Annotated in this window: 40 protein-coding genes and 10 pseudogenes (1 of these 50 cut by a window edge); 18 read left to right on the forward strand and 32 right to left on the reverse strand. The window is 60.6% G+C overall.

Translation table 11 applies throughout. The annotated features are described in order from the left end of the window. On the forward strand, positions 1 to 332 hold the 3' portion of the coding sequence (locus tag L0Z65_RS18330; RefSeq protein ID WP_014881656.1) for a Dps family protein. The gene continues 142 nt to the left of window position 1, outside the view; 332 of the gene's 474 nt are visible here — the last part of the coding sequence; its start codon lies off the left edge, out of view; it ends in the stop codon at positions 330 to 332. A gap of 41 nt (positions 333 to 373) precedes the next feature. On the opposite strand, the gene L0Z65_RS18335 is transcribed toward L0Z65_RS18330, so the two are convergent. The 4 genes and pseudogenes from L0Z65_RS18335 to L0Z65_RS18350 all read right to left on the reverse strand — a co-directional run bounded on the left by L0Z65_RS18335 (position 374) and on the right by L0Z65_RS18350 (position 5,028). After that, positions 374 to 619, reverse strand: a complete 246-nt coding sequence (locus L0Z65_RS18335; RefSeq protein ID WP_040169740.1) for a DUF1289 domain-containing protein — start codon at positions 617 to 619, stop codon at positions 374 to 376. A 126-nt stretch (positions 620 to 745) separates the two neighbouring features. Then, positions 746 to 2,231, reverse strand: a pseudogene (locus L0Z65_RS18340) (aldehyde dehydrogenase family protein). Continuing rightward, positions 2,228 to 3,403 (reverse strand): mandelate racemase/muconate lactonizing enzyme family protein, encoded by a 1,176-nt coding sequence (locus L0Z65_RS18345; RefSeq protein WP_392342187.1) that lies wholly within the window; start codon positions 3,401 to 3,403, stop codon positions 2,228 to 2,230. The pseudogene L0Z65_RS18340 and the gene L0Z65_RS18345 overlap by 4 nt, the downstream one beginning before the upstream one ends. Then, positions 3,400 to 5,028: pseudogene (locus tag L0Z65_RS18350) on the reverse strand (GMC family oxidoreductase). The gene L0Z65_RS18345 and the pseudogene L0Z65_RS18350 overlap by 4 nt, the downstream one beginning before the upstream one ends. Before the next feature lie 123 nt (positions 5,029 to 5,151). On the opposite strand from L0Z65_RS18350, the gene L0Z65_RS18355 reads away from it, so the two are divergent. Next, positions 5,152 to 6,057, forward strand: coding sequence for a LysR substrate-binding domain-containing protein (locus tag L0Z65_RS18355; protein WP_405112709.1), 906 nt, complete (start codon positions 5,152 to 5,154; stop codon positions 6,055 to 6,057). Positions 6,058 to 6,125: 68 nt separating this feature from the next. After that, entirely contained in the window at positions 6,126 to 7,442 is a 1,317-nt protein-coding gene (locus L0Z65_RS18360) for an MFS transporter (RefSeq protein ID WP_392342190.1), read from the forward strand. Positions 7,443 to 7,461: 19 nt separating this feature from the next. Here the strand turns inward: L0Z65_RS18360 and L0Z65_RS18365 are convergent, their stop codons facing one another. Further along, positions 7,462 to 7,938 carry an Lrp/AsnC family transcriptional regulator gene (locus L0Z65_RS18365; RefSeq protein ID WP_392342192.1) on the reverse strand — a complete coding sequence of 159 codons (477 nt, stop codon included), beginning with the start codon at positions 7,936 to 7,938 and terminating at the stop codon, positions 7,462 to 7,464. Between the two features lie 85 nt (positions 7,939 to 8,023). On the opposite strand from L0Z65_RS18365, the gene L0Z65_RS18370 reads away from it, so the two are divergent. Both L0Z65_RS18370 and L0Z65_RS18375 read left to right on the forward strand, forming a co-directional pair. Beyond that, a complete protein-coding gene (locus L0Z65_RS18370; RefSeq protein WP_392342193.1) occupies positions 8,024 to 8,740 on the forward strand; it encodes an AzlC family ABC transporter permease in 717 nt (238 codons plus the stop codon). Beyond that, a complete protein-coding gene (locus tag L0Z65_RS18375) occupies positions 8,737 to 9,036 on the forward strand; it encodes an AzlD domain-containing protein (RefSeq protein ID WP_102898324.1) in 300 nt (99 codons plus the stop codon). The genes L0Z65_RS18370 and L0Z65_RS18375 overlap by 4 nt, the downstream gene beginning before the upstream one ends. Positions 9,037 to 9,126: 90 nt before the next feature. Here L0Z65_RS18375 and L0Z65_RS18380 read toward each other — a convergent pair. Together L0Z65_RS18380 and L0Z65_RS18385 are read right to left on the reverse strand one after the other, a co-directional pair. Then, positions 9,127 to 11,794, reverse strand: a pseudogene (locus L0Z65_RS18380) (methyl-accepting chemotaxis protein). A 100-nt stretch (positions 11,795 to 11,894) separates the two neighbouring features. After that, positions 11,895 to 13,055 carry an ABC transporter substrate-binding protein gene (locus tag L0Z65_RS18385; protein ID WP_392342194.1) on the reverse strand — a complete coding sequence of 387 codons (1,161 nt, stop codon included), beginning with the start codon at positions 13,053 to 13,055 and terminating at the stop codon, positions 11,895 to 11,897. Between the two features lie 218 nt (positions 13,056 to 13,273). On the opposite strand from L0Z65_RS18385, the gene L0Z65_RS18390 reads away from it, so the two are divergent. Then, complete coding sequence (locus L0Z65_RS18390) at positions 13,274 to 14,338, forward strand: glycosyltransferase (protein WP_392342195.1); 1,065 nt, start codon at positions 13,274 to 13,276, stop codon at positions 14,336 to 14,338. On the opposite strand, the gene L0Z65_RS18395 is transcribed toward L0Z65_RS18390, so the two are convergent. From L0Z65_RS18395 to L0Z65_RS18410, 4 genes are read right to left on the reverse strand one after another with little or no spacing between them, the layout of a single operon-like run. Further along, positions 14,242 to 15,423, reverse strand: coding sequence for a glycosyltransferase family 1 protein (locus L0Z65_RS18395; protein ID WP_392342197.1), 1,182 nt, complete (start codon positions 15,421 to 15,423; stop codon positions 14,242 to 14,244). The two genes, L0Z65_RS18390 and L0Z65_RS18395, sit on opposite strands and share 97 nt — an antisense overlap. A 3-nt stretch (positions 15,424 to 15,426) precedes the next feature. Continuing rightward, positions 15,427 to 16,380: a glycosyltransferase family 2 protein gene (locus L0Z65_RS18400; RefSeq protein ID WP_392342199.1), complete on the reverse strand. Its 954-nt coding sequence runs from the start codon at positions 16,378 to 16,380 to the stop codon at positions 15,427 to 15,429. 4 nt (positions 16,381 to 16,384) lie between these two features. Further along, positions 16,385 to 16,681, reverse strand: coding sequence for a hypothetical protein (locus L0Z65_RS18405; RefSeq protein WP_405112717.1), 297 nt, complete (start codon positions 16,679 to 16,681; stop codon positions 16,385 to 16,387). Positions 16,682 to 16,692: 11 nt separating this feature from the next. After that, positions 16,693 to 17,439 carry a glycosyltransferase family 2 protein gene (locus L0Z65_RS18410; protein ID WP_405112720.1) on the reverse strand — a complete coding sequence of 249 codons (747 nt, stop codon included), beginning with the start codon at positions 17,437 to 17,439 and terminating at the stop codon, positions 16,693 to 16,695. A gap of 211 nt (positions 17,440 to 17,650) precedes the next feature. Here L0Z65_RS18410 and L0Z65_RS18415 point away from each other — a divergent pair, with 211 nt between their 5' ends. Beyond that, positions 17,651 to 19,729 carry a GumC family protein gene (locus L0Z65_RS18415; RefSeq protein WP_405112723.1) on the forward strand — a complete coding sequence of 693 codons (2,079 nt, stop codon included), beginning with the start codon at positions 17,651 to 17,653 and terminating at the stop codon, positions 19,727 to 19,729. Between the two features lie 7 nt (positions 19,730 to 19,736). Continuing rightward, positions 19,737 to 20,531 carry a hypothetical protein gene (locus L0Z65_RS18420; RefSeq protein ID WP_392342203.1) on the forward strand — a complete coding sequence of 265 codons (795 nt, stop codon included), beginning with the start codon at positions 19,737 to 19,739 and terminating at the stop codon, positions 20,529 to 20,531. Here L0Z65_RS18420 and L0Z65_RS18425 read toward each other — a convergent pair whose 3' ends face one another. From L0Z65_RS18425 to L0Z65_RS18435, 3 genes are read right to left on the reverse strand one after another with little or no spacing between them, the layout of a single operon-like run. Then, positions 20,532 to 21,824 (reverse strand): O-antigen ligase family protein, encoded by a 1,293-nt coding sequence (locus L0Z65_RS18425; RefSeq protein WP_392342205.1) that lies wholly within the window; start codon positions 21,822 to 21,824, stop codon positions 20,532 to 20,534. It abuts the gene before it with no gap. After that, the gene (locus L0Z65_RS18430; RefSeq protein WP_392342207.1) at positions 21,808 to 23,124 is read right to left on the reverse strand and encodes a glycosyltransferase family 2 protein; all 1,317 of its coding nucleotides are present in this window, start codon (positions 23,122 to 23,124) and stop codon (positions 21,808 to 21,810) included. The genes L0Z65_RS18425 and L0Z65_RS18430 overlap by 17 nt, the downstream gene beginning before the upstream one ends. Then, entirely contained in the window at positions 23,117 to 24,382 is a 1,266-nt protein-coding gene (locus tag L0Z65_RS18435) for a glycosyltransferase family 2 protein (protein WP_392342209.1), read from the reverse strand. Before L0Z65_RS18435 ends, L0Z65_RS18430 begins: the two co-directional genes overlap by 8 nt. A 184-nt stretch (positions 24,383 to 24,566) precedes the next feature. On the opposite strand from L0Z65_RS18435, the gene L0Z65_RS18440 reads away from it, so the two are divergent. Next, the gene (locus L0Z65_RS18440) at positions 24,567 to 25,481 is read left to right on the forward strand and encodes a sulfotransferase domain-containing protein (protein ID WP_392342211.1); all 915 of its coding nucleotides are present in this window, start codon (positions 24,567 to 24,569) and stop codon (positions 25,479 to 25,481) included. Between the two features lie 34 nt (positions 25,482 to 25,515). Here the strand turns inward: L0Z65_RS18440 and L0Z65_RS18445 are convergent, their stop codons facing one another. The 3 genes and pseudogenes from L0Z65_RS18445 to L0Z65_RS18455 all read right to left on the reverse strand — a co-directional run bounded on the left by L0Z65_RS18445 (position 25,516) and on the right by L0Z65_RS18455 (position 29,698). Further along, the gene (locus L0Z65_RS18445; protein WP_392342212.1) at positions 25,516 to 26,814 is read right to left on the reverse strand and encodes a family 16 glycosylhydrolase; all 1,299 of its coding nucleotides are present in this window, start codon (positions 26,812 to 26,814) and stop codon (positions 25,516 to 25,518) included. Between the two features lie 439 nt (positions 26,815 to 27,253). Beyond that, positions 27,254 to 28,397 (reverse strand): annotated as a pseudogene (locus L0Z65_RS18450) (ParB/RepB/Spo0J family partition protein). Further along, a complete protein-coding gene (locus tag L0Z65_RS18455) occupies positions 28,394 to 29,698 on the reverse strand; it encodes an AAA family ATPase (protein WP_392342213.1) in 1,305 nt (434 codons plus the stop codon). Before L0Z65_RS18455 ends, L0Z65_RS18450 begins: the two are co-directional and overlap by 4 nt. Before the next feature lie 570 nt (positions 29,699 to 30,268). Here L0Z65_RS18455 and L0Z65_RS18460 point away from each other — a divergent pair. Further along, entirely contained in the window at positions 30,269 to 30,952 is a 684-nt protein-coding gene (locus tag L0Z65_RS18460; protein WP_392342374.1) for a DnaA N-terminal domain-containing protein, read from the forward strand. Positions 30,953 to 31,031: 79 nt separating this feature from the next. Here the strand turns inward: L0Z65_RS18460 and L0Z65_RS18465 are convergent, their stop codons facing one another. The 4 genes and pseudogenes from L0Z65_RS18465 to L0Z65_RS18480 form a co-directional block, all read right to left on the reverse strand. Continuing rightward, entirely contained in the window at positions 31,032 to 31,808 is a 777-nt protein-coding gene (locus L0Z65_RS18465) for an ABC transporter permease (RefSeq protein WP_392342215.1), read from the reverse strand. Beyond that, a pseudogene (locus tag L0Z65_RS18470) lies at positions 31,805 to 32,558 on the reverse strand (ABC transporter permease). Before L0Z65_RS18470 ends, L0Z65_RS18465 begins: the two are co-directional and overlap by 4 nt. Before the next feature lie 9 nt (positions 32,559 to 32,567). Further along, positions 32,568 to 33,348, reverse strand: a pseudogene (locus L0Z65_RS18475) (transporter substrate-binding domain-containing protein). 41 nt (positions 33,349 to 33,389) lie between these two features. Continuing rightward, positions 33,390 to 34,235: an ABC transporter ATP-binding protein gene (locus tag L0Z65_RS18480; RefSeq protein WP_241770507.1), complete on the reverse strand. Its 846-nt coding sequence runs from the start codon at positions 34,233 to 34,235 to the stop codon at positions 33,390 to 33,392. Between the two features lie 104 nt (positions 34,236 to 34,339). On the opposite strand from L0Z65_RS18480, the gene L0Z65_RS18485 reads away from it, so the two are divergent. From L0Z65_RS18485 to tviB, 5 genes are all read left to right on the forward strand, one after another. Further along, a complete protein-coding gene (locus L0Z65_RS18485) occupies positions 34,340 to 34,987 on the forward strand; it encodes a TetR/AcrR family transcriptional regulator (protein WP_392342216.1) in 648 nt (215 codons plus the stop codon). After that, complete coding sequence (locus L0Z65_RS18490) at positions 34,984 to 36,171, forward strand: pyridoxal phosphate-dependent aminotransferase (RefSeq protein ID WP_392342217.1); 1,188 nt, start codon at positions 34,984 to 34,986, stop codon at positions 36,169 to 36,171. The genes L0Z65_RS18485 and L0Z65_RS18490 overlap by 4 nt, the downstream gene beginning before the upstream one ends. Positions 36,172 to 36,173: 2 nt before the next feature. Then, positions 36,174 to 37,832 carry a 5-guanidino-2-oxopentanoate decarboxylase gene (locus L0Z65_RS18495; RefSeq protein WP_392342375.1) on the forward strand — a complete coding sequence of 553 codons (1,659 nt, stop codon included), beginning with the start codon at positions 36,174 to 36,176 and terminating at the stop codon, positions 37,830 to 37,832. Positions 37,833 to 37,835: 3 nt separating this feature from the next. Next, a complete protein-coding gene (locus tag L0Z65_RS18500) occupies positions 37,836 to 38,618 on the forward strand; it encodes a dimethylarginine dimethylaminohydrolase family protein (protein WP_040182325.1) in 783 nt (260 codons plus the stop codon). Between the two features lie 121 nt (positions 38,619 to 38,739). Next, positions 38,740 to 40,011 carry a Vi polysaccharide biosynthesis UDP-N-acetylglucosamine C-6 dehydrogenase TviB gene (gene tviB / locus L0Z65_RS18505; RefSeq protein ID WP_392342220.1) on the forward strand — a complete coding sequence of 424 codons (1,272 nt, stop codon included), beginning with the start codon at positions 38,740 to 38,742 and terminating at the stop codon, positions 40,009 to 40,011. Between the two features lie 25 nt (positions 40,012 to 40,036). Here the strand turns inward: tviB and L0Z65_RS18510 are convergent, their stop codons facing one another. Together L0Z65_RS18510 and L0Z65_RS18515 are read right to left on the reverse strand one after the other, a co-directional pair. Then, positions 40,037 to 40,945, reverse strand: a complete 909-nt coding sequence (locus L0Z65_RS18510) for a MurR/RpiR family transcriptional regulator (protein WP_392342222.1) — start codon at positions 40,943 to 40,945, stop codon at positions 40,037 to 40,039. A 106-nt stretch (positions 40,946 to 41,051) separates the two neighbouring features. Further along, positions 41,052 to 45,079: pseudogene (locus tag L0Z65_RS18515) on the reverse strand (PEP/pyruvate-binding domain-containing protein). A 283-nt stretch (positions 45,080 to 45,362) separates the two neighbouring features. Between L0Z65_RS18515 and L0Z65_RS18520 the strand changes: the two are divergent. Together L0Z65_RS18520 and L0Z65_RS18525 are read left to right on the forward strand one after the other, a co-directional pair. After that, positions 45,363 to 46,187 (forward strand): PhnD/SsuA/transferrin family substrate-binding protein, encoded by an 825-nt coding sequence (locus L0Z65_RS18520; RefSeq protein WP_392342377.1) that lies wholly within the window; start codon positions 45,363 to 45,365, stop codon positions 46,185 to 46,187. A 20-nt stretch (positions 46,188 to 46,207) separates the two neighbouring features. Further along, positions 46,208 to 48,488: pseudogene (locus L0Z65_RS18525) on the forward strand (response regulator). Positions 48,489 to 48,621: 133 nt separating this feature from the next. On the opposite strand, the gene L0Z65_RS18530 reads toward L0Z65_RS18525, so the two are convergent. From L0Z65_RS18530 to L0Z65_RS18540, 3 genes are read right to left on the reverse strand one after another with little or no spacing between them, the layout of a single operon-like run. Beyond that, the gene (locus L0Z65_RS18530; protein WP_392342224.1) at positions 48,622 to 49,419 is read right to left on the reverse strand and encodes an iron chelate uptake ABC transporter family permease subunit; all 798 of its coding nucleotides are present in this window, start codon (positions 49,417 to 49,419) and stop codon (positions 48,622 to 48,624) included. Further along, entirely contained in the window at positions 49,419 to 50,195 is a 777-nt protein-coding gene (locus L0Z65_RS18535; RefSeq protein ID WP_040169679.1) for a metal ABC transporter ATP-binding protein, read from the reverse strand. Before L0Z65_RS18535 ends, L0Z65_RS18530 begins: the two co-directional genes overlap by 1 nt. Continuing rightward, a complete protein-coding gene (locus L0Z65_RS18540; RefSeq protein WP_040169677.1) occupies positions 50,192 to 50,674 on the reverse strand; it encodes a Fur family transcriptional regulator in 483 nt (160 codons plus the stop codon). The genes L0Z65_RS18535 and L0Z65_RS18540 overlap by 4 nt, the downstream gene beginning before the upstream one ends. 94 nt (positions 50,675 to 50,768) lie before the next feature. Between L0Z65_RS18540 and L0Z65_RS18545 the strand changes: the two genes are divergently transcribed. Beyond that, the gene (locus tag L0Z65_RS18545) at positions 50,769 to 51,851 is read left to right on the forward strand and encodes a zinc ABC transporter substrate-binding protein (RefSeq protein ID WP_392342378.1); all 1,083 of its coding nucleotides are present in this window, start codon (positions 50,769 to 50,771) and stop codon (positions 51,849 to 51,851) included. Here the strand turns inward: L0Z65_RS18545 and L0Z65_RS18550 are convergent. The 6 genes and pseudogenes from L0Z65_RS18550 to L0Z65_RS18575 form a co-directional block, all read right to left on the reverse strand. Continuing rightward, entirely contained in the window at positions 51,845 to 53,146 is a 1,302-nt protein-coding gene (locus L0Z65_RS18550) for an NAD(P)/FAD-dependent oxidoreductase (protein WP_392342226.1), read from the reverse strand. The two genes, L0Z65_RS18545 and L0Z65_RS18550, sit on opposite strands and share 7 nt — an antisense overlap. A 206-nt stretch (positions 53,147 to 53,352) precedes the next feature. Continuing rightward, positions 53,353 to 54,445: pseudogene (gene modC / locus L0Z65_RS18555) on the reverse strand (molybdenum ABC transporter ATP-binding protein). Next, positions 54,439 to 55,137, reverse strand: coding sequence for a molybdate ABC transporter permease subunit (modB, locus tag L0Z65_RS18560; protein ID WP_096873375.1), 699 nt, complete (start codon positions 55,135 to 55,137; stop codon positions 54,439 to 54,441). The pseudogene modC and the gene modB overlap by 7 nt, the downstream one beginning before the upstream one ends. A gap of 9 nt (positions 55,138 to 55,146) precedes the next feature. Next, positions 55,147 to 55,881 carry a molybdate ABC transporter substrate-binding protein gene (gene modA, locus L0Z65_RS18565; RefSeq protein ID WP_392342229.1) on the reverse strand — a complete coding sequence of 245 codons (735 nt, stop codon included), beginning with the start codon at positions 55,879 to 55,881 and terminating at the stop codon, positions 55,147 to 55,149. A gap of 265 nt (positions 55,882 to 56,146) precedes the next feature. After that, the gene (locus L0Z65_RS18570) at positions 56,147 to 56,701 is read right to left on the reverse strand and encodes a chemotaxis protein CheD (RefSeq protein ID WP_102898420.1); all 555 of its coding nucleotides are present in this window, start codon (positions 56,699 to 56,701) and stop codon (positions 56,147 to 56,149) included. A gap of 24 nt (positions 56,702 to 56,725) precedes the next feature. Then, positions 56,726 to 57,668: pseudogene (locus L0Z65_RS18575) on the reverse strand (CheB methylesterase domain-containing protein). Between the last annotated feature and the right edge of the window lie 3 nt (positions 57,669 to 57,671).

A 57,671-nucleotide genomic window follows, 5' to 3' on the forward strand; every position in this document is an offset into this window, starting at 1 on the left:
CTCTGCATGATCTGTTCCAAAAGATCTACGAAGATCACTTCCTCGGACAAGATGATCTGGCGGAGCGTGTGCGCGCGCTGGACGTCCACGCCGAAGGGACCTTGGCCGGGATGCTGAAACGCTCCAAAGTGGCCGAGCATGACGGCCATGCCACAGATCAGGAAATGATCCGCATCATGATGGAAGCACAAGAGACGTTGGCCTCAACTCTCGCGGGCTGCGGTGCATTGGCCGCCGATCATGGAGACACACTGACCGAGGATCTGTGCATCGCGCGCGGTCAGACACATGAGAAATTCGCCTGGTTCCTGCGCTCACATCTTGCAGGCTAAGCCTCAGCAAATCAGGTTTGGCAACACTAGATTGATCGCGGTCAGAGTATTTCCTCGGCCGCGATTTTTCGTTTCTCCAGCTTTTTGCGGTAGGCGATATCCCAATGGGTGTATTTGCCCAACTGCCCCTGCTGCGAGGTCAGCATGGTGACAAAGGCCCGCCGATGGCTGTCCTTCTTCAACCCCTTGAAGAGTGATTTTTGCGCTTTGGTCATCGAACAGCCGATGCAGTGACCCTCACGTTTGAATTTACAGACATCAATACAGGGGCTGGGCGTCTTGGGCATATCTGACCTTATGCGTTACCGGGCAATTCGGCACACACATGGGATGACTCCGACGCCACTGCAACCATAAAGACGAGTGTTTTTGTCGATTTTAAACAATTCTGCGCCCAACCGCAGCGCAATTGGTCAAACGGCCAACGTAATTGCCTTGCTTCTGGTATAGGCATCCAGACCTTCCAGCCCCTTCTCTCGCCCGAACCCCGATTTACGATTGCCACCAAACGGCAGCTCAATCCCGCCCGCCCAATAGTCATTGACGGTCACCTGCCCGGCATCAACCCGCCGCGCCATTCGCAGCGCAGTTGCGATATCCTTGGTATAGATACCCGCCGCCAGCGCAAATTCGGTGCCATTGGCCAATGCCAGCGCCTCTGCCTCGTCGTCAAAAACCTGAATTGCCAACACAGGGCCAAAAATCTCCTGCAGGACGGCATCATCAGTGGCCGCAAGGTTATCCAGGATGGTCGGCGCATAGAACCAGCCCGCGCCACTCTCAACATCGGTCAGAACCTCACCACCGGTGACAATCTCGACGCCGCGAGTCCGGGCGCGGCTGACATGATCAGCTATCTGCGCCAAATGCCGGGCGGAATTTACCGCACCGATATCCGGCCCGCGCAACCCATGGCCCACCCGCAACATCTGCGCCCGCGCCACCAGTTTGTCACGCACCTCGGCATGAAGACTGCGGTGGATCACCAACCGCGACCCAGCCGAACAGATCTGCCCCGCGTTTGAGAAAATTGCCCAGAGCGCGCCCTCAACCACGGCATCCACATCCGCGTCACCAAAGGCAACAAGAGGGGACTTACCTCCCAGCTCCAATGTCAGCCCGGTCACATTGGGGGCGACACTCTGCATCACACCAACGCCGGTGGCCACCGATCCGGTGAAGGTGACATGCCGCACACGCGGATCCCGAACCAGCGGCGCGCCTGCAGCAAGTCCGGTGCCCGTCACCACATTGACCACGCCCGCAGGCAGCCCCGCGCGGATCAGCAGATCGGCGATCATCAGGGCCGTGAACGGCGTTGTCTCCGCCGGTTTAACAACCGCAGAACACCCCGCCGCCAGCGGCAAGCGCGATACCGCGAACCAGGGTTGACGTCGGATAGTTCCACGGCACGATATGCGCGGTCACGCCCACCGGTTCGCGCAGGGTGAATGCAGCATTGTCATTGCCGAGGTTCACGCTGCGCCCATCCAATTTGTCCGCAGCGCCGGCGTAATATTCCAGCAGTCGGGCAGACCCCGCGATATCACCACGCGCCTCTGCCAGGGTCTTGCCGCTATCGACGCATTCAACAACGGCGAAACGCTCCGCCTCCTGCCGCATCAGCCGGGCGGCTTCGTTCAGGATGGCGCAGCGCCGCGCAGGCGGTGTCGCACTCCAGACCTCAAACCCGGCTACGGCGCTGGTGACCGCGTGATCAACATCCGCCGCATCGCCCGCAGCAAAGTCAGCAAAGGCCATGCCTCGTCCGGGGTCAAAACTCTCCATCCGCCCCCCAGCCTCAGATGCAACAGCCCGCCCATCAATGAAATGATCACGCGGCAGATCGGGCAGCGTCCCGGTCTCGAAATAGGCCGCACTCAACTGATCAGCGCTCATCGGGTATCCTCACTACAGGTGTATTTCGACGTGGCCAGCCACTCAGGATTGATCTCGACACCCCATCCCGGCACATCGCGGACCACGGCCTGCCCATCACTGATCACAAACGGGTCGGTGACAAAAAGATCGCGCTGCCAGGGGTAATAATCCGCGCCCTCAATTGAAAACTCCAGATAACGCCCGGGCAGATCAACGGCGCGCAGCATATGCATCGTGAACAGCGTCACCATCGACAGGTTTGCGCAATGAGGCGTGCAGGGAAGCCCGGCGGCAGCGCCAAGCCGGGCCACCTCCATGCTCCGCGTCATCCCGCCAAGATAGAGAATATCAGGCTGTATGATATCGACCGCGCGCATCTCGATCATGCGGTGCCAGGTCTGCAAATCCCAATCCTGCTCACCGCCTGCCACGTCCAAATCCAGCGCACGGGTCACCTCTGCGGTCTGCTCTAGCATCCAATAGGGGCAGGGTTCCTCAAAATGCTCATAGCCATACTCCTGCAGCAGCTGCCCCACCTCGATCGCGCGTTTGGGCGAGAACCCGGAGTTGCCATCAACCAAGAGCGCCACACCGTCCCCCAGTGCGGCGCGGATCTGGGGAATAATAGCCTCTGTCCGCCCCGGCCATTCGTCGCGGTCTTCGCCGCATTCGGCGCCAACCCGCACCTTGAAGGCATCAAACCCGAGATCATCGCGCAGTGCTTTCAGCCGCTCCGCCTCATCTTCAGGCGTGATGTCGCGACGCATCGACGACGCATAGGCACGGATCGGACCGGCTGATCCACCCAGCAATTCCGCAACAGGCTTCTGCGCCACCCGGCCCCGCCAATCCCAAACCGCGGTATCAAGCCCCGCCATTGCGCGCCGCAAATAGGTGCCGGGATATTTGTGCTCTCGCAGCGGGATCTCCGCGATCACCGCTTCTATCGCATCCATGCCCCGGCCCAAAGCCCAGGGCGCCACTTGCCGATGGAGAATCTCACAGGTCAGATCGCTGTTGTAGGTCGAAACCTGCCCCCAGCCCTGCTGCCCGTCCTCAGATGTCATTCGGACAAAGCCGACAAGCGGGCTGCAGAAGGTTTCAATACGACGTATCCGGGGGCCGCTGTCGTCTTTACCACGACCGGCCCCAACCGGGACAGCGCCAGATGCTGAATAGGGCGTGCTCATGCGGCCTCCAGAATAAGATCAGCGGCCCGATGGGCCAGCATCATGGTTGGGGCATTGGTATTGCCCGACGTGATATTGGGAAAGACCGAGGCATCCACCACCCGAACACCATCAAACCCATGTAGTTTCAGCTTCGGACAGACAACGCTTGTGCCGGTATCTGTGCCAATGCGGCAGGTTCCGATGGGATGAAACACCGTGCCACAGCGTTCGCGGAAATCAGCCAGGATATCCGCATCCGTCATCTGTCGCAGATCCGCCCCCATCGCCGCCTCGATCAGCCCGTCTAGCGCCGCGGTCGTGGCCAGCCGTTGACAGAGCCGCCCACCGGCAATGACCTGCGCGCGATCTTCCTCGGTTGCGAGCGAATTGGGCCGGATCAGCGGTGCTGTGGAAATATCAGCGCTACAAATATCGATCCGCCCCCGGCTTGTGGGACGGCTTGGCTGGAAGCCGAGAATAAACCCGGCAAAGGGATCGGGACGGATCACCTCGCGCTTGCCCTCCGGTGTCGTCGTATAGGTCACCGGGTTGAAGTAGAGTTGCTGATCAGGCCGCGTCAGCGATTGCCCACTGCGGAAATAGCCGCCACATTGGTTCACCGACAGCGCCAGCGGCCCCCGCCGCCGAAGGGCATAGTGCAGCGCCGCGCGGATCTTGCCCGTCAGCGGTGACAGGACATTGTTCAATGTTGGCTCAGTGGCGCGGAAATAGTAGTTGATCCCGAGATGATCCTGCAGATTGCCGCCGACCTGCGGCTGATCATCAGCGATCTCAATTCCATGCCGACGCAACAACTCCGCAGGGCCAATGCCGGATCTCTGCAACAGCCCGGGCGAGGCAACCGCCCCGGCAGAGAGAATAATCTCCCGTCCCGCTGCTATCGACATGGACCTCCCCCGCTAGCGCACTTGAACCGAAACAGCGCGGCGCCCGTCAAAGGTGATCCGTTCTACCAGAGCGTCAGTCATCAAGGTGACGTTTTTGCGCTTCAACGCGGGGGCCAGAAACGCCCGCGCGGAATGCATGCGCCGCCCGCCACTGGTATTGATCCGATAGGTCGTCGCGCCTTCACCGCTTGCATCATTGATATTATCGGTGCTGGGCAGGCCCAGTTCAGCCGCCGCCGCAAAGAAATGCCGGTTCGCCGGGTGGACCTGATCCGACACATCCTGCACATGCAGCGGGCCAGTTCCGTGACGTTGCCCATCCGGCCCCACTTGGGTTTCCATCGCCTCGTAGCACTGCCGAACAACTTTCCAGCCCCAGCCTGTGGCGCCAGCGGCCTCCCAATCGTCAAAATCCTGCGGCACTCCCCGCGCATAGACCAGCGCATTGATCGCGCCGGAGCCGCCAACACCCTTGCCACGCGGCCAATACCCTGCGCGCCCGGCCAACGCCTCCTCGCGCTCGCTCTCAAATTTCCAGTTCACCGCTGGATCAAAGAACGTCTTGCCATACCCCAGCGGCAGGGCAATCCAGGGCGAGCGCCCCCGCCCGCCTGCCTCCAGGATCAGCACCTTATGCCGCCCGGATCGGCTCAGCCGATCCGCAAGCACACATCCCGCAGATCCCGCACCAACAATGATGTAATCAAATCCCGTCACTTGCCTGATCGCCCGCATATCACCTGTCGTCAGATCGTTACAAAGCACGTGACAAATCCAGAAACGAAAAATAATTCGTCAACACCTTAAAAAAATTCGCAGCAAAGGTATTCTGGCCGAATGTATCGCGATCTTCCCCCGATGACCTGGCTTCGCGCCTTTGATGCCAGCGCCCGCCACGGCAGTTTCACACAGGCTGCGGAGGAGCTGGGCCTCACCCCCTCCGCGGTCAGCTATCAGGTGCGCGGGCTGGAGGCGCAGTTGGGACACAAGCTGTTTCACCGCGACCATAAACTGCTCAACCTGACCCGTCTGGGACATGCCTATCTGCCAATCGTGGCCAAAGCATTTGCGGATATCGACGCCACCACCTGGAATCTCTTTGGCAACGGGATCCAGCAGGAGGTGACGCTCCGCTGTCTAACCTCGCTGAACCTTCTGTGGCTGATGCCGCTGCTTGAGGAGTACAAAACACGTTATCCCGATAGTCGGCTGCGGGTGCTGTCCTCCTCGTGGAGCGAATTGTCCCAAGGGGAAGCCATCGATATCGACATTCGTTATGGTGATGGCAGCTGGCGCGATGGAGCCGTCCTACCCTTGATGCAGAACAAGGTGATCGCGGTTGCCGCGCCCAGCCTGCTTGGCAGCGCACCTTATCCCGATTTGCACAAGCTGCCGCTGATCGAAATGACCGGTGTCGTCGATACCTGGCGCCATTTCTTTGCGCGCCACACCCCGGAGGCCGCAATTCCCGAACCCGCCTACAAGGTCGATCAGTCGCTGATCGCCCTTGAACTTGCCGATCGGGGTCTGGGGGTTGCGCTGGTCGCTGATGTGTTTGCCCGCCCTTATCTGGACCGTGGCACGCTGGTGCGCGCCAGCCTCACGGAACTTTCGACCCAACATGGTCACCATCTGGTCCTGCCATCTGATCGCAACAGCCACCGCCCGGAGGTCCGAACACTTGTTGGCTGGCTGCAATCTCAGGCCCGCATCAGTGCCGAGCTGGCCCGTGCCGCGATTGCCTCTGCCCCGGCGGGCAGCTAGGGTCAGCGACGAGCGGGCCAGATTGGCGAACCGACTCATATCCTGACAATAACGCACCTTGGGTCGGCATGCTCTCTGTTCTCGCAAATCGAACCTATCGCCATCTTCTCGCGGCCCAGATCATCGCGCTGCTGGGAACCGGGCTGGCAACAGTCGCGCTTGGCCTGCTGGCCTGGCAGATTGCGGGGGAGCAGGCAGGCGTCGTCCTTGGTACAGCCCTTGCGATCAAGATGCTGGCCTATGTCGGATTGGCGCCTGTCGCCTCCGCCCTCGCAGACCAGCTGCCGCGGCGCGTCATGTTGGTCATGCTTGATCTCATCCGCGCGGCTGTTGCGCTTGCCCTGCCCTTCGTCACCGAGATCTGGCAAATTTACAGCCTGATCTTTCTCATGCAGGCGGCCTCGGCCGGATTCACGCCGACCTTTCAAGCCACCATTCCAGATGTGCTGCCTGACGAAGCCGAATATACCCGGGCGCTCTCGCTGTCGCGGCTGGCCTATGATCTGGAAAGCCTGCTGTCGCCAATGCTTGCAGCAGCGCTTCTCACCATCGTCAGTTTCCAGGTGCTGTTTGCCGGAACCGTGATCGGGTTTCTAGCCTCTGCCCTCCTGGTGGTCTCGGTGCCGATCCCCTCGCCGCAACCCAGCGCACCACGCAGCATCTGGACCCGGACAACACGTGGTATCCTGCTCTATTTCGCCACCCCAAGACTGCGCGGTCTATTGGCATTGAACCTGGTGGTCGCAGCGGCCTCCGCGATGGTCATCGTCAACACCGTCGTGCTGGTAAAAGGTCGCTTTGCTCTCAATGAACCCCAAGTTGCCATCGCGCTGGCGTCCTTTGGCGGCGGCTCGATGGTGGCCGCCCTGCTGCTGCCGCGGGTGCTGGATCATATGCCGGATCGCCCTCCAATGCTGGCAGGCGGCGCGCTGTTGACCATCGGCCTGTGGATCGGCCCATGGGCCGACAGCTTCGGCCTTCTGGTGGCGCTTTGGGCCCTGCTCGGCTTTGGCTTCAGCCTGGCCCAGACGCCCACGGGCCGATTGCTGCGCCGGTCCGCCCTGCCCGAAGATCGCCCCGCCCTGTTCGCGGCCCAATTTGCGCTCAGCCACGCCTGTTGGCTGCTGACCTACCCGCTCGCCGGACAGGTTGGCGCACGCGCCGGGTTCGATGCCACGTTTCTGCTGCTGGGAGCCCTTGCTGGCGGCGGGTTGCTGCTGGCTGCACGGCTCTGGCGCGGCGATGCCGGTCTCGTCCATCAGACTGAGGCGGCGACGCATGATCACCCCGACCTGCCCGCCGACCACCCGCATCTGGCGGCCTATGGCCATGGGCCGCACCACCGGCACCCAGTCGTAGTTGACGATCTGCACCCTCGCACGTGATGGCGCTGGGGTCTGGGCCCTAGATATCCAACGGCAACTCCTGTGTGCTTTTCTCAGTCGACACCACAATTGAGGTGCGGAATTTACGCACATTGCTGTCGGCAAAGAAAAACCGGTGGGTAAAAGATTCGTAGCCCGCAATGTCCGGGGCCACCACAACCATCACAAAATCTGCGTCACCCGCGATGCAGTAAAAATGCAGCACCTGCGGATCAATCCGTGCCTTTCGCTTGAACGCGTCAATCTGCTCAAGCCGGTCCCGTTCCAGCTCCACCGAAACAATCGCGGTAACGCCTAACCCAACCTTTTTCTGATCAACCAGCGCGACTTCCTTTTGCAGAACACCTGCCTCGCGCAACCGCCGCAGGCGGCGCTGCACTGAGGCGGTGGACAGACCGCTTTTCTCCGCCATCTGCTGCACCGTTGTGCGCGCGTCCCGCTGCAGCTGCGTCAACAGCATACGGTCCGCGGCATCTACCTGACTTTCCTGCATCATATTTCCCGCCAATGTGATCAGACATGATCACTATTCACAAAAATGGGCGATTGGGAACATCACGCACCGCTGATAGAACAATGTGATGACACATCCCACACCGCACATACCGACCGCATCACTGGCGCAAGGCGCGCTGGCAATTCTGCCCTTGGCACTGGGCGCATCGCTTTATGGCTTTGCCTTTGGCGTTTTGGCAGCCCAGATCGGCTTTCCGTGGTGGGGGATCGCCACGATGAGCGGTCTGGTGCATGCCGGCTCCTCGCAGATTGTTGCGGTTGAACAATTCTCCAGCGGCTCGGCTCTTCTCGGCGCGGTGCTGGCCGGTGCCGCACTGAACCTGCGCTACATCGGGATCGTGGCCTCGCTGATACCGCTTTTGCACGGGCTGCCGCTGTGGACAAAGCTGCTGACGATCCACATGACTGGTGATGAAAACTGGGCGCTGACAATGACGGAAAGGGCCAAAGATCCCCAGATTGGCGCCGGTTTCCTGATCGGGTCCGGCTGCGTGATGATTTCGGTCTGGACCCTATCAACGGCCCTCGGCGCGCTGGTCGGGTCAAGTTTAGGTGATTTGGAGCGCTTTGGTCTCAGCTTTGCCTTTACGGCTGCCTTCATCGCGATGGCCCGAGGCCTGTGGAAAGGCACTGGCGATCTCGCGCCTTGGACAGCAAGCTTCGTTGCCAGTTTCGCCTTGGTCACCGCACAGATGCCAACGGCCTACGCCATTTTACTCGGTACGCTGACCGGCGTTGCAGTCCTTCTCCTTAATCCACGCAGAAAGGTACCGGCGCAATGACATTGAATGAATGGGGATTGATCCTGAGCCTCGCAGCGATGGCGTTCGGGATCCGGGTTCTTGGGCTGGTTGCAGGCAATCGGGTGCAGCAATCCCGCTTTGCCCCCTTGCTGGGCCGCCTGCCGGGTCTGATCGTGATCTCGCTGGTTGCGACATCCTTGGCCAACCAACCGCCCCAGACCTGGATCGCGGCGGCCATGGCTCTGGGAACTGCCGCACTAACAAACAACGTCATCTGGACCATGATTGTAGGCGTCACAGCCTATGCGGCCCTCTCCCACCCTGCGCTGTTATGATGTGGACCGCCATCGTTCATCTGCAAACACCCGCAGCGGTATCAGCCGCTGCGGGTGTCAAAAGACCGAACAGGCTGACGATCAAGATCGTCACCCGGTCATCTTCCAGGCGTCGGGATCTTCATCCCATCCTTCCTGCTGAGTCTCCACAACAGCAGCCGATGCATTCTCCTCCGCCACGGTGAAGTTTGACACCAGCTCCGCCAGCTTGGTCGCATCGCCGCGCAGCATATGGCTGGCCGCTGTGGATTCCTCAACCATCGCTGCGTTCTGCTGGGTCACCTGATCCAGCTGCGACATGCCGATATTGATCTCATGCAGACCGGTGGACTGAGAGGCCGCACCATCGGCAATCTCCGAGACCTGCTGCGAAATTTGCCCGACCTGGGCCACGATATCGCTCAGCGCAGTGCCTGCCTTGCCCACCAGTTCGACACCATAATCGACCTTTTTCGAACTTTCGCTGATCAGCGTCTTGATCTCCATCGCCGCCTCGGAGGTGCGTTGCGACAGCCCCCGCACTTCGGAGGCCACAACCGCAAAGCCGCGGCTAAGCATCGTCAGCACGTGCCGCCTCAACCCCCGCGTTCAGCGCCAGAAGATTGGTCTGGAACGCGATATCGTCAATCACGCCGATGATCTGCGCGATATGTTTGGAGCTCTCCTCGATATCTGTCATGGCAGAAACCGCGCTGTTGACGACGCTGCCGTTCTTTACGGCTTCGCTCTTTGCATCTTGGGTTGTGGCCTCAACAGACCGCGCACCATCGGCCGCAGATTTCACGCTGGCGGTCAGCTCATCCAAGGCGGCGGCGGTTTCTTCCAACGTCGCAGCCTGGCTTTCCGTGCGCCGCGACAGATCATCAGAAGCCTGGCTGATCTCATCCGCACCGTTGCGTATGGACGAAGCCACATCCACCATATCCACCACAGTGCTGCTCAGTGTTTCGACCGTCAGATTAAAATCCGTCTGCAGCTGCGCATAGCCCTCCGTCAGCTCTTCTGTGATCCGGGCAGAGAGATCGCCCTGCGCCAGCCGCGCCAGACCGTTGCCGATAGCCGTGACGGCAGCGGTCTGCTGGGCCTGGTGAGCGGCCCGCTCCTCTTCTGTGGCTTTGGACAGCGCCTCTTTTTCAACGAGACCATCGCGAAACACCGTGAGAGCCTGTGCAATCCGGAAGATTTCATCGCTGGTCCGGTCAAACCCATTGATCGGGCTCAGATCACCATCGGCAAGCCGTTCGGTGGTTCGGCTGATCGCATTCAGGGGGCGTTGAACCAGCCAATGGGTCAGCAGCAATGCCATCACCAACAACCCGGCGGCCATCACCAGCAACCGTTCGATATTGGCGTGGGCCTCATCGACCGTGGTCGCAATATCCGTGGCCATATAAGCAATTTCGCCCCGGCTGCCTGATCCCAAAAGGGACGCGCGGCTCGCAATTTGCAAGACTGCATTCGCGGTTGCATTGGCCTCCTTGGTGGCATCCGCATCCGCCGTGAGCGACGCAATACGGAAAATCGCCAACCCCTGATCCGGCTCCGCCATCGTGATGATCTCGTCGAGCTGGGACGCAAGCCGCCCATCGTCAAACGTCTTATATTCAGCCAGGGCCGCCGCCGCTTGCTCCATTGGTTCCGCCGCAGCACGGGTCTGCGCGATGCCTTGCGCCGTCACCACATCCAGAGCGGCAACCTGAAAATTACTGATCCAAGTGTTGATCTCCAGCAGCGTATTGAGAAAGCCAACCTCATTGGTCAGCAGCCCCTGAATGGCCTTCTTGCTGTCGTCGCTGGCATCTTCAGCCGCCAATGTCACCTCAAACACCATATCATCGACCGCCGTCGACAATTCCGTATCACTGGACAGGCGCGCGCTCAGCACTTCCTGGCGGAGGGCATTGGACTGAAGCCGCCCACGCGACACCGCTTTCTGCAATACAGCGGCGGCATCCCGAATGGCAAAGATCGGCACCACACCGGGTGCCTCCACCTCCAGCGTATCAATGACATCGTTCAGGCGCCCATCCGATGCCTTTGCCAAATCCGTCAGGATCGACTGCATCGCGCGATCCTCGGTTTCGCCAATCGCCAGAGCAATCCCGGAGATCAGGTTGATCTCTGCCCGTGCCTGCAACAGGGATTGCAGAGTGGCGAATTTGACTTCGACCAGATCAACCAATGTAGCGTCCACCGCTGACATCGTCTGTTCGCCGCCTTTTGAGAGGTTCGAATAGGCGTCATCCGCCATCTCAGCGAGGGTGACCTGCATGGCACTGCTTAGGCCCTGAAGCTGTTCCATCATGGCGATTACCGCTGCGGCATTCTTAAACGCAACGGTGCGCGCCGTGATCGAAGCTTCCAAAGCCTCTTCAACCATAGCGACATCCGGTTTGAATTCATCGCGCAGCACCTGCGGCAACTGCTCCACCACGCCATCCAGCGCCCGGACCGCTGCGGTGACATCGCTTTTTGCGAAGTCAAGCGAGCCCGGCGTGTCCGCCAGCATGACCGCAACCATCGCATCTTTCGTCCGGGCGGCGGCGGCGGTCATCTGACCGCTGAGTTCCAGTTCCGGAAGCTTGTCCTCGGTCAGGACATGCACATCCGCAGACACCTGCTCAAACGCCTGTGTCACAGCATATCCAATCGCCGCCGAAGTGCCCGCCATAGCCAGCAGGATAAGAAACATCTTGGCGCGAATACTGGACAACGGGTTCCACCGCCGTGTCGCGCGTTTACGTGTCTGCGTCGTCATAATTAGTCCCGTAAGTCATTAAAACTACTAGGCTCTGCCCGAACACTCGGACAGACGCAGGGCAGTCGAGGCACCGAATGTGCCTCGACCAATTGCTGCGTTAGGATTCACCACCCGCGACGACGGGCTGAAACCCACCCTCTTTGGTGATATGGGTCAGGAACACATCGTCCATGCCCTGATTGTCATCCGGGCCAAAGCGCATGGTAACACCGCCAAAATCCACATCGCGCAGGCCCGCCATGGCCGCGAGATAGCTGTCGCGGGTCAGATCCGCCCCGGCGTCCTCCAAAGCACGGATCGCCAGACGGCCGGTCAGATACCCCTCCAGCGTCACAAACCCCGGCTCTGCGTCAGCATCGACCGCTTTCAGCGCTGCCTGGTATTGCGCCACAACAGGCAGCGACTGATCCCATGGGAACGGCACGACCTGGCTGATGATGACACCCTCGCCCGCGTCCCCCAATTCCTTTGCCAAGGCATCGGAACCGACGAAAGAAATGTTCACAAAGGTCGGGTTGAACTTCAGCTTGCGTGACAGCTTGATGAACTCAGCAACCGGTTTGTAGGCTCCGACCATCACCACCGCATCGGGTTTCGCCTTACGAATGGTCAGCAGCGCTTTTTTCACGGCGGTGGTGTTGCGCGTATAGGTCCCCTCGGCCACCAGCGTCATGCCGCGCTTTTCCAGGGCGGCGGTCACACCGGCCAGACCAACACGACCAAACCCGTCATCCTGATACAGGAGCGCGATTGATTTCATGTTCTGCTCATCAACAAGATGGGCAATCCAAGCCTCGGTTTCCGCCGCATATGTGGCCCGCACATTGAGGATATTCCCATGGCTGGCATCGCGCAGGAAACCGGCGCCGGTGAAGGGTCCGATGAAGGGCAGTCCCGCCTCGGTCGCAATCGGCTGTGTCGCCGAAGCGGTCGGCGTGCCGACAGCGCCAATCAGGCCGATATGCTGATCCCCCTCAATCACCTGTTTGACCAGCGCCACAGATTTGTCCGGTTCGTAGCTGTCGTCCATGCTCTCCAAAACGATGCTGCGCCCGTGGATACCGCCTGCGGCATTTGCTTCGGCAAAAGCCGCCTCCAGCCCCAGCTGCATTCCCTGGCCCAGTGCCGCAGCCAGCCCATCAAGCGCGGCAACCTGCGCAAAGCGCACCTCGGTCGAAGAGACCCCCTGCTCAGCCAGTCCAAGCGTCGGGACCGCCAGAGCCAGAACAGCCGCGGTTGTTAGTTTTCTTAGCAACATCGTTTACTCCACCTTCCAATACATCGCACCAGCCTGTCGCCAAGCCGTTAACAAAGCGTCCCGCCGCCAGAAGAAAGCCCAAGACAATACGCCGCGCATTTTAACGATCTCTCAGAAGCAGCGGCCCCCTCGCCGCGCGCATAAACCGTCGACGTCGCCTGAGACCACTGCTAGTTTGATTGCGCTTTACTCTCGGTTAGAACGCAGGACCCGCCATCGTGAAAATTCCTTTGTTTTTTGATGGCTACGACCTCAGGGCCTATGACTTTCCGGGTGGGCAAAACCTGTCACAGCTGCGCGAGCGCCTGCGCTATGGCTATCGGCTGATGAAGGGCGCGCAGCCCCGCACCGGGTTCTATGTTGCCTTCAAAAACCTCGCCAAAAGCCTGCAAATTCTGGGCCACGACGTGGTGATAAATGACTTTGGCTTTGCGCGCAGGCACCCGGATCACCCCATAGGATTGAGTGGATACCTCCCGCCGCTGGCACGATTTGGACTGCAAAACCCCGCTATTTACGGCCCCGGCCGGGTTCCCGATCCAACAGAGCTTGCTGCGATTCGCAGCCAGCTGGACCTAAAGGTGGTGACCTACCCGTCGACCTGGCCCATCCAACTCAATCCGATTGAGACCCGCGCCCAGTTTGCGCCGATGTTCGTTGGTATCGACACGGATGCCTGGCCCGATATGTCCGGCATGACGAAATCCATTGATGTGCTGTTTTACAACAAGGTGCGCTGGCACCGGAAAACGGCTCGTGAAACTGACCTGATCCAACCGCTGCGCGATATTCTGACCGCCCGTGGTCTCAGCTGGCGGGAGCTGGACTACGGGCACCACACCCCCGCGCAATACCGCGATCTGGTCAGCCATAGCCGTGCGTTGTTGTTTTGCACCGAGCATGAGACGCAGGGTCTGGCCTATCAGGAGGCTATGTCGGCCAATCTGCCGGTTTTTGCATGGGACCAGGGAGAGCTGGTCGATCCCTCTCAGCGCGCTCTCGCACAAGGCGACGTGACCCCAAGTTCGGTGCCCTATTTCGATGACCGCTGCGGGCGGCGGTTTCAGATCAACAATATCGAAGAACAATTCGACCGTTTCTGGACCGCTCTGCCAGCCTACCGGCCCCGCGACTATATGCTCGATACCCTGTCCCTGCGGCGCGGCGGCGAACGGTTCATGTCACTTTATGCGCCGCTTTTCGACAGCGGGGCACCCGTACCGGAGCTGCACGGCTCCACCCCTGCCGAGGCCAAAAGCGCCACCACATCTGCGGGCGTTTGACGGAACACTGTCTCCGGCAGCTCCCCGATCCGCTGGCGAGTGGCGGCAATCTCCGACGGTGTCAGATCATTTAGACGTCGGATCAGCGCCTCTGCGTCTGCACTTCCCAAAATCCATCCCTGACCAGTCTCCTCAATCTTGCGGCCAGTTTCTGTGCCCGAAAGCGCGATGACTGGGCAACCATGCCAGCCCGCCTCATAGATCCGGTTGGGCAGCAGCAAATCGGAATTGCCGCTCCGCGAGGGGTCGCCCAGCTGCCAGAGATCTTGCGCCCAGACGACATCGCAAGTGTCATAACAGGCGGCGAGACCATGGGGGTAGGCATAGGCCCCGTGGAACATCACATTGCCAAGGCCAGCGATCCGGGCGTGAAAATCCGTCAGCACATGGTCGTGGATCTTGCCGTGAATATGCACCTCAATTGCAGGACCCATCTGTTTTGCCACGCGCAGCAGCAGCTCAAAACTCGGGCGACACCGGATGGCACCGATCCAGCCCAACCGCAGCGCCTCACCGCTGCGCACCCGGTGGGTTGGCACAGGGCGCGGCATGTCGTCGGGCACAACCACTTTGTTTTCGACCAGATGCCAGGCGCCCACATAGCCCTGGACAGGCGCAAAATACCCGGTGTGAAATCCGGGCGATGACAGCCACAGAACCTCCGCCCCTGCCAACAGGCGCCGCTCGCCCCAGCGGGCTACTCGGGATTTGAGGCGCGCGCCCTCAAACAGCGAATGGATGTCCAGCACCTCATAGGCGATGGGTGCGGTAGCGCCGCTGCGCAGCCGCAGGGCGGCCGCCAGCGCCAGCATATCGACATTGCGCGTCACCAGCAGATCGGCCTGCCGCACCAGCGGTGTCAGCCGTGGATCGCGCAGTGCAGTGGCCAACGCCAGCCGCCCGCGTCGCAACAGCCCATGCTGGCCAATTTCGCCCAGATCAATATTTTGCCAATTCACCTCCGGCAACGGTCCCTTGCGCGACGCGACCGAGATCACCTCATGCCCGAGCGCCTGAAATGACGCCAGCCGCCGCAGCTGTGCCACATCGGTCAGATCAGAGGCAAAGCAGACCAGCCGCGCCATGGCTCAGCCCTGCACCCGCTCGGACGCAGCATCATGATCCGCGTGGGCGCCATAGATCTTGGGTTGTGGCAGGGCCAGGCATCCCGCAAGCACCCCCAGATGCAGCAATCCGCGCAACAGCCAGAAATTGCGGCGTGCTTCGGATGGTAAGGCTGGCAGCGCGGCACCGGTGCAATAGACCACCTTCGCCAGCGCAACACCTGCCAGCCGTATCCGCGCCAGTGATCCGGGCGCGACGGTCGCATAGCTCTGCCCCATGCGAAACCGCCGTTTGGCCAGCCACCCCAGACGCAACCGCTCTGGTGCCACCTCTTCAAAAACCGGGGCCTCAGCACAGACCGCAAACCGGGCACCCATATGCGACAACGCAAAGAAATAGGCGGTATCCTCGCCGCCGCTTGTCCCGCGGTCCAGATCGAACACCTGCCCCTCCCAGGGCTGACCTGCAAATCGCATCAGCGCATTGCAGCTATGGGCGGTCTGCGGTTGCTCTGCTCCTGTCTGCCCGGGGCGGCGCAGCTCTGGCCAATTGCTGTGCCAGTCCTGATCCACCATCCAATCCGGCGCATTCGCAGGGTAGCGCGCGATTGCCGGGCCTGAGATCACATCTGCACCGGTGTCCGCCGCCCGGCGCATCAGCTGTTCGATCCAATCGGCAGGCACCACCTCATCGTCATCGACAAAGGCAATCCAATCGGACTGCCGTTTGCGCGCCGCCGCCAGACATGCGTTGCGGGCAACCGAGATATTGCGCGCAGGCGCGTGGAGATAACTGACCGGCCAGGAGGACGTCGTCCCCCGCACCCAACGTTCCGAGGAGGGGGCCTCGTCATTATCGGCAACGATAATATCAATCGTGTATCCCGTCGGAGCGCGCAGCGCGGCCAGACTCTCAAGCGTCGCCACAACGCTGCGGCGCCGATATGTACATAGCAAGATTGAGATCCGCTCAGTCATTCGCTCATCCTCCATCCCGCTGCATCCGGCTCACCCGACCAGAGGCAGATCGAAGGCCAAACCCAATCATCCTCCGCAGCAGCCCAAGCGCCCAGGCCATATGCATCACCACGAGGGCCACCCCGGACCAAACCCCGATGCCCCCCAGTCGAAGACAGGCCACCACCGTCACCGCCAGAACCGCTGCCAGATAAACCACCGGCCAGAGCAGCGCGACTGGCCAGACAGGGGCGATCGCCAACGCCATGGCGCAAAGAATGAGGTTCAGCACCGGCACCATCTGCCGCAACCGTGGTCGCATCCGATGCTTGATCAGCGTCGCCGCGCGGCTTCAGCACCGTAATTCTGATATTGACGCCACAGGGCTGCGGGCGTGCTGCGCATCATATAGCCAAGCCGCACATCGTCGGCCAGCCAGATCCGACCGCCTGCAGCGCGCAATCGCCAGTCCAGCTCCGCATCCTCATTTTGGCTGAAGGCGGCATCATACCCGCCCACCTTGCGAAACCAGGTCAGATCCATCAGCGCGTGATGGCCATGGTCAACATAGGCTGAGGCCCGCCCACCACGATGGGCTGCCCCGCCGGACCCGAGCGGCGTATCCACCACCCAGGCCGCCGCCCTGCCAAAGCTGCTGGTCCCTTGGGAATCCATTGCGACCACAACCGACACCGCATCCTCCGCAGACCGAAATGCCGCAAGCAAAGCGGTCGCATAATCCGCCGGGTAGATCGCATGGGCATCACACCGCAGCAGCAGGTCAAAGCCATCGCCATGCTCTGCCACCGCGCTATTGATCCCCGCCGATTGGATCCGGTCGGGATTATGCAGCAGATGTATCCTGATCGGGCTGGTCTCAGCGTAGCGCCGAACGATGTCCTGTGTCCCATCGGTACTGCCGCCATCCGCCACCACCAAAGTGGCGCGTGCAGGATCGCGCAGCAGTGGGTCACGCAGCAGGCTTTCAAAACAGGGCAGAATGGCCTTTGCTTCATTCAAGGTTGGGATCACAAGCAGAATACGCGCATCCTCCGGCGCAGACACAGTGCTGGCGCTCATGGCGCCCTCTTTGCCGTTCTGCCCGCTGCTGCCCATGGTGTTTGTTCCATTCCGTGTTATGGACCTGTCTAGCGGATCTGATTATGCTGCGACAGATTGATTTTTGCGCGCAGTCTAATGAACTTGGACCTGCCACCTACTTGCCACCTCTGCGGCGTCGCGCAGCGCAGGGACGGCCGTGGGCAAACCAATAACGATGGGGTCAACCAACGTGTCCACGCCTAAGACGTCCTTTGCCGCCGATGACGGTCAGGAGGTGCTCGATCTCGGCGCCATTTTTGCAATCATCTGGCGCGGTCGCTGGGTCATCGCGGCCTGTGTGCTGATCGGTCTGATCGTTGGCATCTGGCGCGCCTATATCGTCGCAACCCCGCTGTATGGGGCTGAGGTGCAGCTGGTGCTCGACACCCGCGATGAGAAAGTGGTGGATATCGAAAGCGTGGTCAGCAGCCTCTCCGCCACGGATGAGGTGATCCGTACCGAAGTCCATATCCTTGGTGGGCGTGAGCTGGCCGGACAGGTTGTTGATCGGCTCAATCTGATCTCTGACCCGGAATTCAACATGATGCTGCGCGATCCGGGCTTCAATCCGGTGCAAGCGCTCAAGGACATGATCAAACGCATCCTCGGGATGCAGGTCTATGATACCACGCTTACCCCCGATCCTGCCTTCGTCCGTGAGAAAGTCATCCAGACACTTCTGGCCAATACGCGGGTCGTCAACATCCCGGACACCTATATCTTTTCAATCTGGGTGCTGAGCGAGAACCCCTTCAAGGCGGCGGATATCGCCAATGCCTTTGCCGATACCTATGTCGAAAATCAGGTGGCGGTGAAACTGAATGTCACCGAACAGGCCACCGGTTGGCTGGCGGAGCGGGTGACGGAACTGCGCAGCCAGCTGGAGGCGAATGAGCGCCGGGTCGCCGATATTCGTGCGCAGGCCGACGTCACCAGCCCGGCGCAGCTGATCGGTCTGGAAAACCGCCTGATATCGCTCCGCAGCGCCCTCGCTGAACGGGCCGCAGAGGTAGCAGAGCAACAGGCCCGACAGGCTGAATTCACCACTTTGCAGACAGTGGAGGACCAGCGTTTGGCGGCCCGGCGCAATGGCTATGGTGCCATTCTGGCGCGGGCGGATAATCCGCAGGACGGCTGGCGGAGCGTTCTGGCACAACTCACCCGTGACCTGCGAGAGGCCGAAGCCAAGGAGCAGGCGATCCGCCGGTCCATGGCCGATCTGGAGATCACAATCGCCACCCAGAGTGATGCCCTGACCGAGGTGGTGCAGGCCGAACGCGACGCCGAAGCAAGTCGCCTATTGTTTGAGAATTTTCAGAACCGGCTGCGTGAAACCTCGATGCAAATCGGCCTGCAGCGGGCCGACAGCCGGGTGATCTCCCGCGCGTTTCCCCCTGACCGCCCTGCCCTGCCGAACAAGGGCCAAATTCTGATTTTGTCAGTCTTTCTCGGCGGGTTTCTCGGCACGGTGCTGGTGGTGGTCCTGCAACTCTCCCGCGCGCGTCTGCATTCCGCAGCGCAGATCGCAGGGCTTACATCGGTTCCAGTGATCGCCGTGCTGGATCAGTTTTCACAGAAAATCCGCCCCGAACAAGCCAGCGCGCTTGGCCCTCAGACCCGCGATGGCGAGGCCATCCGCAATCTGCGCACCACGCTGCTGATGGCGCGGGGCGATGTCCCGCCGCAAGTGGTCGTCTTCACCTCCGCCGAGAGCGGCGACGGCAAATCCACGTTGTCCGCTGCGATGGCGCATAATATGGCGCAGATCGGCAAATCCGTGCTGCTGGTCGACGGCGACCTGCGCCGTCATTACCTCTCGGACCCATTGGCGGATGGCAACAGCAAACCGGGGTTGTTTGATGTGCTGTCCGGGCGCTGTGACTTGGCAGAAGCCGTGTTGCCGGGTGTGCTGGGACAGGCTGATATCCTGCCTGCTGGCAGCGTCTCCGGCAGTGCGGCAGATCTGCTCAGCCAAGGCGGCCTGACCGAGCTGCTGTCAGTCGCCCGCAGCCACTGGGATATCATCATCTTCGACACCCCGCCGATTTCTGTGGTTCCTGATGCGCGGATCATCGGCCAGCACGCGGATCTGTTGATCCTTCTGGCGCAGTGGAACACCACCCGACAGGCGGTCTTTATCGATGCGCTGCGCGCGCTGGAACAGGGCGGACGTAGCCCCGATGGTATCGTCCTGACCAAGGTGAAAGCCGCCGCAAAACCGCTCTACGGGGCGACCAAACGGTCCCGCGACCGCTATTATCACGGGTAAGGGCTGGATGCAGTTCGCCGCCCTTCTCCGCAAGGCCCGCATGGCCAGTCGCCGCGGCCTTGGCCAACCGGTCCTGAACTATCAGGTTCTGGGAGAACGCTGTTCCGGCACCAATTTCCTTGACCAGCTGATCCAGCAGAATTTTGCGGCCGCGCACCCACGCTATGACATGTGGAAACACGCGTTCCCCAACCTCATCGCGCTGCCTGCCAATGTGCTCTATGTGGTGATCTTCCGTGATCCGTTCCAATGGCTCGAAAGCATGTACGGCAAACCGTGGCACAGCGTGCCTGAGCTGCGCGATCTCTCCTTCTCGGAGTTCATCCGCGCCGAATGGCGCAGCGAAATCGACGTGCCTGCATGGTTCGATCTACCAAAGACCAGCCCCTGCAAGGGCCAGCCACTCAATCAGGATCTGCATCCGATCACCGGCGCGCCTTTTGCCAATCTGCTGGCCTTGCGGCGGGCCAAGGCCGAGGCACTCCTGTCCCTGCCACAGCGCGGCGCGCGCGTGCTCTACACCACCCACGCGGCCATCAGCCAAAACCCCGAAGAGATCATTTCCCGTATCGCCGCCGAAAGCCCGGTGCCCCGTAACACGCGGCTGGAGGTCCCGCAGGGGCACTATGGCTGGTCATGGTCCAATCGCGATGTGAAACCAAAAACGCCGGGCCACCTGATCACACCGGATGACCGTGCCTGGATCAGGGCTCAGCTTGATCCGGCACTTGAGGCGGCGATGGGCCTGCCGCTTGATGAGGCACCCCACGACGCCCCAACTGGCGCAGACTCCCGTCCCTGATCAGATCCGGGACGGCACATCCCGCCAGCGCCCCAGCGCCCGCCCGGCATAGATCCAAGCCATGGCGATCAGCATATGCCGGATCGAATGTTCGTTATAAATCACGTTGTCCGACAGCGCCGCGACCAGGTTGATCAGCACGTAAAACAGGTAATACCCGGAGGTCACGCTACCATCCTGCAGATACCAGCGGAAACAGCGGATCACGACCGCGATCAACAAACCGAAGAAAGTCACCGCCCCCAACAGACCATTGCCGACCATCAGCTCAATATAGCTGTTGTGGAACCAGTAAAGCCCCTCGTCGACGTAGGCCTCAATATAGAGCCGCGCATAAGACGGCACCGACCAGAAAGCCCCAAACCCAACGCCCCCAATCGGCGCTTTGGCGATTTCCTCCAGCCCAAAGGCCCAGATCACCGTGCGCCCGGTCAGGGTGCTGTCCTTGCCCAAACGCTCCAGCAGCAGCCCCAGCGCGTCAATGCCTGAGATATAAATCGCAAGGGGCACCAGAAACAGCACCATCAGCGAAAACAGCAGCGCCACCCGCCGCGCTGTCCCGCCCCAGCAGCGGATCCACAGCACCGGCACATAGATCGCCAAGATGGCAAAGGTCACATAAGCACCAGCTGATTGTGCCATGCCCAGCACCGGGATCATCAGCGCTGCCGCAAGCATGCCCAATATAGACAGCCGCCAATAAAACCCCAGGGTCACCAGCCCATGCGCCGCATTCACTGTCGCCTTGGCGAGGGAATTTTTGTGCATATAGATGCCCTTCAACGCCCCATTGGGATGAAACGCTGGCGACAGAAACGTCACGATGGAGTTCAGATAGGACAAGGCCACCCCGACGGCCGAGGTCAGGCTGACCACAATCATCGTGTGATGGGCTGGGATGGCGGAGGCAATGCGCACCGCGATCAGTGTGGTCATCGTCAGCTGAAAACTGCGATAGGCGGTGACCGGCGGGTTGACGCTCCACAGGGTGGAAGCCATGGCGATGACACAGGGCATCAGCACCGGCCAGGCCTGCCACAGGATCGCGGCACTCTGCCGCCAGTCGCGCAGGTACCACAGGATCGTCAGCGCATAGAGCGCCATCCAGCCCGGCGATTGAAACCCCAGCCGATAGACCACCCCGGTGCCAGACATGGCCGCAAGGATCAGATAGGCCATATGCAGATGGCCCCGCGTCACCCACAAACGCCCTGCCCCGCGCCGCAGCACAGATGCCGAGACCGGCCCGGACTGCCGCTGGGGGCCCTGATGAGGCTCAACCGTCAGTGTCATCTCGTCCTGCGCTGTGCTGTTGATGTCCGCTGCTTTCCACCGCTACCCGCTCCCGGTCTGCCAATCCAGCCATAGCACATGCGGAGCACTGCGCCCGCGTCCCATTGGCAACATCGGACGCCTCTGGTGCCAGTGCCCGGACGGTCGGCACCATCCAGAGCGCCGATTGTCCCAGCGCATCTGTCGCCTTGGCCTCCACCGGCCTGCGGGAGGCCTCACAACACATCCGCGCCCAGACCGGTGCCGCAGCGGTGCTGAGATCCAGTGCGCCGTCCGCATCAATTGGCAATGTCAGATCCCCTGCCCCATTGCTGCTGCGCCCAAGGCGCCAACACTGTGGCCGTCGCCACAGGCGCGAGGCAGCAGCCTGCATTTTCAACCCCATCCGGTTGTGCAGCACCGATGCCAGCCAAGGCAGGTGATCAGGGCGCATCACAACGTGCCTCAGCGCCCGCATCAGGTGACCGGCCCGCACGTCCCATGCCAGCTCCAACTGCGCATGACGCCGCACCAACGCGCGTCGACGGACATGCGCCAATGTCGCCAGATCCTCGTTGCCCGCCTGCGCCGCCAGATCGTCCAGCACATCAATCTGCGCCGCCAGATCCCCCGGCACATTGCGATAGGAGGTTGAGGCCGCATGGCGACGATAGAGATAGGCCGCCATTGGCAGCACCCACATCTTCGCGCCCGCCAGCACCAGCCGCAGGTAGAGGTCGTGATCCTCTCCAATCCGTAGCCGTGGATCATAGCGCAACTCGCTCAGAAAACGTCGCCTGATCAAGGGCTTGAGATACCCGATATGGCTGATACCTTCAGGATCTACGCCACTCAGCACCAGATCTTTCAGATTGAGCATCCGGGCCACTTTCGGGGCGTGCTGACCCAATATCGTCGCACCCCGCGCCATTGGCTGCTCAGAAAACAGGATCATATCGTCAGCGACCACATCCGCCGCCAGATCCTGCGCCGCGTGTAGCATCATTTCCAGCCGTCGCGGGTGCTGGCTGTCATCACTGTCGCAGATGGCAATCCAGTCCCCCCGCGTCAGCGCCAGCGCATCATTGCGGGCGATGGCCGGGCCGCCACTATCTGACCGCCGCCGCGCCCGGATCCGCGGGTCGGTGGCCGCTGCCGCGCAGATCAGCGTCCAGCTGTCATCCTCCGAGGCGTCATCGACAATAATCAACTCCAGATCTGTCAGCGTCTGCGCCAATACCGCCCCAATAGCCAAGGGCAGATGCGCCGCAGCATTGCGGCTGGCCATGATCACTGAAACCTGCGGCCGCCGGTCAGCCATCACGCTGACCCTTGGGTGGCGGGAGATCTGACACCACAGGGCCACGCGCGCGGATATGCACCGCCGCAGGAACCCGCCAGGCCGCCGACACTCCCGCAGCGTCGCCATAGGTCAGTGTCAGCGCGCCCCGTGATGCGCGATGGCACAAATCAGCCCAAAGCACGCTGTGGCTGCCATCTTCCTCCGGCATCGGGACCGCGATCCGCGTGCCCGCACCCTCCCCCATCAGCGTAGTGTCAGCCCCATCAGGTCCGATCAGATGCACCACCTCCGCCGATGCGTCAGATGCCCCCTCAACCTTTCGGCCGGACTTGCGACCGCGTGCCTTGGCCAAGGCCACCCGCGCCAATTGCGAGACCAGAGACGGATCCCGCAACAACTGTGTCGCAGCAGGCGCCAAACGACGTTGCCTCAGGTCCTCTGCCAGCGTTTCAAAGGACAACCGCCGCTGCAAAACCCGCCGCCGGTGGTTTAAAATACTTTTCATTTCAGTGTGTTGATCGAACTGCAACCGATCACTCAAACCCTCCAACGCCGCAAGCGACGCCTCAACATGCGCCCGACTGGAACGATGGGACAAGGACTGCGGATGCCGCCGGTACAGGTAAAGCGCCTCTGGCAGCAGCCACAGACGTCCACCGTGCAGCAACAGCCGCAGATAGAGGTCCTGATCCTCACCAATCGTCAGCGTTTCATCATAGTGCAGCGCCCCCAGCGTCTCGCGTCGGATCAACGGCTTGATGTAGCCCAGCTGCGCGCCAGCCTCCCCCGGCTCAGGCACCCGCAGCATATCCGCCGGGCTGATCTGGCGCGGCAGGTCCTGCGACCCCGCTCCAAAAACGCTGCGCGGCGCATCCATCGGCTCGGTTGCAAAATGGATCATATCATCGGCCACCGCATCGGCGCCCAACCTCTCAGCCGCCAACAGAAGGCGCCGCAGCCGGTCCGGGTGCATGATGTCGTCGGAATCGCAGATGGCCACCCATCCCCCGCGCGCAGCAGCCAGTGCCCGATTACGCGCAGCGGCCGGGCCGCTTGAGGTCTCCCACAGCAGCACCCGCACGCGGTCGTCCTGCGCAGCGGCGTCTTGCAGGATTTCAACCGATCCATCGCTGGAGCCATCATCCGCAACGATCAACTCCCAGTCCTCGTGCGTTTGCGCCAGCACAGACGCCAGCGCAGGACGCAGGTAGCGCGCGCCCTGATGATTGGCCATGATGATCGAAATCAACCGCCCCTGCCCCGCCGGTTCCTGCATTAGCCTGCCCATTCTGCCCCGAACATGTCTAACACGCCGCGCCGCAACGAGACCAGATCCGAAGGCAGACCTGCCCGGATCATGGTTCGGCGGGCATTTCCCGTGGCACGGTGTCCTCAAACTGCTAAGACTGGCGGCCAAGAGACGCCAAAGCGCAACTGCCGCCCCTTCGGAAAGATCCGCCATGACCGCCACACCCGCAGCACCTCAGCGCGACCACCAGACAAATGCGGGAGATTCGCGGATCGGTCCAACCTTGGTGGGGATCGGCGCGCAAAAATGTGCCTCTACCTTCATCCACGCCGCCCTTGGCGCCCACCCGGACGCCGCCGTGTCGAACCCGAAGGAACTGGATTTCTTCAGCGCCTATTTTGATCGTGGCTATCAGTGGTATCGTAGCCATTTCGCCCATGGCGCCGACAAGCCCGTCAGGTTCGAGGCCTCGCCCTCCTATTTCTACGACCCACGCTGCCCCGACCGGCTGAACGCTTTCGATCCCGAGATCAAGGTGGTCTGCCTGCTGCGTGACCCGGTGGCCCGTGCCTATTCCAATCACCTGCATGAGGTGATCAAGGGCCACATCCCTCCCCTCCCCTTTCATGAGGGGCTGGCCAACAATCCGGCCTACCTGGAGCAGGGTCTCTACAGCCGTCATCTGGGTCGCTGGCTGACCGCCCTTGGCCACGACCGTGTCTTGGTGATGCTGGCAGAGGAGATCAGCGCGGATCCGGTTGCCGCCGCGCAGAAGGTCTATCGCTTTGCCGGGCTGGACGACAGCCATGTCTCACCGGTGCTGCACGAACGCCGGAACGAGAGTGACCGCCCCCGCCTGCCGACCCTGCGCCGCGCGCTTCGTGCGGGGGGGGATCAACTGCGCAAGGCGGGGCTTGAGGATGGTCTGGCACGGCTGAAGTCCACCGGCCCGGTGTCGGCTCTGCTGCGCGCCAATAGCCAGAATATGCGGGATGTGGTGCCGCCCCTCCGGGACAGCGACATCGCAGCGCTGCGGACCTATTTCGCAGACGACCTGCGTCAGCTCCCAGCACTGTTGAAACGTGACAGCCTGCCCTGGGAAAGCTGGCAAGCCTTGCAACGCTAAAGAGCAATGTACAGATCTGTCCATTATGTCTTGATCAGAACAGAATAGCGTCCTGCGCAATAAGCAGATCCAGCGTCAGCGCCTCTCCCCTGTCATCAATCACCGCAACATTGATCCAGCCATCTTCCCCTTCGACTTGCAAAAGGTCGCGTGTCCCACGGCCGCGTTCCCCATCCAGCCAGCGCAGTTGTTCTGCGCCATCAAGGTCGAACCGGGTCAGATCCAGAGTGTCCCCGTGGGACAGGGTGAAATCATTGACCCGATCGGCAGGGCCGCCCTGGCTGAAGATGAAGGTATCAGCACCACCCCCGCCCCGCAGCTGATCGCGACCGATACCGCCATCCAACACGTCCTCTCCACCGCCACCGGCCAAACGATCCTTGCCACGCCCCCCAAATAGGAAATCATCGCCCCCTTTGCCGCGCAGAATATCACGGCCTTTATCCCCATAGAGATGATCTGCACCGCTGTTGCCGACCAGTTGATCCGCCCCGGCGCCGCCATGGATCAGGTCGGCGCCATCGCCGCCAAACAGATCCTCTGCCTGATCGGTCCCCTCCTGCTCGGTTGCGAAGTTGGGCGCACCGTACCGCTCCTGTCCCGGCAGGGACACATCGGTAATCACGGCAACCAAGGGCGGTGCGTCCGGGTCTGGCGTCCCAGCCCATGCCGCCTGATTTTCCGACACCGCCCAGAGGTCCGCAAAGCTCTTGACCGCGCCGGAGTACCACAGCCCGCCCGGCATGTCGGCACCGCTCAGATCGGCAAGAACCTTGCCATCCACCCGGAAAATCGCGCCTGTACCTGTCAGCTCAATCTCGTAGGTGTGCAGCCCCGCCGCCGCGTCAAACCCAAGGTCGACAACCAGTGGCCCCGCAGGGCCGTCCGCGAGACGCACGCGGCTACCATCCTCTGCTTCCATATGAATGCTCAGTTGAACCTGACGGGTGTTGGCGCCGACAAATTCGAAATCAAACTCCAGCCAACGGTCATTGCGATAGTCCTCCTGATAGAGAAACATGCCAAAAACCGTACCGTCCTGCATCTGCGGCGCCTGCGCTGTCCAGCTCCAGGTGCCGGTCTCATGGGCGGCCTCGGATTGCATTTCCCCACCGGTGAAGGTCCGCTCATCCGCGCCATTCTCAGATGTCAGATGCAGCTCAACCGCGCCCTCGGCATTGATATGCACGTTGTCCTGCGACCACTTGGTGTCCCGGGATTGCCCTGCGTTCCAGGTCGACACCAGCCAGTCGTCGTCATCGCGGACCTGACCCGGAACCCGAAGATCCACCGTTGGGGTCATGTCTGCCTGCGCGCTATCGGTTGATGCCATATCGATCACTCCAAACCTTCGTGCCGCGTGTAGCGGCGTTGCCTTGGGTTTGGTTCTCGGGGCGAACGATGGCAGGATTGTGCCTTAATTATCGCGCATTAATGCCCCATTCATACAGTTTAACGCAAACTCAAGAACAGTTTTAGAGGGTTGCTTTTTAGTCGAATTGCACAGCGCAGCGGGGCCGCCCAATAGACAGCCCGGTAGTCCCGACACAGCGCATCCCCCCGATGCACCACCGGTGATAATCCGGCGGCACCCGTATCGCGACCTCTCTGTCCCAGTGGGGACACTCAGCATGATTGACCCGTATCGGCAGCGAAACGGGTATGGTTAATATGTATTCAGATCTTAACGGCTTGAAAAGAAAAAAGGCTGCCCCCTTGGGACAGCCTCTGTTCCGCGCTTATCTGGGCGCAGCTTCTACCAATAAGTGGACCTAACTATTCTCACCATCCAAAGCGTCGAAAAACGCACTGATCGCAGTCTCTAGGCGGCGCTGATCAACCGCTGAGAAATCACGCTCCATCGCCATTTCGATGCGGCCATCCCGCGCAAGACAGCGCACTGTCCCCGCAGGGACAGTGCAGCGCAGCGTCGTTTTGGCCATGCCAGCCCGCTGGCTGGTGGTGGCTTCCGTTACGTCGGAGGGCGGTGTCTTCAACGCTTGGCGCAGCAGCGACAGTTCTTCCTCGGCGCTTGAGAAGCTCCGCTCGCGCAGGCGCTGTTTGAGCGCAGGCAAGGCGGATGGGGTTTCCACGAGGTGTTTTTTCAGATCCAGCCCCAGCGCCCGCGGGATGGCTTCGGCAAAAGACAACTCTGCGCCAATCAGCTCCAGCAGCTCCGCGAAGTGACGAATATAGCTCCGCTTCTGTCTCCCTGCCGAGGCATAAAGCAGCGCAACAGACTCTTCTACAGTGTCTGAACCGGTCTCCGGATCTTGCGAATAAGACAGCGCCAACTGTGCCATCTCCGCAAAAGAAATGTCCCGCCGCACGAGGTTTTCATCCACCATCCGGCGGTAGAGACCCTGAAGTGTCTCTCCCCGCGCAACCAGGCCTGCCGGGATCAGCCTGAACTGCTCATCCCCAGTCTCCTCATAAAGCGCGCGATAGGCTGACAGGCGGCGAAATCCCTGAACCAGCTGATACCCATCGCCGTCTTCCTCAACCCGGATCGGATTGGAAAGGCCGAGATCACGAATAGAACTCCTTCAACTCCTGCAGATCAGGATCCCGATTGACCGCACGGTCGCGGATCAGCTTGCTGGTGGAAATCTGATCCAGCGGGATCCGGTCGACCACAAGGCCAAGCGTCTTGAGCCGCACAAACTCATGCGCCAGCCGATCATTCTCGGCGCGGATATTCTGTTCCACCTCAGCCCGCGTCCGCAACGCATCAGCGTTTTCGCTGATCGCAGTGGCCATCGGCCCGCGCCGCGCCTCGCCTGAGCGGAAGGCAGATTTGGTTTCCGGCGCGCCGGTTGCCGGGTGCGACTCCGAGGCGGCAGGGGAGGGGGCCTCCGGTTTTGCAACTGTTGGCTCCGACGGAAAATCGATGTCGAACATTCTGCGCTTGCTCATGCCTCATCCTCCAACTGGGCCCATGCGGTCAGGGCATTATCCTTGAATTCCATATAAGCCTGATCAAACGAGGCGCGCGCCCGCCGCCAGGTTTCCCGCGTCATATCCCGATAGTCGATCTCATAGATCGAGCTGAGGAAGCGCCCGGATTGCTCCACCGCGCGGGTCATCTCGATCGGGTGCTCCGTCATTCTGTCGCCAAACACCTTCACAAATGCGTCGCGCATTGCCCGGTGCAGATCATTGCCGGATTCATAGCGCGTCAGCAGGAAGCGCACCTCCTGAAACACCTTCGGCAGGCTGAACGTCCCCGCGGGGACAACGCCATTGAACGCAGAGAGATCCTCCAGCGCCTCGGAGAGCTGACCGATGAAGGAGGTCGTGGAGTCATATTCCCAGTAACCAGGATCCGACGGGATATAGAGCATGTCTGCCGCAAAAACCGCATTCATTGACTGATAGCCAATCGCGGGCGGGCAATCGAAGATCATCATATCATAATCTTCTGACGGCAGCTGATCCAGGTAGCGCGACACCGCCGCAAAAAAGGACCACTCAGGATTGAGGTGCCGGTACTGGGCAGAGGCAAATTCCACAAAGGCGGCATTGGCGCAGCTGGGGATCACATCAATCGTGGGCCAGCTGGTGGGTTTGACAAAGTCGCTGATCCGCAGATCCTGAAGCCCCATGCCGGTGATGGCCTCCGGCAGCCGGCGTTCGGGCAGGGCAGCCCCGGACTCCGCGCCGCGGGTGCTGGCGTTCATGCGCTCAGTCTCACGCACCAGATCGCGCGCCATGATGCCCCAGACTGTATAATCCTCCGTCACATCACTCAGCCCCATGGAATGGGAGAGCGTGGCCTGCGGATCAAAATCAACACAGAGCACACGGTACCCGTCCAAGGCGGCGGCATGGGCGAAATGCAGCGCTACCGTCGATTTGCCAGCGCCCCCTTTGAAGTTGGAGATCGCCACCCGCAACGCCCGCTTTCCGGCGGGACGTTCGGGCATCAACGACTTGCGGTTCACCTTCAGGCGGCGGCGCAGCTCATTGATCTCCTCCAGCGAATACCAGCGCTGACGTCCGTCTTCCTCGACATGGCCCTGCGGCAGACTGGGGTCCGCCGCCAGACGGCCACGCAGGGTGGACTGGTTCACCTTAAAAATCAGCTCGGCCACCTCCCAGCTGGAGAACCGCCGCAGCGTCTTTTCCATCTTGGGAGAGAAGGTCTGCTGTCGGATCCAACTCTGCATTTTCAGCGATTGTGCCTGCATGTCTGCCAGGTCTTGATGGGTAAACATCTCTGCTCCTCGATCTCTGTAGTGCGCCCTTATTGATCAAGCGGACGCTTTTCCTACCTAAAAACCCGTTTACGCCGAATTTGCAAAAAACGCAAAAGCTATTATTGTCCGAATGAGCGTCCTGTCCCCGCGGGGACTACCTGCGGTGAAAGATAGGCAAACCCCTTGTTTTTCAGGACGCATGCGATTCGGTGGTGGGTGCCGCGATGGACGAAAAATGGCGTTTCCTTCGCCGATATAGGGGGACGTGATATTGAGCACCGCTGCATATTGGGGGACATTTCTGTCCTAATAGGGGACGCCCATGTTGTCACCCTATACCATGAATACCAATTTTTGACTCAAAAATGGGATTAGGATCGAGAGGCAAACAACAGCGCTCTTGACAGAATCGCATCTCTGGACGCAAATCAGGTACACCAACTTAAAAACGTTGAGTTCGGGTCAGGCTTCACCGATAATCGCTGAAAGCAGCACCACATGACCCCGACCAAGATCAACAGGATCTCATGGCAAACATGAGACGACAGAGGCAGCCATCCGACAATGGATGGAGACAAGAGGGCAGCCATGCTTGCCAGTAAACCCGTCGGGCGACAGGCCGCGGCGTTAAAATATGATATCCTCACTGCGTTGGGGATCTATGCCCTCTCGCTGGAGAAGGGGCCCCAGCGTCTGGTTCTCCGGTTCATGACCCTGATGACTGCCCGCTATAATTGGCAACGCAATGAACTGGCGGTCGGGCAACGCGAGATTGCCCGGATGTGGTCCGTCGATGAACGCACAGTGAAGCGGGAGATGGCCAAGTTACGCGCCCTTGGCTGGCTGGTGGTCAAACGGCAGGGCGCGCGCGGGCGGGTCACCGAATATGGGTTTGATCTGGAGTGTATCCTGACGGACACTCGCGGGTGCTGGGCGGCAGTTGGCCCCGATTTTGATCACCGGATGCGTGGCAGCGACGCGCCTGAGAAGAACGTGGTTCCTTTGATGACAGGAACAGCGGCACCGGCGCCAGATATCAGTGATGGCAGTGAGTGGAGCTTGGCGAAGGCGGTGTTGCATCAGGAAGACCCGGCCACCTATTCGGCATGGATACAAGCACTCACCCGGGAGAGCAGGGCAGGGGGGCGGCTGATCCTGCGCGCACCAAGCCGGTTTCACGGCAACTATGTCACCGCAAATCTGCAAGAGCGGCTGCTGGCCGCCTGTCATGATATCGACGCGGATGTGGATCAGCTGACGATCCTATCCTAGTAATGTGGGCACGAGGCTACGCGACGAAAAACAGCCCCCAAGCGACGGCTCGGAGGTTGTGAGGTTAACGGCGGGGGGCTCAGCGGCGCTGTGGCACCCGATCCTCAAATCGTTTGAAGGCCAGTGTGATCACCCCTGCGATGGCCATATAGACCAACGCCAGCAGCAACAGCGGCTCATAGACGATGAACGTATCCGACCGCACCCGAGAGGAGACCGCGTAGATGTCCAGAACGGTGATGGTTGCCACCAGCGGCGTTGCCTTCAGCTGCAGGATGGTTTCACCGCCAAGCGTAGGCAGAACGTTGCGGACAGCCTGCGGTAGCCAGATCCGGCGGAACATGGTCAGACGGGGCATCCCGTAAGCCTTGGCTGCCTCCAGCTGCCCCTTGGCCACACCAGAGAAGGCACCGCGCATCACTTCACCCTCGTAACCGGCGTAGGAGAGTGTGAGCGCCAGAACGGCATAAGGCCAGGCCTGTCGCAGGTAAGGCCACAACTCGCTGGAGCGGATCCAGGGAAATTGTGGAAACAGCGAGCCCAGCCCATAGTAAAGCAGCCAGATCTGCAACAACAACGGCGTGCCGCGGATGACCGTACAGAAAATGCGCGCGGGCGTAGAGAGATACCACGGTCCAACGGCCTGGGCGAGGCCAAGAGGCACCGCCAGTGTAAAGCCAAGGATGCTGGTGACCACAAGGATCCAGATGGTGGTCCACAACCCTTCCAGTGCCAGCGGCGCGTAGGTCGGGATCCAGTCCCAGCGCAACGACATCGCACACCAGACCACCAAGGCAGCGAACAGGGCCATCAGAACCAGCCGATGAGGTTGCATCAAGGATTTCAAGGCGGTCATTGGCGACCCTCCCGGAGCGAGGGCTGGCCGCGCCTTGCCCAGCGTTCGATCCAGCTGAAAATCAAGCCGGAACAGAGCGTTACCATCAGGTAGAGCGCTCCGGCCGCGAGGAAGAACGTGAAATAGGCGCGCGTACTGCTGGCGGCCTGTCGGGTTTCCAGGGTCAGCTCGGCAAAGCCGACGATGGCCAGCAGGGCGGTGTCCTTGGTGGCAATAAGCCAAAGATTGGCCAGACCCGGTGTTGCAAAACTCATCATAGCGGGGATGGTCACCCGGCGCATGGTCATGAACGGCGGCATCCCGTAAGACCGCGCCGCCTCAATTTGACCAGGGGGCACCGCCTTGATGGCGCCGCGCAGCACCTCAGTGGCATAAGCGCCCTGCACAATGCCGAGGACCCAGATACCCGCCACAATCCCGCTGATTTCCACCCGACCGTAGCCGAAACTGCTGAGCGACTTTGTTGATCAGATCGGTGCCGACATAATAAAGGATCAGGATCAGCACCAGTTCAGGCACGGCACGGATCACAGTGGTGTAAATGGCGAGCAGATCGCGAAGGATCGGCCCGCCATAGAGTTTTCCGTAGGCCCCGAAAAGCCCGATGATCAGCCCCATACCAAAAGCCCCAAGGGCGATCTGGAGCGAATTGGCGAGGCCCCGCAACAGGTTGCCCCCCCATCCCGGCGGCGAGAGCGACAACAGCTGCGCGCTCTCGGCCAGACCAAACAGGTCGAGGAGTCCGGTCACGTTATGTCCTTACTCGGAGTAGATGCTGGTCGTGAAATACTTCGAGGTGATCTCGGCATGGGTGCCGTCGGCCAGGATGGCCGCGATCCCCTTGTTGAGCGCCGCCAGAACATCGCTGTCGCCCTTGCGCACGCTCGGCGCCGACACCTTTGCCGAGGATCGCCTCGTCATTGGCGACGGGGCCCTTGATCTCGCAGCAGCCACCGGCATCGGAGCCGACAAAGTCCGCCATGGCGATGCTGTCGGCCTGGGTGGCGTCGATGCGACCGGCAAAGAGATCCTGATTGGCCTCATCCTGTGTCTGATAGACGCGCAGCTCGGAATCTTTGAAGTATTCCTGTGCATAGGTCTGGTGAATGGTGGAGGCCTGGATGCCAACAACTTTGCCCGCCAGCGATTCCGGTGTCGGTTCGATGTCCATCGACTTATCCGCCACGATCACCGCCGGGGTGTTGTAGTAGGGATCCGAGAAGTCGATGGTTTTCAGCCGCTCTTCGGTGATCGACATGGAGGCCATGATGGCGTCGATCTGCTGGCCGGTGAGGGAAGGAATGATGCCGTCCCAGGCCACAGGAGTGATGACACACTCCATCTCAGCCGCGGCGCAGACTGCATTGATCACGTCAATCTCCCAGCCAACCCACTGACCGGAGGAATCGAGTGATGCAAAGGGCGGATAGGGTTCTGCGGCCACACCAATCTTGACCGGCTCTGCCTGCGCGACGGCACAGGTTGCAGCCACGGTCGCGGCAGCAAGGACTGTAGATTTGAGATTTGATATCATAGACATAACTGTCTCCCTGTTTTGTTATTTGTACGTGTTGTTATGCGTTAGGCGACCGAACTGAGAAACTGTTTCAGACGCTCTGATTTCGGATTGCCAAAGACCTCAGACGGGGGGCCTTGCTCTTCGATCCGACCTTCGAAGAGATAGACGACATGGTTTGCGACCTCGCGCGCGAATTTCATCTCATGGGTGACCAGCAGCATGGTGCGCCCTTCCGCTGCCAGATCGCGGATCACGGTAAGGACCTCCCCAACAAGTTCGGGATCAAGCGCCGATGTCGGTTCGTCAAACAGCATGACATTGGGATCCACAGCCAGTGCCCGAGCAATGGCGGCCCTCTGTTGCTGACCGCCGGAGAGGAAGGCCGGAAAGGCATCGGCCTTGTCGCCGAGGCCCACGCGGGCCAGGAGTTCATGCGCACGGTGGATCGCCTCGGAACGGGGCATCTTCAGCACATGAACCGGCACTTCGATCACATTTTCCAACAGGGTGCGGTGGGTCCAGAGGTTGAACTGTTGAAACACCATTGCGAGACGGGTGCGAATGCGTTCGATCTGGCGGCGGTCGGCGGGACTGCCATCCGGGCGCATCGCCACGGTTTCACCTGCGATGACGATTTCGCCCGAATTGGGTGTCTCCAGAAAGTTGATGCAGCGCAGCATGGTCGATTTGCCGGAGCCGCTGCCGCCGATGATGGCCACCACATCGCCCTGCTTCGCGGTGAGGGATACGCCCTTCAGCACCTCCAGCGAACCGAAGGATTTGTGCAGATCGCTGACACGGATCGCCTCGGCCTGCGTGTGGGGTTCCACCGGCGTCTCAGCACGCGCCTGTGCAGGGGCAGATGCTGTCGAAAGCGGGGCAGGGTCTGCGGCAGCCGGATCAGGCATTTTCTGATGTCCTCATATTTCGGCTTGTAGTAAGGCCGACTTGGAGTAATTATGCAAGTGTATAATTACTGACAGCGTGACTGCGCAGCACATTGGAGAGCCCCGTGTCAGGTGAACGCCGGAAATTTAAGCGCGCAACCGCACAGGAGCGGAAAGAGGCGCTGATCCTCGCAACTTTGGAGTTGGTGGCCGAGAAAGGTGTGCGCGGCGCAACCGTGCGCGATATTGCTGAGCGGGCGGATGTGACACAGGGGCTGATCCGGCATTATTTTTCCTCCAAGGAGGACCTGATGACCGCCGCCTATGAGCATCACATGGTCTTCATCAGTGATCTGACCTTTGCCCCGGTTGCCGGGATGGAAGGAACCGCCCGCGCCCGTCTGGCCGGGTTTGTCGAGGCGTCTTTGCTGCCACCGGTGGTGGAGCCGACGGCGGTGGCGCTTTGGGCCGGGTTTTTGAACAAAGTGCAGCAGGATCCGCAGATGCGGCAGATCCACCAACGCACCTATGACTATTTTCGCGACAAGCTGGGCGAGTTGATCGCTGCCGCGCTGGACGAGGCGGGAGCCCCCGTCGACGCGGCGCGGCTGCATCATTTGGCGGTGGCCTGTAACGCGGTGATCGACGGGCTCTGGATGGAAGGCGGTGCCTTGCCGGAGGCGTTTGAAGAGGGCGAATTGCCGATGATCGGATTGGAATCCGTGGGCGCAATTCTGGGATTGAACTTGCAGCATAAGGCAGAACAGCCATGAGAATGACCGATGTGACCAAGCGGCTGGCGGGGCTTGGCGGGGCCAAGTGGGAGGTGCATCTGACCGCGCGCGAGATGTTCGCCGCGGGCGCGGATATCATCGAGATGACCATTGGCGAACCGGATGTGCCCACACCTGAGGCGCTGATGCAGACTGCCGGTGCCGCGATGATGGCCGGGCGCACCGGCTATTCGGACGGGCGCGGCGAGGCCAACCTGCGCCAGGCCCTTGCAACACGCTACAGCGCCAGCACCGGGCGGGCTTTGGGGCCGAACAACGTGCTGTGCTTTCCGGGCACACAGACTGCGCTTTATGCGGTCCTGATGGGGGTCGCCGAGCACGGGGACGAGGTGTTGGTGGGCGATCCCATGTACGCCACCTATGAAGGCGTGATCCGGGCAAGTGGCGCCGACATGGTGCCGGTGCCGTTGCGGCCCGAGCATGGGTTTCGGATGCAGGCCGATGATATCGCAGAGAAAATCACACCCCGCAGCCGCGCCATTCTGCTGACCACACCGCACAATCCTACGGGGTCCATTCTGACGGTTGAGGATCTCGACGCCATTGGACGGCTGGCGGAAGTGCATGACCTGTGGATCATCTCGGATGAGGTTTACGAGCAGCTGGTGTTTGACGCGGCGGAATTTGTGTCACCGCTGGCGCGCGCGGCCTTTGCCGAGCGGGTGATTGTGGTGTCGTCGATCTCCAAATCACATGCGGCGCCGGGGTTCCGCAGTGGCTGGTGTATTGCCAGCACGGCCTTCTGTGACGGGTTGCTGCCGCTGTCGGAGACGATGCTGTTCGGCAATCAGCCTTTCATCGCGGATATGACGGAGCAGGCGGTGCGCGAAGGCTCGCCCGTGGCGGCGGGGATGCGCAGACGATTCGCAGCGCGTGCGGCAAAGCTGGCGGAGCGGTTGCACCGCGACACGGCTTTGCGGGTGCACAGTCCGGAGGCTGGCATGTTTGCCATGATTGATGTGGCAGCAACCGGTCTGGACGGTGACGCCTATGCGCACGACCTGTTGCACAGCGCCGGGGTTGCCGTGATGCCGGGATCATCCTTCGGCGAGAGCTTGCGGGGCTGGGTGCGGGTGGCACTCACGATTGAGGATGACGCATTTGATCGCGCGCTGACGCGTATCGTGGATCATGCCAGCCGCACATCAGCGGAGGTCGCATGACCATGGGGGATCACAAAACCGCAATACCCACAGTTGGTGAGGCGTTGGTTGAGGAACTGGCCGCACGCGGTGTGCAGCATGTCTTTGGCATACCGGGGGTGCATACGGTCGAGCTTTACCGTGGGCTCGGGAAATCTGATCTTCGCCATATCACGCCGCGCCATGAACAGGGCGCCGGGTTTATGGCGGATGGATATGCACGGGTGTCAGGTCGGCCTGGCGTTGCCTTTGTCATCACGGGGCCGGGGCTGACCAACACGCTGACCCCAATGGCGCAGGCGCGGGCGGATTCGGTGCCGATGCTGGTGGTGTCGGGTGTGAGCGAGAGCGGCTCTCTGGGGCAAGGAATGGGCCATCTGCATGAGTTGCCGGATCAGCATGCGCTTGCGAAGATGGTCGCGCTGAGGTCGGAGCATGTTGCGGCACCGCAGCAGCTGACGCCCGCGTTGGATCAGGCATTTGCACCAATTGCGGGCGCTGCGCTGTCTCGGCCCGGTCCCACCCATGTGCAGATCCCGCTGGATGTCGCAGGGATTGCCGCCAAGGAAGACAGCGCGCAAGAAACTATCCCAACTGATGAGCAGGGCAGGGGGCGTGTATCCCCGGCAGATCTGGCGGCGCTGATGCAGCGCCTGACCGCAGCGGAACGTCCCGTGATCCTGGCCGGGGGCGGCGCGCGGTTCTGTGCGGATCAAGTGCGCCAGCTGGCAGAATATCTGGGCGCGCCCGTGGTCCAGACCGTTAACGCGCGCGGTGTGATGTTTGACCACCCCTTGTCGGTGCCTGCCAGCCCCAGCCTCGGCTCGGTACGTGAATTGATCGAGGCGGCGGATCTGGTGTTGGCGCTTGGCACTGAGTTGGGACCGACAGATTACGATATGTATGCCACCGGAACCATGCCGCAGATGCCTGGGTTGATCCGGATCGACCTTTGTGCGGACCAGCTGGCGCGTCACCGGGCGGAGCTGGCGATCCAATGTGATGTTGCTGCTGTTTTGTCGGCTGTGCTTTCTGAATGGAAACCGGATGCGCATAGCCCAACCGATTGGGGCATCGGATTGGCTGAACAGACCCGGACGGCTGCCTGGGACGAAATCGGCGAGAGTTATCGCGCTCAGGTTACGGTGCTGAACGCGCTGCGCGCGGCGGTGCCGGGGGCAATTGTCGTCGGAGATTCCGCCCAGCCGATCTATGCGGGAAACCTCTACTATGACCACGACCGCCCCGGCGGCTGGTTCAATGCGGCGACCGGCTATGGCGCGCTTGGCTATGGAATCCCCGCTGCCATCGGTGCGGCCGTTGCCGCACCTGAGACACCGGTCATCTGTATTGCTGGCGATGGTGGCGCGCAGTTTTCGCTGCCTGAAATCATGACGGCGGTTGATGAGGCGCTCTCGATCACGTTCATCGTCTGGAACAACCACGGCTATCAGGAAATTGCCCGGTCGATGCAGGATGTCGGCGTGCCGGTGGTTGGCTGCGATCCGACACCACCGGATTTTGCAGCAACGGCACGCTCCTTCGGGATCTCTCATCGTGCGGTTTCGGCGGATCCGCAGGAGGTTGCCGCCGCAGTGAAGAGCGCGGCGACGGAAACCGGCCCCCGCATGATCGAAATCACCACCCCCAAATTCCTGCCAACACTGGCGACAAAGGACTGAGATATGACCAACCCTACCTATGAATTCACCCGCGCCATCACCCGCCGCCCGGCCTCCAGCATCACGGATGGGCTGCGCGCGGAGGACATCGGCACCCCCGATCTGGACAAGATGCTGGCGGCCCATGCCGATTATGTCGCCGCCCTGAAAAGCACGGGTGCCGAGGTGATCGAACTGCCGCCGCTGGAAGCCTTCCCGGATGCGGTTTTTGTGGAGGACACAGCGCTTTGTCTGCCGAAGGGCGCGGTGCTGATGCGTCCCGGCGCGCCGTCGCGACTGGGAGAGGTGGCCGAAATGGCGCCAACCCTGCGCCAGTGCTATGATGAGGTGCGCGAGATTAAAGGCCCCGGATTTATCGAAGGAGGCGATATTCTGGTCACGGAGCGCGAAATCCTTGTCGGCCGCTCGGCCCGGACCGATGCGGCGGGCGTTGCGGAGCTAGCAGAGATCGTCGCCGACTGGGGGCACAGCCTGCGCGAAGTATTCACACCAGAGGGTGTCCTGCACTTCAAGACAGATTGTTCGTTGATGGACGGTGAGACCATTTTGTCCACCAAACGGCTGGATGCGTCCGGTTGTTTTGAGGGCTACCGGGTACTGCATGTGGCTGAGGGTGAAGAAGCAGCTGCCAACGCCATCCGCTACAACAATCTGGTGCTGATGGCGGCGGATTTCCCACGCACGGCAGAGATGCTGGACCGGGAGGGGTTTGAGGTCGTTCAGATCAGCAACACGGAATGTGCTAAGCTTGACGGCGGCATGTCCTGCCTGTCGCTGCGCTTCTGAAGCAGCCCAAACGTGGATCTCTCCCGGTTTCGGGAGGGATCTGCCCGCATATGGTTGAAACTTGGCGCTGAGGCCCCTTATGAAAGGCAATCGGGCGAACCAAGACCATTGAGGCAGCGGCATGAGCGGGACAGAACGGATTTGCGTGATCGGGCTTGGCTATGTCGGGCTGCCGCTGGCGGTTGAGTTTGGCAAATCCCGTCCGGTGGTCGGGTTTGATATCAGCGCCGAGCGTATTGACGCGTTGCAGGCCGGTCAGGACAGCACCCGTGAAATCACTGCAGAGACCCTGTCAGGCGCTGAGCATCTGACACTGACCGCTGACCCGGCGGAGATCGCCGACTGCACGATCTTCATTGTGACCGTCCCGACCCCGATCGACGACAGCCGCCGACCGGATCTGACGCCGCTGCTGCGCGCGTCTGAAACGGTTGGGCGAGTGCTGAAACCCGGCGATATGGTGATCTATGAATCGACGGTCTACCCCGGCGCCACCGAAGAGGATTGCGTGCCCGTTTTGGAAAACTTGTCCGGTCTAACCTTCAACCGCGATTTCTATGCGGGCTATAGCCCGGAACGGATCAATCCCGGTGACAAGACGCGCCGCCTGCCGGATATCGTCAAAGTCACCTCCGGCTCGACCCCGGAGACAGCGGATCGGGTGGACGCGCTATACCGCGAGATTGTGACGGCGGGCACCCACAAGGCTGAGAGCATTCGCGTGGCCGAGGCCGCCAAAGTGATTGAGAACAGCCAGCGCGATATCAACATCGCGCTGATCAATGAGCTGGCCAAGATCTTCATCCGTATGGATATCGATACCGAAGCGGTACTGCGCGCGGCGGGGACGAAGTGGAATTTTCTTAATTTTCGACCGGGTTTGGTCGGCGGACACTGCATCGGCGTTGACCCCTATTACCTGACCCACAAGGCAGAACAGCTGGGCTATCACCCCGAAATCCTGTTGGCAGGGCGGCGTCTGAATGACGGAATGGGGTCCTATGTTGCCAGCCAGATGGTCAAGTCCATGCTGAAACGCAAGATGGCGGTTGCCGATGCACGGGTGTTGGTGATGGGGCTGACCTTCAAGGAGAACTGCCCTGATTTGCGCAATACACGGGTGATCGACGTCGTGCGTTGTCTTGAGGAATTTGGCCTGACAGTGGATGTCCATGATCCCCACGCCGACCCTGATGAAGCACGGGCTGAATACGGCGTGGATCTCGTCGCTGAGCCGCAGGCGGGCAGTTATGATGGCATGGTCCTGGCGGTGGCCCATCAGGAGTTTCGCGATATGGGTGCTGCGCAGATCCGGGCCTTGGGCCGGGCTGATGCGCTGCTCTATGATCTGAAGTATGTGCTGAGGCCGGATCAGTCAGACCTGCGGCTCTGAGCGGCGGCATAGTCTCTAATACAGACTATTTTGGAACCTTCGGCAGCTTGCCCCCGCGCCAATAGGCGCCGGTGTCTTCGCGCAGGGCCTCATAGTTGCGGATTCTGTCCTGTGCATCCTGGCCTCCGGCGTCGACGAGATGGGTCAGCAGACAATCCAGAACAGCCATCGCGCCGCCGTAGCCGCCAAAGGGGTGCAACGCGTTATCCGCGACCAGCAACAGGTGGTCCGGCTGTAGTCCCGGCGCGATAACTTCGCTGTCGGAGATCAGGATCAGCGTCGCCCCCTTGCTGCGGGCCAGCCGCAGGGCTTGCAACGTTTCGGAGGAATAGGGGGCGAAGGTCATGGCGATCAGGCAATCCTCTGCGTCGATCTCCATCAGTTCGTCAACCGCAGCACCCATGTGACGGGGCACCAGATCCAGACTGGGCAAGGCCATGCGGCCGACGTAGTGAAAATAATAGGCCAGGGCGTAGCTGGCGCGGGTCGCGGTCACATAGCAGCGCCGTGCCGAGCTGAGTGCGGTGACAATGGCGGCGGTCCGGTCCGGAGTCATCAGCCGCAGGGACCTGGCCACGATGTTCACCTCATTGCGGGCGATGCGACCGTGACGGGCGGTGTCGGCGGTCTGTTCCAACCGATCCAGCCAACCAAGGCCCAGCCCGCCCTCGCGTTCGGTGGTCAGTGCGGCACGAAAGGGGGCGCGCAGGGCTTCGAAACTGTCAAACCCAAGATGTGCGGCCAGCCGGACAAGTGAATTGGCACTGACGCCGGCCTTGGTCGCGGAGACACGGATCGGATCAAGCCCGAAGTCGCCGGGCGTGTCGATGATGTATTTCGCCGCCGCCGAGAGGGCCGGGGGCAGGCTGTCGATCTGGGTTTTCAGCTGATCAAGCAGGCGATGAGTCTGTCGGGGATCAAGGTGCGGGTCCATACCGGCAGTTCAGACCATTTGGGTGATGGAGTGCAAGGCGGAACATATGTTTTGCCCCCGCCGGAGGACCGTTGGTCGGTCCGGCGGGGGCGGATGCGTTGGTCTGTCAGGCGGATGCCGCCTGCAGGTCTGATGCGTTGCTTTGCGTGATCGATCCATCCTCTGCCACGGTGATCCGCTCACCATGGGCCAGCTGGTCGAGCCCCTTGCAGGCCACCAGCATCAGAATGTCCTTCTCCCGCGCGACAATCGCCATGTGGCTGAGCCAGCCGCCAACCTCGCTGAGGACGGCTCCCGACCGTTGCACATAGGGCAGCCAAGCGGGGTTGATCATGCGGCAGGCGAGAATATCGCCATCCTGAAAACCGTCAAAGACATCAGGGCCAATGGCGGTTTCATCCTCGATCCAGAACACGCGGGCCTCAACACTGCCGCTGCCCGCGACGCAAGTGCCTCCGAGGCTGCCATCACCGGATCCCGCCTGCGCCCCAAGTGACAGCAGTTCACAGTCGCGCAGCGTGAGACTGACTGCGGTCGGCGCGGATGGCTTGCGCAGCTCCTCACGGTGCTTGCGGGCTGTGGCCTGGTCTTTCAGCGCTGTGGGCTGGACCCAGCTGCCGGTCATGATCTCATCCATGTCCAGATAAAATACCAGATCACCCAGACCGGAGCGGTTGCCAAGTGCCAGCAACGCCCGGCGCAACTCTGCCAGAACCCGCAGGGCCTCGTGCTTGGCCTGCTCCTTCAGATCCTGATAGGCAATCGCCAGATCCAGCGTGTCACGCAGATCCTCGGGCAGGTTTGCCGGGGGGGTGACGGTGCCACTGATCGGCTCTACCGAACTGTCGAGCAGCGACGCGAGCAGGCTGGGGGCTTCCTTGTAGCGTGGTGCCGACAGCTCATAGTCAAAGATTGACCGATGCCCCATCAGAACCTGTGCGCGGCTTTCGGCCATCGGCCCGGTGCAGGATGCCAGCAGGCTGGACGGTGCATTGGGCAGCTCGGCATGCATCAGATGGGCACGCAGCGCAGGGTCACCTGCGGCGGCGGCGCTGGCCTCGCCCATGGTGAAGCCCGCAAGAATATTCACCTTCTCGGCTTCGACATAGATGTCCGTGACAAAGAGGTCGCGCAGCGTCGCAATCGCCTCCAGCTGTTTGGGCAGCGGCAGGGCGGCGTAGTCCACAGCCTGCCAGAACGCCAGTTGATCGCTGAGCCGGGGCAGAACCTCCGCGTGGAAGCGGTCGATCATCGGACGGGCCTGTTTGCGCAGCTGCTTGGCCTTGGTTGCGGTCAACTTCAGCGTCATCTGCTCCTTGAGGTCGACATCGACGTAGGTCTTGCCAAAGAGGTTCACCAGATGACCGGCGCGGCCTTCGGGCAGATTGTAGGGCACCGACAGGGCGCGGCAGGCCAGATCAACACTGCCACCGGGAGACCAGAGACTGCCCATCAGCGAGAATGACAAGGGTGTCGGGCGCGGCAGAACCTCCGACATTTCGTCCTGTTCCAGAATGGTCTGGTCCGGATCAGCGTCCGCGTAGTGGTCCAGGAGATCACGCCATTCGGCCAGACGGGTCTGCTCCTGTTCGGTGCCGAGCGATAGCGTGGTGATGTCGCGGCTTTGCACGATTTGGAACTGACCGTTGGCATAGGCCCATTCGACATCCTGCGGAGCATTAAAGGTCTCTTCGATGTGTTGCCCAAGCGCCAGAAGCGGTGCCATGTCCAGCGTCTGGTCCTGATCCTCGGATGCAGGCAATCCTGTGTAGCGGCCAAACCGCAGGCTGGTGGGGGTGACGCGGCCGGAGACCAGATCCTCTCCGCAGCCTTCGACCCATTCGATCATGCACATGCCCGGCGCCATGGGATCCTGTGTGAACAGGACGCCGGCATATTCAGCCTGAACCATTTCCTGAACCACGATATTGCCCTGATCGGTGCTGTCGCCATCCCCTGCGTAGCTGGCGGCGCGGTCTGAGGAGAAGCTGGTCACCACCTCATCAAGGGCTGCGCGCATGCTGTCGGCGGTCACATCGAGGACGGATTCGAAAACCCCGGCAAAACTCTGATCGGCGCCGTCCTCATTGCTGGCAGAGGAGCGCACGGCGACTGGTTTGCCGCCAGCTAGGCCGAAGATCTTGGCCGCAAAGGCGTCTTTCTGGGCGTCGGACATGTCGCGGTAGTCGTGGATCGCATCAGAGCGCACGATCACGCCGCCGGGCACCGGCAGGCCTGCGTTGCGCAGGATCGACAGGCGCAGGGCCTTGTTGCTTAAGCGTGTTCCAGCTCCTCGGTGTAGCCCATCGGAATCACGCCGCGCGGCAGTTTGGCGAGGCGGCGCTTGTGGGCGCGCAAGGCGATGGCGTCGCCAAGCTGGCGGTGCATGCCTGTCACATAGGCGCGCTGCACCAGCAACAGCGTCAGGCTGAAGCAGAGATAGGTATTGGCCGCACCCGATAGGCTGAAAACCATAGCAAAGAGCGCAGGCATGCCCAGCACCATCCACAGCAGTTTCTGGCGCTTGGTCTTGGCGACGGCCCACAACAGGTAAACCGCAGCAAGCGCGCAGAACAGCACCGGCATGATGAACAGCGGATCTGGCAGGCCGAGGTCAGCCATCCACAGGAACGGCGTCTGCAGGCTGGCGCTGGCCTCTTGTGCGGCGGAGACGCCCAGCATCATCACCGGTAGGAACAACAACGCGCTGAGGTTCTTCATCGGTGTCAGGCCTTTGTCGGCGTAAAATGCCTGCACTGCCCTGGCCTTGCGTACGGGATCATCGGCCAGTCGTTCTTTCAGCGCCTTCATCTCATCCGCGGTTTCGGCGGTGGTGATCTGGTCACGCTCGGATTTCAGCGCGACCGGCAGGATCATGATCCGGGTGATCAGCGACAACGCCAGCAGGCCAAGGAGGATATGGCTGCGTTCATGCACCCAGAGGAGGGCGGTCGCGAGACCTGAGATCGCCTTGTCCCAAAGGCCGCTTTGCTGGTCGGCAAGCCAGGCCTGAACATGCGGTTTGGGTGCCGGTGCGATAAAATACTCCCATGGCAACGTGTACCGTCCCCGGAAATCAAAGCCCTTCTGCGCCAATTCCAGACCCAGAACCTGGCTCATGAAACAACTGCGCCGATCATAGCAGGCGGCCAGCGTTGGTTTGCTGGGGTCCAGCTCACTGATGCGTTGCATCAGATCGGCGGTGGTCATCTTGCGGATCGGAATGTTGACCGCTCCCGGTAGATGGCCCGCGTCAAAATCCCCGGGATAGCGGGTATCAACGATTTGCAGATCTTCGGTGTTCAACAAGGTGGTGAAATCAGCGGTGCTGAGGAGCACATCGCGGCCGGAGTAGTCCGGGATCGCACGCAGATCCGAAAGGGTCTTCACATCCTTGTCGGAGAAATCGCGCCCTTCAACGATCCATTTTTCGATCCCACCGGCGATGAAGCTGCAATCAATGCCCATCGCCGCCAGTTTGGCGCAGGTCTCTGAACTGCGGTTGCCATTGTGGCAGAACAACACGACTTTCTGGCCGGGTTGCACTGGGCGCGACTGCAGGAAGTCGGGGAAGCGGATATGGGTTGCGCCGGGCAGGGTGCCCATGGCGTTCTCACCGGTTTCACGGATGTCGTAGAACAATGTCTGACCATCGTTGAGCGCAGCAGCGGCATCAGCAGTGGACATGGCCAACGGGTGGTCCGACTGGCGCGAGAAACTTGTTTCCTGGAGCGTCGTATCCTTGATCTTGGTGCCGTCGAATTGCGCAGGTCGCACCAGGGTTGCCTGCAAACGGGCCTGTTCAGCGGCGCGCTGGGTTGTGAACTGCCAGTAGTTCAGCATCGCCAGCGCCAGCGCTGCCAGCACCAGACCGGTGATCAATTTGACCGGATATCGCTTCGCTTCGGCCTTGCCCTTTGGTTGCAGGCCAAGTTTGGCTGCGATCACCGCACCAAGACCGGACACCATTGCAACCCCCACTGCAAGCACCTGCGAGAGGGAGGAGACCGACCCGATCACCAGCTCCGGCGAGGGAATGGCCCAAGCGGCTGCGGGCGCCAGCGCCGACGAGAAAAGAACCGCCAGCGACAGGCGAGAAACAGGTGTGTGGAAGCGAATGCATTTTGGTATCACGGGAGGTCCTGCCGGGCTTGTGCCCGATCTTCAAATTTGTGACGAATTTTACAAAAGAGCGCTGAAATCGTTACTTAAACGTTAATATTCAGGCTGCGCCGAGAGCGAGCCGTAAAATTATTTATACTATTTCAGGATCACTTAACCAAATTTTCTCACTATTCAGGGTAAACAAATGCGTGGATTCACCGAACCGGCCCTGTCCGGGTTCAGACTGGAGAACGAGATGCCAACCGCCTGGAAATATCATTGTGGAGCTGCGGGTGTGATGCGCCTGTGGTCGATGATCTGCGTTTGCCTGCTGATGCTGATGACGCCGATGGCCGCCCGCGCCGATATCACGCTGACGTTTGGCACCTATGCTGCGGATAAACCCACCGTGACGGTCAAGAAATACCGCCCTTTTTTGACGTTTCTGTCCAATCGTTTGGGGGAGGCTTTAGGCGAAAAAGTTATCATTCGGATGACAGTTGCCAAGGAATATCAAGAGGGTATCGATCAACTTGCCAGCGGGGAGGTTGATTTCGCGCGCTTTGGGCCTGCCTCTTATGTTCACGTGATGAAACAGAATCCGGGCATTCAGATTGTTGCCATGGAATCGAAGAAGGGGCGCAAGCGGTTCAAGGGCGTCATCGTGGTGCATCGCGACAGTGCGATCACCGAATTGTCGGATCTTGCGGGTCTCAGCTTTGCCTTCGGAGATGAGCTGTCGACCATTGGCCGATATCTGGCGCAGAGCCATCTGTTGGAGGCCGGAATCGACAGTGGTGATCTGCACACCTATGACTACCTCGGCCGTCACGATCTGGTGGGGGAGGCCGTCGGCGCCGGTAAATTCACTGCAGGTGCGCTGAAGGAAAGCACCTACAAAAAACTGATCGCCAAGGGTGTGCCGATTCGGATCCTAGCAAGTTTTGACAATGTCACGAAGCCTTGGCTGGCATCCTCGACCCTGCCGGAGAATGTGCTGCTGGCCATGCGTGAGATCATGCTGTCCTCAGAAAACGAAGAGATCGTGCGGCGGGTGTCCAAAAACGGCTTTCTTCAGGGCTCTGATTCCGATTACGACCTGATCCGCGACGCGATGGAGCAAAGTCAGGCATTTTAGTGCCTTCACCGGGGATCCTTATGAAACGCACGGGCATACTCTTTCAGATCGTCGTGTCTTTGTCGCTGGCAGCCCTGCTGGTTGCGGCAGCAATTGGCGATGTCGCACGCCGGTACGAGACCAAAAATCTTCAGGCGCAATTGAAAGAACAGGCTGAGCTGACCATCTCGCTGCTGAGCGGGCTGATGCTTGAGTCGATCATTGTTGAGGACGTGCCGGTCCTGGAAACCGGTCTGATTGAGGCGATTGCACGCAATCCCAAGCTGCTGAAGATCCAGATCCAGAACAGCGCCGGGACTCCGATTGCCGCAGCGGGCGAGATCGATCAGGTGGGGCCGGGTGATTTTGTCATGTATGATCGACCGATCACGCTGGATGGGTTTGATTTCGGTCGTATGGTTGTCCATTGGTCGACGCGTGAAGGTCAGGCCATGGTGCAGCACAAGGTCAGTCAGACCATCATGTGGACTGTGGTTGCTGTGGCGATGCTATCGCTACTGGTGCTGATCCTGGTGAGTGTGCTGGCGTTGCGCCCCTTGCAGATCATCCATCAGCGAATGTCGGATGCCATTGCCGGTTTGTCGGGGCTGCAGGCCCGTCTACCGTGGTTCGCCTCGCGCGAGTTTCGGGCGCTCAACTTTTCTGTCGGAGTGCTGGAAGACACTTTCTCCGAACGGGATGAACGCGAATATGCATTGGATGAGGCGCGCAAAGCTGCCGATATCGCCAATCGGGCGAAATCGGAATTCCTTGCGAATATGTCTCATGAGATCCGCACACCGATGAATGGCGTGATCGGGATGGCTGAGCTGATCCTTGAAACCGATCTGGATGAAGACCAGACAATGTATGCCGAGACGATCTCAAAATCGGGATCGGCGCTGCTGACCATTATCAACGATATCCTGAACTTCTCCAAAATCGAAGCTGGAAAGATGGAGCTGGAGCGCGCGCCCTTCAATCTGCAGACCGCAATTGAGGATGTGGTGACGCTGCTTTCACCGAAGGCGGCAGAGAAGAACGTTGAGGTGACCCTGCGCTATGATCCCAGTTTGCCGGAATGCTACGAAGGTGATGTCGGGCGTATTCGCCAGATTCTGACCAATGTTGCAGGCAATGCGGTCAAATTTACCGGCAAGGGGTATGTTTATATTGAGGTGTCCGGAGAGACCGAGGATGATTGGACAGATCTGCGCATCTCGGTGACTGACACCGGCGCCGAGCATACCCGAAGACCGCTTGGATCGTATTTTCAACGCGTTTGAGCAGGCCGATGGCGCCGCCACGCGGAACTACGAAGGGACCGGTTTGGGCCTGGCGATCTCGACCCGGTTGCTGGAATTGATGGGGGGGCGGATCTCTGTGCAGTCGGAACTTGGCAAGGGGTCAGTCTTCACCATCGACCTGCCGCTTCGGATCCGGCCAAGTCAGCCGAAACGGGCGCAGGATGTGCGTGATTTCAAGGGGCTCAGGGCCTTGGTGGTTGACGATCTTGAACTCAACCGGATCATTCTGACTGAACGGCTGGCAACATGGGGCGTGCAAAGCGTCGCCGCAGGCTCAGCCCATCAGGCGCTGGAGCTGCTGCTGGATTCGCGCCACGATGGCACCCACTACGATGTTATTCTGCAGGACTTCCAGATGCCGGGTATGGACGGCAAGGAGCTGGCGGAGCGCATTCGGGACATTCCGGAATACCGTGATTTGCCCATTGTGATCTTATCCTCTGTTGAAAATACCATTGACCGGGAGGCCCGAGAGCATCTGGGGCGCTGTGAGGTCGCCCTGAAACCATTGCGGGCTGCGCAGCTACAGTCGGTCATGAGCCGCGTCTTGGAGACGACAACCGAGGAGGCGCCGCAGGCCGTTCCCGTGCAGGGTGTGGACACACCTGTCGTGCCTGAGGTGAAACTTCTCCTGGCTGAAGACAACCGGACCAATCAGCTGGTTGTCTCGCGCATGCTGAAGGCGGCGCCGATAGAGGTATTGATCGCGGCCAACGGGGAAGAGGCGGTGACGATGTTCCAGGAATACCATCCGGATATCGTGTTGATGGATATGATGATGCCGGTAATGGACGGGATCGATGCGACGGCTGAGATCCGTCAGCTGGAAAAGGACAACGGTCTGGGCCGCTGCCCGGTGGTGGCGTTGACGGCAAACGCGCTGCAATCACATCGTGAGGAATGTCTGGCGGCGGGCATGGATGATTTCCTAAGCAAGCCGATCAACAAGAAGGCGCTGCTTGGCGCGGTCGGAAAATGGGTTGATTGTGGGCCTTTGCTGAAAACCGGAACCTGACGCCCCCAGGCTGGCGGAGAGATCAGGCAGATCAGCATGTATATTCTTCTGCGCGCGATCTGAGGCACCTTTTTTGGCAGCTATGATGTCCTACCGGCCTTAGGAATGTGATTTCGTGACGCGCTGGCGTGGCTCATGTCTTGCTCAGCAGCTGCTTGAGGCTCGACAGGGCGAAAAGACAGGCCGCAAGACAGACAATTGTTGGTCCGGTTGGTGTGTCGAACATGAAGGCCAGTTGCAAACCTCCCAGTGCTGAGACTGCACCGGTGACGGCTGCGATGATGGTCATGCGCTCGGGCGTTGCAGCAAAAGGCCGAGCGGTTGCCGCCGGGATGATCAGCAGGGCCGCGATCAGCAACACGCCGACCACCTTGATCGCAACGGCCACCACAACCGCCAGCGCCAGGGTCAGGACCAGCTGCTCACGTCGGGGATCAATCCCCGCTGCATGCGCAAGGTCAGGGTTCAGCGTCGCGGTCAACAGCGCTGACCATCGCCACCACAGCAGCCCCACAACCAAGACGGCGCCGCCCCAGATCACCATAAGATCGTTGGCATTTACCGCGAGGATATCACCAAACAGATAGGCCATCAGGTCAAGCCGCACGCCTTGCAGAAAGGACACCGCCACGAGGCCGAACGCCAGAGACGAATGGGCCAGTACGCCCAGAAGCGTGTCGACCGCGTAGCCTCTGCCGCTGAGTGTTGAGACAACCGTGGCCATGATCAGGGCCATTGCGAGCACGCCGACGAAAATCGAGGTATCGAAACTGAGGGCGAGCGCGATCCCCAGGATCGACGCATGTGCGGTTGCATCGCCGAAATAGGCCATCCGGCGCCAGACCACAAAACACCCAAGGGGGGCCGCGGCAATTGCGACGCCGACGCCTGCAAGCGCAGCGCGGATCAGAAAGCTGTCCAAAATTATCATCAGTGGGGTCCGGTCATATCGGCATTGGCGGTCTGCGGATCATGCGCGTGGTCGTGACCGCAGCGGTGATCGTGCGAATGGTTGTGTTCGTGTCGATAGAGAGCCAGAGCGCCCTGCGTCCCGGTTCCGAAAAGGGCGCGATACTCCGGGGCGGAGGCCACATGTTCGGGGGCGCCTTCGCAACAGATGTGACCATTGAGGCAAATCACACGGTCGGAGGCGGCCATAACCACGTGCAATTCATGGCTGACCATCAAAATGGCACAGCCCAAATCGCGGCGCAGCTGTTCGATCTGCTGATAGAAAGCGGCGGACCCGGGCTGGTCCAGCCCCTGCGTGGCCTCATCCAAAATCAGCAGCTGCGGATTACAAAGCAGCGCGCGCGCCAGCAGAACACGCTGGAACTGGCCCCCTGACAATTTGGTCATCTGGCGTTTCATCAACTGTCCGGCGCCAGCTTGCTCCAGCGCCTTCTGCGCAGCGGCATCCGACACGGAATGCGGCAGGCTCAGGAACCGGCGCACATTGAGAGGCAAGGTTGGATCGATATGCAGCTTCTGCGGAACATAGCCGATGCGCAGCCCCTGCGCCCGGGACACAGCACCAAGCGTTGGCCGCAACGCGCCGATGATCGTCCGCAGAAAGGTGGATTTCCCCGAGCCATTGGGGCCGACGATGGTCACGATTTCTCCGCGATCAATCGCAAAATTAACATTGTGCAGCACGGGGTTGGCGTTGTGCCTTACGCTGACACCGGTAAGTTTGACCAAGCTCATGACGCGTCGTCCGCCTGACATTTAGGACAAAGACCCTCCGCCTCCATGACCGTGCGTTCAATCAGAAACCCCGCTTCACGGGCGGCGGCCCCAAGGCGGCCGTTTGAGGTTTGGGACGGTGCCTCTGCAACCGCATTGCAGGTGCGGCAGATCATAAAGACCGGGGCGTGATCGTCACCGGGGTGGCTGCAGGCCACAAAGGCATTCAGCCGTTCAATTTTGTGCGCGAAGCCGTTTTTCACCAGAAAATCCAGCGCCCGATAGGCAATCGGAGGCTGCGAGCCCAAACCTTCGCTGCGCAGAATGTCCAGCAGATCATAAGCGCCCATAGCGCGATGGGCCTGCAGCAAGATTTCCAGCACCCGGCGCCGCACTGGCGTAAATTGCAGGCCATTCGCACGACAATGTGCATCAGCGACGGCGATCCCATCGCTGATACAGTGGCTGTGGTCGTGTGCGTGAAATCCGATGGGGTCCATCTGAGGCTCCGTTGGGCGATCTCTTTCGGGGTTGATATGTTATGTTATGACGTTTATCAACCGCCGTAATGTTATACAATTACATGGGGCCGTCATGGGACAAATCCGCTTTTTAGCAACTGCCGCAACAGTTTGGACCGCAGCGACGGTTGCCTTTGCCGAGGTGCCAGCCGTCGCTACCGACATTACTCCGGTCCACGGCCTCGTATCGCGTGTGATGCAGGGTGTTGGCACGCCCGACCTGGTGGTTCCGCCCGGCGCGTCGCCGCACAGTCATTCGATGCGCCCTTCGGAAGCGCGGGCGCTGGATCAGGCGGATTTTGTCTTCTGGGTTGGGCCGATGCTGACACCGTGGCTGGAAGGGCCTATTGCGACGCTTGCGTCCGATGCCACGGTGATTGCTCTGCTCGACGCCGAGGCGACACAGCAGCTGATGGTGCGGGAGAGCGTTCAGTTCGGGCAGGGGCATGATGACGATCACAGCGATGATCATCAAGACGGGCATGAGGACGATCATGCGGATGACCATCACGACGGGCATGATGAGGAGCATCACGACGCCCATCACGATGATGATCACGACGGAGATCACGCAGGTGAACATGATACGGATCACGACGCCGAAACAGCGCATGCAGATGAGCATGGGCACAACCACGAGGCCGGTAGTCTTGATCCCCACGCGTGGCTGATGGCGGAAAATGGCAGCGCTTGGCTGCAGGTCATAGCTGAGGCTCTGGCGGCTGCTGATCCGGAGAATGCCGCGCTCTACATGCGCAACGCCGCAGAGGGGCAGGCCGAGATTGCGACAGCCGCTGCCGAGATTGCAACCAAACTGGACGTTGTAGCAGGCAAGCCCTTTGTCGTTTTTCACGATGCGTATCAGTATTTTGAAACCGGGTTCGGGATTGAGGCTGCAGCGGCAATTTCGCTGAGTGATGCATCGGACCCCAGCCCGGCCCGCATCGCCGAGGTCCGCGCAATCGTTCAGGAAATGAAGGTGCGTTGTGTCCTGTCCGAGCCGCAGTTCAACTCCGGTCTGGTCGCAACGGTACTGGATGGAACCGATGCAGGCACGGCGGTTGTCGATCCGCTTGGCGTCACGCTGGAACCGGGACCACAGTTCTATCCGCAGCTTCTGGCCTCAGTCGGTGAGGCGATCGCGGGCTGTTACTGATCGGTGGTGGTCGGCGTCTGGCCGATCCGTTCCGACAGGAGATGAACCAGTGTGGCGCCGGTCTCATAATAGGCGCCACGCACCCCGGCAAAGGGCAACCTGTGGTCGTCGCTCACCGGAATGGGAAGGAGCGATCTGTCTCCATGGATCAGGGCCTCGGCCATGTGTCGGCCGAAAACCGTGCCGGGGCCGATACCGCGACCTGAGTATCCAAAACAGGCAAATCCCTGACCCAAATCAATAATTTTTGGGATGTGTTCGGTTGTCATCGCGATCTTACCGGCCCACTCGGCTTCAAACGGATGATCTGCGAGGGCAGGGAACATGACTGCCAGCTTCCGCCGCAACCAGTTTCTATGAATGCTGCGCGCCGGGTGGGACAAGGCGCCCATACCGCCGATGATCAACCGTCCGGCGCGGTCGCGTCGCCAAGACGACATGATCAGGCCTGTATCCCAGCAGCCTTCTGCCTGAGGCATGATCTGCCCCGCAAGATCGGCTGGAAGCGGCGCGGTGGCGGCCTGAAAATAGCTGACGGGGATGGTGGCGGGGGTGGCATATCCCGTGATGGGCAGCGTGTAGGCGTTTGTGGCCATGATCAAGTGACGGGTACGGACTGTGCCACCGGGTGTGCTGACCCGCCAGCCATCTGTTTCGCGTGTGATCCCGACAACGGGTGAGTTTGCATGCAGTTTGGCGCCTTGCGCAGCTGCGGCGCGCGCCAGTCCGATGGCATAGGCCAGCGGCTGGATGGTTCCGGCGCGGGGATCGAACAGGGCGCCATGAACGGCATCGCTGCCAACACGCGCGATGGCATCGTCACGAGACAGGAGCGTGACCGGCGCGCCTATCGCCGTCAACTGGCGGTACCGCTTTTGCAGATCTTTCAGTCCTGAATGCGCATGGGCGCAATGCAGGGTTCCGGTCTGGACCGGTTCGCAATCGATCTGATGGGTCTTGATCACTTCAAAGACCGCTGCGGGCGCGGCTGCAAGGAGAGTGGACAGCCGGGCGCCGTTGACCTCTCCGAGGGTGGCGTTGATCTCCTCAGGCGGCAACCACAGCCCGGCATTGACCAATCCGACATTCCGTCCGGATCCGCCCGCGCCAAAGGTCTCCGCCTCCAGCAAGCGCACATCAGCCCCCAGCTCCGCGGCGCGCAAAGCCGCCGAACAACCGGTATACCCGCCGCCGACAACAACCAAATCCGCTGAAACATCATCTTGCAGGGCCGTAGCGGACAGGCCCTCACGGCAGGTTGCCTGCCAGAGGCTGCGGTTCCGGTCAGGCGTCATATCCGGGTGTCCTCTGTAAAGGGAGCACATCGCCTCAAAATCTGGTGTTGCCGCATATGCCCCTCCGCAGTTCGCCGGTTTTCATCCGGACCTGTTATATCGTGATCCACCTGATGATTGATTTTGGCATACCGCAGAGGGTCGCAGTTGCCGAGAGAAATCAGCCGTTTGGTGGTGGTTTCTAGTACGATACGGGGTGCAGCGGCTCAGCCTGTGCGGGTTCCGCCCACATCTTCTGGCGCGATCGATACGGATTTCACAATCGCATGGCAGTCCGTGCCAATGGCCAGATCCAATGCCGCGGCAGATCGCCGGGTTACACGCGCCAGCAAAGCTCCTGCAGGGGTCTGCAAAGAGATCATAATGCCCGGCCCCTCGCCGCTGCGCAGTGCGGTGACGCGACCCGGCAGAATGTTCAATGCAGAGAGGCCAACGGGGCGCTGGCGCGACAGGATCACCTCATGGGCGGAGATGCGGACACGCACGGCATGGCCCTGCGGATGGGGCACCCGGGGAAGGAACAGGGCGAGGCCACCGGCGTTCAATTCGCTCAGCCCATCTGCGTGATGCTGCTGTACTGTTGCCTGCAAAATAGCACCGGCACCACGCACGCCAGTTGGCAGAATGGTCGGATCGGCCAGCACCAGATCAGCGGGGCCGCTGCGTATACAGCGCCCGTCTTGCAGAACAACCACGGTGGTTGCCAGCCGGGCGACCTCAGCAACTGAATGGGTGACATAGAGAATAGGAAGCGTGATTTCGTCGCGCAGCCGTTCCAGATAGGGCAGAATTTCGGCCTTCCGTGCCTCGTCCAAGGCGGCCAGCGGTTCGTCCGCCAGGATCATATCCGGTGCCGACAGCAAGGCGCGGCCAATTGCGACACGCTGTTTTTCACCACCCGAAAGATTGGCTGGATGGCGGTTCAGCAAGGCACCCAATCCGAGCATTTCTACCACGGTCTCAAACGTCGTGACCTCTCTGCTTCGGGACATAAACCTTTTGCCATACAGAAGGTTTTTCGAAACGCTCATATGGGGGAAAAGCCGGGCATCCTGAAAGATGTAGCCAATGCGACGACGGTGCGGGGGGTATCTACCCCGGCTTCTGTGTCCAGGACAACGCGGTCTCTGAGGCAGATTTTGCCTGTTCCCGGTTTCAGCAGACCTGCCACAGCATTGACAACAGTGGTTTTGCTTAGGCGCCGGAGCGGCCGAACAAAACGGTCACCCCGGCAGGGGCCGAAAAATCCACATCCAGGGCCAACTGCCCCAGCTGATGCGTCAGCCTGACGTCTAACATGTGGCGCCCCGGACCCGGTCTGCGACCCGGCGTGCCAGCCATTCTGACGCCAGCAGCGCCGCCATGGCGAGGGCAACGGAGATGATCACCAACCGAAATGCCGCGGTTTCACCACCGGGCACCTGCAGAAAAGCATAGATTGCTGAGGGGAGCGTCCGCGTCTGGCCCGGAATATTGGAAACAAAGGTGATGGTTGCGCCAAACTCACCCATTGCCTTGGCGAAGCCAAGGACAGCTCCGGCCAGAACGCCGGGCAGGATCAAGGGCAGGGTGATGGTCACGAACACCCAGATCCGCGAGGCACCCAGCGTTGCGGCCGCCTGTTCCAGCCTGGGGTCCACCGCCTCCAGCGAAAGACGTATGGCCCTGACCATCAACGGAAATCCCATGATTGCAGCGGCGAGGGCCGCGCCGGTCCAGCGAAAGGCAAAGACGATACCAACCGCGTTCAGTGCAGTCCCAACCGGGCTGGGGCCGCTGAAGACGATCAGCAGGATGTAGCCAGTAACCACCGGCGGCAGGATCAATGGCAGATGAACCACCCCGTTTAGCAATGCTTTGCCCCGAAACTGCCCGCGTGCCAGCGCCAGCGCCACCAACAACGCCAGCGGCAGCGACAGAAGGGTTGCCCAGAACGATACCTTCAGGGACAAGGCCACCGCCTGCCATTCTTCGGGGCCAAGCCACTGCATTCTGTTGGGTCACTCCACTAGCACGGTGAAACCTTGCCCGACAAAGATCTCTTTCGCAATCGGACTGCCGAGGAAGTTCAGGAAATCAATGGCCTCCTGCCCGTCATGGGTTGCGGCGGCGGGGTAGGTGATTGGTGCATGGCTGTCCGGCGGGAACCGGTCCACAAAGGTGACAGCGGGGGTGCCGATCACATCGGATCCGTAGACCACACCCAGACCAGCGGCCCCGCGGGCAACCAGTGCAAGAGCAGCGCGTACATTGTCGGTCTGCGCAACATATGGCTGCAGCTGATCCCAAAGGCCCAGATGTTGCAACGCAGACTTGCCATAAATTCCGGCTGGGACTGCCTCCACCAGCGCCATTGCCATTGGGCGATCCTGTATTTGGGCCAGCAGCGCGGATGAATCTTGCAAAGAGAGCGAGGGCACGGTTGCTGGGGCTGGTGCGATTAGAACGAGGGAATTGCCGAGGAGGTCAATCCGTGTCTGCGCTGCAATTAGGTTTCGCGATTGAGCCCAATCCATCCAGGCGGCGTTGGCAGAGATGAAAACATCCGCAGGCGCGCCATACTGTAGTTGCCGGGCCAGCAGGGAGGACCCGGCCAGAGACAGATCAACGGTGGTGCCGCTTTGGGCCTCATAGGTTTCAGCGATTTGCTCCAACGCGGTTTTGAGGCTTGCTGCACCAAAAACGGTAAGGCGGTCGGCGAACGCGGATCCCGGCAGAAACAGGGCCAGAACCACAGCGAGACATACGAGATGCCTAAGCTTATCCGCGGTCTCGGTCCTATGGGGCAATCCGGTTGGTGTTGGCTTTGCACGCTACATCCTGTCATCACATGAAATCAGGATGTTAACGGGTCATGCGAACGGGCTGCAAGGTACAATTCTGCGGCTATGCCGAGATGTCTGCAGCGTAAGACGGGTCCGACTGCGCCGGACCCGTCTCAAAAAATCTGATGTCGTACCTGTACCTGTGCTTCAGGCCGCGACCTCGGCGTCAGCGCCCCTAGAACAAAGTGACCGCACCGACATCTGCTGCCGGTTTGGCCGCAGGAGTCGGCCGCGCGGCAACACGTTCCTGCTCACCCAGACGCCTGTCATCTTTGACCTGCGTTTGCTGTGCCGCCCCCGAAACCGCGTGGAAACGCACCCGCCGCGCCGACGTGCCACCAACGCTGGATGACACCACTGCGATGCCTTCGTCCCGCAGGAACCGCTGGACGAAGTCGGCATTCGAGGCGCCGATATCGGAGAGATTTGCCGACATTTTGGCGCCGCCGAAAACCTTGGCTTTCAGGTTTTCGCGCTGCGCCCCTTTTTTCATGATCCCGTTGATCAGCAGTTCCATGGCATGAATGCCGTAGCGCGCATTCACACTGTCGCTGGCGGTTGAGGACGCCAGCAGAAAGTGGTTCATGCCGCCGACACCAACTTTGTCATCGTAGATGCACGCGGCAATGCAGGATCCAAGCACGGTGGAAAACACCACGGTTGGGGATGTCGACACGCGATATTCGCCTTGTAGAACGGTCACCGTGGTAGAGTTAGCAAAGACGCTCAAGGTGATTTCCTTCCCAGTTATTTGTCAGGTCTTGCAAGCCTGAATCAATGTTCCGGCCATTCGCGCAAGCGAGACCTGTTGCTGCGCGGCGCCCATTTCCCAGGCAACGCGTGGCATCCCGTAGACGACACTGCTTTTCTCGTCCTGCGCAAAGGTCTTTGCCCCGGCCTTGCGCAGTTCAAGCAGCCCTTGCGCCCCATCTTGCCCCATACCGGTTAAGATTGTGGCAACAACGCTTTTTGCGATGGGCACTGCAGACATAAAAAGTGCATCGACCGACGGCATGTGACCCGAGATCGGAGGACCTTCCTTGAACCGGGTGCGATACGGCTTCCTGGGGGTCATTCCCATGTGGCGCGGCTGGCTAAGCCGCGACATAGACATGACCGGGCGAGAGCGTCATATTGTCGTCTGCTGCCAACACCTTAGCCGGGCAAATGCGGTCCAGAAGAGAGACCAGCCCGCGGCCAAAATTCTTGCCGGTGTGCTGAACGATCAGGGTCGGCGGACAGTTCAGCGGAAATCCGACCAGCACACTGCGCAGGGCTTCCACGCCGCCGGTAGAGGAGCCGATCAGGATAATCTTGTCACTGCCGGGGCCTGCCGCGGCGCCTGCGGTTTGTTTCTGCAAGGGCGAGGCCTGGTCCCGGCGCGGCGCCTTGACCATCATGTCGAAATAGCGTGCAAAATCGCGGGGATTATCAGATTTCGTCAGCTCGAAGATGCCAGCACCGACGTCTAGCAGTGGCGAAGAATTGCGCGCTGGCGTTGACCCCTGGTTGTCCATCACAGACACCCACCGGATATCAAGCGCCGAGAAAAGAGCCAGCATCATTTCGAACTCGGGCAGTTTGGTGAACCCATCTTCGACGAAGGCAAAAGTGGGCTGACCTGCCTCTGCCTGATTGTAGGCCATCATCAGATTGTTGGCCAAAAGCACCTGAAGGCCAGGGTAGGTGGCCTCCATATG

This window comes from Phaeobacter sp. BS52 (assembly GCF_045040595.1).
GTDB classification, from domain to species: Bacteria; Pseudomonadota; Alphaproteobacteria; order Rhodobacterales; family Rhodobacteraceae; genus Phaeobacter; species Phaeobacter piscinae.

Coding starts and splice junctions, on each gene's coding strand:
- L0Z65_RS18335 (WP_040169740.1), bottom strand. CDS start 619: ATGCCCAAGACGCCCAGCCCCTGTATTGATGTCTGTAAATTCAAACGT.
- L0Z65_RS18345 (WP_392342187.1), bottom strand. CDS start 3,403: ATGAGCACGCCCTATTCAGCATCTGGCGCTGTCCCGGTTGGGGCCGGT.
- L0Z65_RS18355 (WP_405112709.1), top strand. CDS start 5,152: ATGACCTGGCTTCGCGCCTTTGATGCCAGCGCCCGCCACGGCAGTTTC.
- L0Z65_RS18360 (WP_392342190.1), top strand. CDS start 6,126: ATGCTCTCTGTTCTCGCAAATCGAACCTATCGCCATCTTCTCGCGGCC.
- L0Z65_RS18365 (WP_392342192.1), bottom strand. CDS start 7,938: ATGATGCAGGAAAGTCAGGTAGATGCCGCGGACCGTATGCTGTTGACG.
- L0Z65_RS18370 (WP_392342193.1), top strand. CDS start 8,024: ATGACACATCCCACACCGCACATACCGACCGCATCACTGGCGCAAGGC.
- L0Z65_RS18375 (WP_102898324.1), top strand. CDS start 8,737: ATGACATTGAATGAATGGGGATTGATCCTGAGCCTCGCAGCGATGGCG.
- L0Z65_RS18385 (WP_392342194.1), bottom strand. CDS start 13,055: ATGTTGCTAAGAAAACTAACAACCGCGGCTGTTCTGGCTCTGGCGGTC.
- L0Z65_RS18395 (WP_392342197.1), bottom strand. CDS start 15,423: ATGGCGCGGCTGGTCTGCTTTGCCTCTGATCTGACCGATGTGGCACAG.
- L0Z65_RS18400 (WP_392342199.1), bottom strand. CDS start 16,380: ATGACTGAGCGGATCTCAATCTTGCTATGTACATATCGGCGCCGCAGC.
- L0Z65_RS18405 (WP_405112717.1), bottom strand. CDS start 16,681: ATGCGACCACGGTTGCGGCAGATGGTGCCGGTGCTGAACCTCATTCTT.
- L0Z65_RS18410 (WP_405112720.1), bottom strand. CDS start 17,439: ATGAGCGCCAGCACTGTGTCTGCGCCGGAGGATGCGCGTATTCTGCTT.
- L0Z65_RS18420 (WP_392342203.1), top strand. CDS start 19,737: ATGCAGTTCGCCGCCCTTCTCCGCAAGGCCCGCATGGCCAGTCGCCGC.
- L0Z65_RS18425 (WP_392342205.1), bottom strand. CDS start 21,824: ATGACACTGACGGTTGAGCCTCATCAGGGCCCCCAGCGGCAGTCCGGG.
- L0Z65_RS18430 (WP_392342207.1), bottom strand. CDS start 23,124: ATGGCTGACCGGCGGCCGCAGGTTTCAGTGATCATGGCCAGCCGCAAT.
- L0Z65_RS18435 (WP_392342209.1), bottom strand. CDS start 24,382: ATGCAGGAACCGGCGGGGCAGGGGCGGTTGATTTCGATCATCATGGCC.
- L0Z65_RS18440 (WP_392342211.1), top strand. CDS start 24,567: ATGACCGCCACACCCGCAGCACCTCAGCGCGACCACCAGACAAATGCG.
- L0Z65_RS18445 (WP_392342212.1), bottom strand. CDS start 26,814: ATGGCATCAACCGATAGCGCGCAGGCAGACATGACCCCAACGGTGGAT.
- L0Z65_RS18455 (WP_392342213.1), bottom strand. CDS start 29,698: ATGTTTACCCATCAAGACCTGGCAGACATGCAGGCACAATCGCTGAAA.
- L0Z65_RS18460 (WP_392342374.1), top strand. CDS start 30,269: ATGCTTGCCAGTAAACCCGTCGGGCGACAGGCCGCGGCGTTAAAATAT.
- L0Z65_RS18465 (WP_392342215.1), bottom strand. CDS start 31,808: ATGACCGCCTTGAAATCCTTGATGCAACCTCATCGGCTGGTTCTGATG.
- L0Z65_RS18480 (WP_241770507.1), bottom strand. CDS start 34,235: ATGCCTGATCCGGCTGCCGCAGACCCTGCCCCGCTTTCGACAGCATCT.
- L0Z65_RS18490 (WP_392342217.1), top strand. CDS start 34,984: ATGAGAATGACCGATGTGACCAAGCGGCTGGCGGGGCTTGGCGGGGCC.
- L0Z65_RS18495 (WP_392342375.1), top strand. CDS start 36,174: ATGGGGGATCACAAAACCGCAATACCCACAGTTGGTGAGGCGTTGGTT.
- L0Z65_RS18500 (WP_040182325.1), top strand. CDS start 37,836: ATGACCAACCCTACCTATGAATTCACCCGCGCCATCACCCGCCGCCCG.
- tviB (WP_392342220.1), top strand. CDS start 38,740: ATGAGCGGGACAGAACGGATTTGCGTGATCGGGCTTGGCTATGTCGGG.
- L0Z65_RS18510 (WP_392342222.1), bottom strand. CDS start 40,945: ATGGACCCGCACCTTGATCCCCGACAGACTCATCGCCTGCTTGATCAG.
- L0Z65_RS18520 (WP_392342377.1), top strand. CDS start 45,363: ATGATCTGCGTTTGCCTGCTGATGCTGATGACGCCGATGGCCGCCCGC.
- L0Z65_RS18530 (WP_392342224.1), bottom strand. CDS start 49,419: ATGATAATTTTGGACAGCTTTCTGATCCGCGCTGCGCTTGCAGGCGTC.
- L0Z65_RS18535 (WP_040169679.1), bottom strand. CDS start 50,195: ATGAGCTTGGTCAAACTTACCGGTGTCAGCGTAAGGCACAACGCCAAC.
- L0Z65_RS18540 (WP_040169677.1), bottom strand. CDS start 50,674: ATGGACCCCATCGGATTTCACGCACACGACCACAGCCACTGTATCAGC.
- L0Z65_RS18545 (WP_392342378.1), top strand. CDS start 50,769: ATGGGACAAATCCGCTTTTTAGCAACTGCCGCAACAGTTTGGACCGCA.
- L0Z65_RS18550 (WP_392342226.1), bottom strand. CDS start 53,146: ATGACGCCTGACCGGAACCGCAGCCTCTGGCAGGCAACCTGCCGTGAG.
- modB (WP_096873375.1), bottom strand. CDS start 55,137: ATGCAGTGGCTTGGCCCCGAAGAATGGCAGGCGGTGGCCTTGTCCCTG.